The organism is Enorma sp. (assembly GCF_982429025.1).
The window spans coordinates 1-40,373 of the sequence record NZ_CEWCAA010000014.1 but is presented as its reverse complement, the minus strand read 5'-3'; the positions used below and the strand labels follow the sequence as shown (position 1 = coordinate 40,373).

Genomic DNA, 40,373 nt, shown 5'->3' with positions numbered 1-40,373 from the left:
GGCTTGGACAAACCGTGACGCCCGCACAACGCGAACAGGCGTGCGCTGCCGTGCGCTAGAATCGGAGGCTGCAAAACACAGAACGGGGGAGCACATGTCCGATTCATCTATCGTCATCCGCGGCGCCCGCGAACATAATCTCAAGAACGTCGATGTCGAGATTCCGCGCGACAAGCTCGTCGTGATCACGGGGCTTTCGGGTTCGGGCAAATCGAGCCTCGCATTCGACACCATCTATGCCGAGGGCCAACGCCGCTACGTGGAGAGCCTTTCCAGTTACGCGCGCCAGTTCCTGGGGCAGATGGACAAGCCGGACCTCGATTCCATCGATGGCCTGAGCCCGGCCGTGTCCATCGATCAGAAGACCACCTCCAAGAATCCGCGCTCCACGGTGGGAACGGTTACGGAAATCTATGACTACCTGCGCCTGCTCTTCGCGCGCATCGGTACGCCGCACTGCCCCGAATGCGGCCGCGAGATCGAGCGCCAGACCACCGACCAGGTAGCGGACAAGATTCTGGAACAGGGCATGGGGCGGCGCGCCTTCATACTCGCGCCCGTGGTGACCGACCGCAAGGGTGAGTTCGCCAAGCTCCTCGAAGACCTGCGCGGCGAAGGCTTCTCACGCGTGCGCATCGACGGCGAGGTCCGCTCCCTCGACGACCCCATCGAACTCGATAAGAAGTTCCGGCACACCATCGAAGTCGTGGTCGACCGCATCGTGATCCGCGAGGGGAGCACGGGGCGCATTGCCGAGGCTGTCGAGCAGGCTACGGCGCTCGCCCATGGCCGCGTGGGGGTCTACCTGCTGCCCGATCGCGACGCTCCGGAAGGCACGGAGGGCGAGCTCCTTATGTACTCCCTTGCGCTCGCGTGCCCGGAACATGGGCATTCCATCGACGACCTGCAGCCGCGCGATTTCTCGTTCAACGCCCCCTATGGCGCTTGTCCCGAGTGCGACGGTCTCGGTTTCAAAAAGGTCGTGGACGCCGAGGCGCTCATCGAGGATCCGAACCTTTCCATCGAGGAGGGGGTGTTCGGAAGCTTCTTCGGCAAGTCGAACTATTACCCTCAGATCTTCCGCGCGCTCGCCAAGCACCTCAAGGTCGATCCCTCCACGCCTTGGCGCGACCTGCCGAAGCGCGTGCAGAAGGTGTTCCTCGACGGCCTGGGCGACAAGAAGATGCGCGTGGACTATCACACGCAGGACGGACGCGACACGCATTGGTTCACCAAGTATTCCGGTGTGCGCAACATCCTCTACGAGCGCTATGTCGAGACCACGAACGAGAACACCAAGGCGCGGCTCGAGCGCTACATCCGCGAGGAGCCCTGCTCGGCCTGCCACGGTGCGCGCCTGCGCCCGGAGATGCTCGCCGTCACGGTAGGGGGAAAGTCGATCTTTGATGTCTGCTGCCTCTCGTGCCGCGAGTCGCTCGCGTTCTTCGAAGGGCTCGAGCTCACCGAGCGCCAGCAGTTCATCGGCGGGCGCATCGTGAAGGAGATTCTCGAGCGCCTGCGCTTCCTGGTGGACGTGGGCCTCGATTACCTCACGCTTGACCGCGCTTCCGCCACGCTCTCCGGTGGCGAGGCGCAGCGCATCCGCCTTGCCACGCAGATCGGCGCCGGCCTCATGGGCGTCCTGTACATTCTGGATGAGCCCTCGATCGGCTTGCATCAACGAGACAACGAGCGGCTCATCGGAACGCTTGAGCGCCTTCGCGACCTAGGCAACACCGTCATCGTGGTCGAGCACGACGAGGACACCATCCGCGCTGCGGATTTCGTGATCGATATGGGCCCCGGGGCGGGAGAGCACGGTGGAGAGGTCGTGTGCGCGGGTACTCCGGAAGAGATCATGGCTTGCCCCCGCTCGCTCACCGGCGCCTACCTTACGGGCCGGAGCATGATTCGCCTGCCGGAGCAGCGGCGCAAGCCAAAGCGCGGCTGCCTTAAGATCACCGGCGCGAGCGCCAACAACCTCAAGAACGTGACGGCGAAGATCGAGTTCGGCACCTTCACCGTGGTGACGGGCGTTTCGGGCTCGGGCAAGAGCTCGCTTGTTACCGATACGCTGGCACCGGCGCTCACCAACGCCATCCATCATTCCACGCGCCTCGTGGGTCCGTACAAGAAGCTCGAGGGCCTCGACCAGATCGACAAGGTCATCGATATCGACCAATCGCCCATCGGGCGCACGCCGCGCTCCAACCCGGCCACCTATATCGGGCTCTGGGACGACTTGCGGGCGCTCTTCGCGAGCGTTCCGGAGTCTAAGGCGCGCGGCTACAGCCCTGGGCGCTTCAGCTTCAACGTGCCGGGAGGCCGCTGCGAGGCATGCAAGGGCGACGGCCAGATCAAGATCGAGATGCACTTCCTGCCGGACATCTACGTGCCCTGCGAAGTCTGCGGGGGCAAGCGCTATAACCGCGAGACGCTCGAGGTGACCTACCGCGGCAAGTCCATCTCGGACGTGCTCGATATGAGCGTGACCGAGGCGCTCGCGTTTTTTGGCAACATTCCGCAGATCAAGCGAAAGCTGCAGACGCTCTACGACGTGGGCTTGGGCTACGTGCGCTTGGGGCAGCCCGCAACGACGCTCTCCGGCGGCGAGGCACAGCGCGTGAAGCTCGCCAAGGAGCTGCATCGCCGTCAGACGGGCAAGACGTTCTACATCTTGGATGAGCCCACCACGGGCCTGCATTTCGAGGACGTGCGGCAGCTTGTAGACGTGTTGCAGCGGCTCGTGGACGCGGGCAACACGGTGCTCGTGATCGAGCACAACCTCGACGTGATCAAGGTGGCCGACCGCATCATCGACCTCGGCCCCGAGGGCGGTTCGGGCGGCGGCACCATCGTGGTGAGCGGCACGCCCGAGCAGGTGGCCGCCTGCCCCGAGAGCTATACCGGGCGCTTCCTCGCTCCCATCTTGGAGCGCGACCGCGCGCGCCAGATGCAATAGCTGCCATGGGCGCAGGGGAGCTTACGTAGGGGCGCTTACGCAGGGGCGCTTACGCAGGGGCGCTTACGCAGGGGAGGGCCGATGGCCAAGCGCGAGAAGCTTCAGAAGACGAACGCGATGCGCGAGCTGGAACGTGCCGGTATCGCGTTCGACGTGCGCACGTACGAGGTAGATGAGAACGACCTCTCCGGCGTGCACGTAGCCGAGCAGTTGGGCGAGGAGCCGGGCCAGGGCTTCAAGACGCTCGTGTGCGTGACGGCGTCGGGCGGGCACGCGGTCTGCTGCATTCCCGTGGCGGAAGAGCTCGACCTCAAGGCGGCGGCACGCGCGCTCGGCGAGAAGTCGCTCGTCATGATGCACGTGCGCGACCTCGTACCGGTGACCGGCTATATGCGCGGCGGCTGTTCGCCCGTGGGCATGAAGAAGCGGTTTCCCACGGTCATCGACGAGACTTGCGAGCTGTGGGATCAGATCTTCATCTCGGGCGGGCGGCGCGGTATCCAGCTCGTGATCGCTCCCGCCGACCTCGTGAGCTTCGTCGGCGCGACGGTGGCGGCCATCACGCGGTAGGGCGCGGCGAGCGCGCTCGCGGCCGCCGCGCCGTGCTGTTGCACGGAGCTTGCGCTACCTCCGCCCCGTGAGGCGCCTGAGCGCCCGCTTGCCGCTGTCCACGAGCTCGACCGCAGTGGGGTTTCCGAGCACCGTGCCTGCGACAACAACCGCAATCAGTGCGGGGACACCGGCGATCACGCAGTTGACGACCGAGCGCATGGCTCCGATTGCGGGGTTGAACCCGCCAACCAGCCAGAGCAGCGCACCGCCGACGATGGCTCCCGCGATGCCCCCGATCAAGGCCTGCAACTGCCCCTTGACGATGCCGCGCAGGCCGATGCGGCCCAAGCGCTTGCGCATGACGACGAATGTGACGATGACCAGCGTTCCCTGGTAAGCGAGGCTGGAGAGCGCGACGGCGGGCAGCCCGAAGATCGGCGTGAACACCACGCAGATGAGCGCTTGCCCCACGCTGCCCAGCACGGCGGAGACGGCGAAATAGCTCATGCGCCCCATCGAGCTCGATGCTTTCTGCAGGTAGCCGGCGAGCCCCCAGAACGTGAGGGTCGGCGCGCACCACGAAAGGTAGTTTGCGGTCATGAGAATGTCGTCCGTGGTCATCGAGCCCGCAAGCACACATGAGAGCGGGATGGAGAATACGATGAGCAGCAGGGTGCACGGGATGAGGTAGAAGCTGATGGAATTGGTGCCGTCTGCGAGGTCGCGCCGGAACGAGTCGAGGTCGCCGGTGGCGTAGCTTTCCGTGAGCTCGGTGTAGAGCGCGGTGGAAAGCGGCGTCGAAAAGACCGAGTACGGAAGCGCGTACCACACCTGCGCATAGTACATGATGGACGAGGCCGCAGCCGAGATGGACAGCGCGTAGCTCGTCTGAATCGACGATGTGATGAACGTGGTGATGGTGACGGCGAGCATGGGGACGCCGATGGAAAGGGTGTCCTTGAGGCGAGGGTCGTGGAGGTCCACCTTGAAGCGGAAGCGAACGCCGCGGCGGAGCGCCGGCACAATCTGAACGCCTACCTGGAACACCACGCCGAGCACGTTGCCGATTGCGAGAACGATGAGCCCGAGCTCTTGGTTCACCGGCATAAGGACCGTGTAGATGCCGAAGGACGCGGCCACGATGATGTTGTTCAGCGTGGGCGCGAAGTTGCTCCAGAAATACTCTCGGTCAGCGTTGTTGATGCCGGTGAAGATGCCCGAAAGCGGGTAGAGCAGGAACTCGACGGCGAAGATGCGGAAGAACCATACTGCGAGGTCGGCGTCGAAGTCGCTGGTCGCGTTGAACGATTGCAGCCATACGAGCTGCGGGGCGAAGATGATGGAAAGCACGACGATCACGGCGAGCGCGAGCCCGACGATGCTCAGGAGGTTGGAGACGTAGTCGTTGCCGCTCTCTTGCCCGCCGCGCTTGCGCGCCTGGACGTAGACGGGCATGAACCCGGTAACGATGAGGCCACCGGCAACAAGGCCGTACAGCTGTGTGAGCAGGTTGTTCGAAAGCGTGTAGCAGCTCGAGATGATGGTCGCGCCCACGGCGAACGCCTGCGCCCACGTGCGCAGGAAGCCCGTCAGGCGGGAGAGGATCACGAGCACGCTCATCATGCGCGTGCTGCGCCCGATATCCGACCGAGTGGCAGTCGTCGTGGCCGAGTTCGCGGGTTCCGCTTGGGCGCTCTGCATATGCTTGGGCTGGTGGGCGCTCGCGTTCGAGGTGGCGTTGTTTGAATGCTTCATGCCGATCCTTTGCGCAGGTCGCTGGGGGCTCAGCGACGGCGTTTCAAGCTAAGCCGCCATTCTAGCACGCGCGCGGCGCGTCGATGGCATCTCCAGATTTGCACGCGGGCTTCTCCGCGTTCGGCTGGGTATTCTGTGTAGGCGCGGCCAGGTGCGAGAGCAAAGTTATACTTGCAAGCTGTTGCTTGCGTTCAAAACACCTCGGAGGCGGTTTATGCCCAGCTCAACCACGTTTTCGCCCATCGAGCGGCGTGACGACTTCATCCCGGTCATCGTTGGCGGCGATCTTGGTGCCTATGCGGTTGGTCGAGAGTTCTATGAGGCGTTCGGCGTTCGGTCCTACTGCATCGCCCCCGCGCCCATCAGCGCCATCTCGCGCTCCACGATCTTCGACGTTGTTCCGCTGCGCAAGATGGATGCCGAGCACATCCGCGAGACGATCTGCGACCTTGCTCGCACGGCGGGCGGCAAGCGCCTGTTCGTGACGAGCAATATGGATATGCATGTCGAGAACATCGCGCGCATCCGCGACAGCCTGCCGCAGGGCGTCGTCGTGCTCGCTGCTCCGCTCGATGCGATACACGCCGTTGATACCAAGGAGTCGTTCGCGCGCCTCGCGGCAGAGCACGGCGTTCGTCTGCCCAAGACGGTGAACGTCTCGCTCGCCGGCGACGCGCCCATCGAGCCCTGGCCCGACGCCTTCCCGGTCATCGTCAAGGCTTCCTCGTCCGTTGAATATGTGCCGGCGCGGCGCAGGGGGTTCGACAAGGTCTATCTACTCCAATCCCAGCCCGAGGTCGACGACCTGTTCCGGCGTCTGCGCGAGGTGGGCTTCTCGGGCACCATGCTTATGCAGCAGCCGGTCTTTGGCGACGACACCTTCAAGCGCTCGCTCACCGTCTACATCGATCGGCGTGGCGAGCTCGTGCTCGATACGGGCGCGCAGGTGCTGCTCGAGGACCACAAGCCCGACATGATCGGCAACCCCGTGACCATGGTCACGCGCGATCTCTCCGCGTTCTCGCGGGGAGCGGTCGAGCTGCTGCGCTCGGTGGGCTGGCATGGGCCGGCGAACTTCGACCTCAAGGTAGACGAGCGCACGGGCGAGCTTTTCGTCTTCGAGTGCAACCCGCGCTTGGGGAGGAACTCGTATTACGTATCTGCTTCGGCGGTGAACCCCATGTGGCTTGGTGTGAAGGACCTGCTCGACGAGGAGGACCTGCCGCTCTTCACGCACCGCGAGACGGCGCTCTACTCCGTGGTGCCCTTGCGTCTCGCACTGCGCTATCTTTCGGGCGATCTTGCCAGCGAGGCGCGCTCCCTGATTCGCGCCGGTAGGGCAGTGAATCCCACGAAGGCACCCTTCGAACACGACCTGCGCCGCAACCTTACGGAGGCGGCCATCGGCCTCAACTACTATCGCAAGTTCGCGAAGTACTACCCCCGCATCAACGCGACGGGTATCTAGTGGGAGGCCCGTGCTCCAGCGTGACGGGCGTCTAGCGGAAGAGCTCGTGCTTGGGTGGGCGGACGGCGCCGTGCGAATTGGAGAACGGCTCCGTACGAAAGAGATCGCGGCGCCGTGAGCGAATCGGCAGCCGTTCCGCGCGAATCTTGCCGCGCGCATCTTAAGCAGTGTGCCCATCGTTTGAAGCTTGGGCGCGGCGGTGGCGTGTGCGGCGCATGGTTGGTATAGTGAACAGGTCTTGCGATTGAGAGGACTGATGATATGCAGCTCAAACGTGCCAGAATCGCTGTAACGCTGTTCGCCTCCGCGTCGCTCGCACTGAGCGGCGTGCCGGCTACTGCCTTTGCGGACGATCCAGCGGACCTTCAGTCGAAGGTCAACGACGCGTACAGCACGCTTATGACATATTCCAACGAGCTCGAGGCGGCAAATAACGAGCTCTACCAGCTCCAGTCCGACCTTGAGTCGGTGCAGGCCGAGATTCAGCAGACCGAGGCTGATATCGAGGAGAAGCAGCAGGAGCTTGAGCAGGGCCAGGCCGAGCTTTCGCAGCGCCTTGCCGAGACCTACAAGCAGAACAGCTCCAACAGCACGCTTTCCGTGGTGCTCGGCGCTTCCGATTTCGAGGAACTGCTTTCTCGCGTCTACTATGCGAATAGCATGGCCAACCGCGATGCCGAGCTCATCGATCAGGTGAAGCAGACGCAGCAGGAGCTCGAGCAGAAGAAGAGCGACCTTGCGACGCAGGAGCAAGAGCAGCAGCAGCTGGTGAGCGATCAGCAGCAGAAGACCGAGGATATCCAGTCGAAGGTTTCCGAGCAGCAGTCGTATTACAACAGCCTTGATAGCGAGCTCCAGACCGCTCTGGCCGAGGAGGCGGCGCGTGCCGCTGCCGAGCAGGCTGCAGCCGAGGAGGCCGCCAACAACAACCAGGGTGGCGGCAGCGATAACGGCAATTCGAATAACGACAACGGTGGATCTGGCGACAACGGGGGCTCCAACGACAACGGCGGCGGCTCCAACAACGGAGGGTCCAATAACAACGGCGGCTCCAGCAACAACGGTGGATCCAGCGGCGGTGGCGGCTCGAACAACAACACCGATTCCGGTAATGCTCCGTCAAGCGTCGTAGATATCGCGCTGGCGCAGGTTGGCAAGCCGTATGTCTTTGGCACCGAGGGCCCCGACACGTTCGATTGCTCCGGCCTGGTGCAGTATAGCTACAAGCGAGTCGGCATTTCGCTTCCGCATTCCTCCCAGGCTCAGTGCAATCTTGTGAAAAATAAGGGCCATCTGGTCACGAATACTTCCTACCTCTCGCCTGGCGACCTCGTGTTCTGGGGTTACGGCGTCAGCAGCTCAAGCATCTATCACGTCGGCATCTATATCGGTGGCGGCCGCTACGTGCATGCATCGTCGCCCGGCGTTGGTGTCATCACGAGCAGCCTCAGCTCGAATTCCCGCAACTTCGTTGGTGGCGGCTCGCCGGTATAGCAAACAGCCCTCCAGGGCAGAGCGATGCGCTCGATAGCAACGGCCCGCAGCGTGGAAACACGTTGCGGGCCGTTTTTCATCGGGTGAGGCGGTGGGGCCGCATGGAAGATGTATGGACGCGGGGTGCAAGCGGGAGGGCGGCGCTCCGGCAGCGAGCGCGAATCATCCCGCGACACCCCGCTTGCGGGTTCGAGTCGCTCAGCGACACCATGCTCGCAGGGCACAAGCGGGCAAGCTCCACTTCCGCGTACAACTAGAACGAGGTGTTCGTGGGCTCGGGATAGTAGCGCTTGAATTTGCGCACCTGGTTCCACTCGGTGAGGAGCACATCGGCCACGCGCCTGATGCTGCGGTCCTTGTCGTAGCGCTGCGGGTCAAAGACCTTTCCCTCGCGGACAAGCCGCTCCATGCGCGCTCGCAGCTGTTCGTCGCGCACATAATGGCGCAGCAGTCGCAGGGGAACGAGGGTATAGAGAATCTCGTTCTCGGCGCGCATGGGATCAAGTGCTCGTCCGCGCACGAGATCTTCGACGCACGCGCGCATTGGGTTCACGCCTGCAGCGCACACATAGTACGAGTTCCGCCCGATGCGCGGATTGACCTCAAGGAACAGCATGCGGCCGGTCTTGGGGTCGCGCTTGACGTCGAAGTTTGCGTAGCCGCGGTAGCCCACCGCGCAGAGCATTTCCGCACAGCGCTGCCATACCTCGGGCATCGAGGTCGTAATCATTGCCACAGGGTTGCCGAGCATCGAGGGCGCGTGGTCCTCGAGCAGCACGTTCGCCCCGCCAAAGAGGGTGGGCCTACCGTTGCTGTCGATATAGAGGGTCACGCTGTCCATGTAGGTATCATCGCCGCCGATGAGCTCTTGGACGATGAACGTTCCGGCAAAGCCGGCGGCCCGCAGGTCGTGCCAGAGTTCATCGAGCTGCGCCTGGCGTTCGATGAAGTAGACCTTTTTGAATCCACGGCTCATGTATCCAGCATATTCGGGCGAGAATGCGGGCTTTGCAACCACGGGGAAGGGGAGCTCGCACGGCGCGATTGCGTCTGCGCCAGCGAGTCGCACGGTTTCCGATGCGGGCGCGTCCAGCCCGTGCTCGCGGCATAGCTCGGCGAAACGGTCCTTGTGCGAGACCTGGTCGATGACGTCGCGCGAGGGCGTGGGTGTGCGCACGTATGGCAGGGCATCTCGCACGGCGAGCACGGCTGGGATGCATGCCTCGGAGTTCGTGAGGAAGAGGATCGTGCGCGCGGGATCCTCTTCATGAATGCGTTCGACGGTGGCTATGACCTCGTCTGGCTCGAGCGAGCCGAGGGGGATGTGGCGGAAGATGGAAGAGTGCAGGATAGCGCCGATGGGCTGCTTGACCAAGCAGATGGAGGTGCAACCGTAGGCCTCGTGAAACTCACGGCCAAGCGCGTAGGCACCGATATCGCCGCCGAGGATTACGGGAACGAAATCACGAGCTGGGATAGTTGATGGGGAGGGCATAGGACTCCTTGAGGGGACGCTTTGCTCGCGGTGCCCGTGGGCGCCGGAGTGCGCTTCGTAGAATTGAAGACGGAGCACCCATCATAGCATAGGGGCATCGTGGCGGACGGGTGCTGCGGCTGGCTGCCGCTTCCGGTTGCTCCCGCCCCGGCGGATCGCTGCAGGTTGTTCCCACCTCAGCGGATCGCTAAAGGCTGCTGCGACCCTAGTTGCGCTGCGCCCTAGCGATTCGCCGCAGGCTGCTGTCCCCGACTGCGCCGTGTCCCGACAGTGCCTGGTCGCTCGCACCCCGACGGGCCGCGGTGGGACTCAACTTGCATGCCGAATTACGCAATAAGACAACGAAATATGCTCCTTATTGCGTAAATCGGCATGTAAGTTTACTTTGTCGATTATTCGCTCGAGTTTTCCGCGCGACACGGGAGCGCATGCCAAGAGGGGCGCGCAGTGCCATTCGCCGGCCATCACCTCGGCGCCTGCGGATAACAGCAGCGATGCCCGCCGCTAGCCGGGAGCGCCAGCGCCGACGAGCCCCGGTGCCCAAACGCCAGATGCCCTCCACGATTCTGTTATTTTGCTGCCGCGGAACGGCCTGCAGCTGCTCCGGGGCCAAAGGGCGTAGGATGGAGGGCCGTAAGAAATGCCGTACAAGACAACGCCTGCGCGACCCATCTGCGCGGGAGAGCAGGGAGTGAATGGGACGATGGTGGTACGTGAGCTTTCTCGCGAGGCATACGAGCAGGTATTGAGCGCGCGTACGGCGCCCGTGCCCGTCGAGCAGCTGCCCGTATGGCTCGACTACCAAAAGACCATCGAGGGCCGCTCTCCGTGGGGTTACTGCTCGGTCGAGAGCGACGGCCAGGTCATCGCGGCCGTGGCGTTCTCCCAGTTCGAAACCCATGGCTATCGCTTCTTGCGCGCGCCGCACGGCCCCGTGTGGATCGTTGACCGTACGCCCGAGCTCGAGCGCGCGGTCCTCGAGGCGATTTCGGCCTACGTTCGGGGACGCGACCGCAAGCAGGTGTTCATGCGCATGGCGGTCGAGACCCCCTGCGACCTCGCGTGCCCGGTGCTTTCAACCTTGCCCTACGACACCACCGTCGTGATCGACCTCACCGGCGGAGACGACGAGATCCTTGCCCGCATGAAGCCGCGCGGTCGCCGCGACGTGCGCAAAGCGCTGCGCGAGTGCCCCGCTCAGATGGCGGACGAGACCGCCCGCGCCGCCGAAGACTTCAGCGAGTATTACCAGGTCATGTGCGAGACGGGCTCGCGCGACGGTTTTGCGCCCGCGCCCTGCGCTGATTATCAGAACATGGTGCGCATCTTGGGCGCCGAGCATTGCCGCGTGCTCGCGGCGCGCGTGGACGGCAAGGTCGTCGCGTGGAGCTTGCTCACCATCTCGGGTGCGCTTGCCACCCGCTACTATGCGGCAACGGCTATCGGCAGCGGCAGGCTGCGCGTGGCCGATGCCCTGCTGTTCTTCGAGTGCCAGCAGGCTGCTGAGCTTGGGTGCACCGCGTACGACCTCATGGCTATCGGCAGCGATTTCCAGCCCGAGCTCAAGAATCTGAACGAATTCAAGACCAAGTTCGCCAAGGAGGGCGTGCGCGCCGTTGCCCCCGATCGCGATGTGCCGCTCAAGAAGGCGTTCTATACCGCGCTCGTCAAGGCGCGCGGCTTGCGCTCGGCGATCAGGAAGGCCCGGTAGCGCATGGCGGAGGCCGATGCCCTGCACGACCATCTCGCTCGCCTCGCTGCGGAGGTCGATCATGTTCCCACGGATCCGGGGTGCTATCTCTGGAAAGATGCCTCGGGCACGGTCATCTATGTTGGTAAGGCCAAAAACCTGCGTGCGCGCATGCGCCAGTATGTGACCCTGACCGACGACCGCGCCAAGATTCCCCTCATGATGCAGCTCGTGGAGAGCTTCGATTACCTGGTGGTGGATACCGAGCACGAGGCGCTCGTCTTGGAGCGCGAGCTCATCGGCCAATATCGGCCCTACTTCAACGTCGACTTCAAAGACGATAAGAGCTATCCCTTCATCGCCATCACTAAAGGCGACGTGTATCCCGCTATCAAGTACACACGCGAGAAGCACAAGCCCGGCACGCGCTATTTCGGCCCGTATACCGATAGCCGTGCCGCGCGCGAGACCATCGACACGATCCGCAAGGTTATTCCTATCTGCATCGCGACCTGCGCGGAGTGGAAGCGCACGCGACGGCTCATTGAGGCGCATGTAGACGAGAGCGACGTGATCAACCTCGTGTGCGCGCAGCATGGACGTCCGTGCTTCGATTACCACGTTGGGCGCGGCCCCGGCGCCTGCGTGGGCGCCATAACGCCGCAGGATTATGCTGACAATGTGAGGCGCGTCGAGCGGTTCCTCTCGGGCCGCCGGCGTGAGGTGGTCGATGAACTTTCTAGCGAGATGGGGCGTGCCGCCGAGGAGCTCGATTTCGAGCGCGCGGGCCGCATCAAGCGGCGGCTCGAGGTCATCAACGGGCTCGATGATCGCCAACAGGTGGTCTTCCCCTCGCGCGTCGACATCGATGTGGTCGGGTTCTTCCGCGAGGAGACCATCGCGGGGGCCTGCGTCTTCGTGGTGCGCGACGGTCGAACGCAGCGAAGCTGCGAATTCATCCTGGACAAGGGGCTCGATGTATCGGAGGAGGAGCTCGTCGGAGGCTTCATCAAGCGCTATTACGATGAGACCTCGGATATTCCTTCCGAGGTGAACGTGGCATGCGAGCTTGCGGACGCTGAGCTCATCGGGGCATGGCTTACCGAGAGACGAGGCCGCGTGTGCCGCGTGCATCGCCCGCAGCGTGGCGAGAAGCATCGTCTGCTCGAGACCGCCGAGCGAAACGCCCGACACGCGCTCATGCGCTACATGATGCGCACCGGGTATGCTGACGACCGCACCAATCAAGCGCTTCTGCAGCTGGAGAGCGCCCTTGCGCTGCCGGCGCCGCCCCTGCGCATCGAGTGCTTCGATATCTCGACCATCCACGGTGCCTTCACCGTGGCGTCGATGGTGGTCTTCACCAACGGCAAGCCCGATAAGTCGCAATACCGGCGGTTCAAGATTCGCAGCATCACGGGCGAGGCGAACGACTTCCTCTCCATGCAGGAGGTGCTGGGGCGCAGGTACGCCCCCGAACGCATGGCAGACGAGCGCTTCGGCGCGCGCCCCGATCTGCTCGTGGTCGATGGCGGTAAGCCGCAGCTCACCGCGGCGCTCACGCAGCTCGAAGGGTTGGGCCTCGATATTCCCGTCTGCGGTCTTGCCAAGGCCGATGAGGAGGTGTTCGTCCCCTGGGACGAGACGCCCGTGGTTTTGCCCAACGGTTCTGCCTCGCTCTACCTCATCAAACAGGTGCGCGACGAGGCGCACCGCTTCGCGATCACCTTCCATCGAGAGTTGCGCGGCAAGGCCATGACCGTTTCCGTGCTCGACGAGGTCGAGGGCGTGGGGCCCACGCGCAAGCGGGCCATCATGCGGCACTTTGGTTCCATGAAGAAGCTCCGCGCGGCGAGCGCAGACGAGATCGCGGCCGTGAAGGGCGTGCCGCGGCATGTGGCGGAGGACGTGTACCGAACGCTTCGTGCTTGGGATGCCGAGCGAGAGGCCGGGCGCGCGGATGGCTGCGCTGGTGAGCACGCAGACGGCCACACCGGCGAGCGCGCAGACGACCGCGCAGGCGAGCACACGGACGGTCGCGCGGGCTCTGGCTCCTGACATTGGTACGTGCAGGTACAACATCGCATGAAAGGGGACGCCGTGTCTATTCACCCGCTCATCCAGTCACTTAAGGGAACGCTGATCGTGAGCGTTCAGGCATATCCGGGCGAGCCGCTCCGCACGCCGGAAACTATGGCGCTCATGGCGCGCGCGTGCGAGCTTGGTGGGGCTGCGGCCATTCGTTGCCAGGGGCTTGCCGATATCTCGGCGATAAAAGGGCGTGTCGAGGTGCCGGTCATCGGATTGTGGAAGGATGGCCACGACGGCGTCTACATCACGCCGACGCTTCGGCATGCGCGCGCCTGTGTGGCGGCCGGAGCCGACATCGTGGCCATTGATGCCACGGACCGCCCCCGTCCCGATGGAAAGTCGGTGGCCGACACCCTCGCTCCCCTTAAGGAGGAGGGGGTGCTCACCATGGCTGACTGCATGACCATCGACGACATTCGCCGTGCGGTCGACCTTGGGTTCGATATCGTATCGACGACGCTTTCCCATGGGGTCGCAGCGATCGACTGCACGATGGCCGATGGGCCCGACCTCCCGCTTCTTCGGCAGGCTGCCGAGGAGTTCCCCGGGTTCCCCGTGGTCTGCGAGGGCCGCGTGCACACGCCGGCCGAGGCCCGGGCCGCTATGGACGCCGGCGCCTGGGCGGTGGTGGTGGGAACGGCCATCACGCATCCCACGAGCATCACGAACTGGTTTGCCGCCGCGCTGGATGCATAGAGGGCTCGCCGTTGTCGCAAGCGATTGATTAATCGCGTACGGGTCGCTCTGGTGGCTCGCGAGCGGGGTGCCGTTTTGCTCGCGCGCGGCCGGAGCGTCCTGTCGGTAGGGGAGGCGCACGGGTATACTGGGGAGGACGGCTCGACGGCAGGAAGGCGATCCCCATGGCAGAGATGAATCCTCAGGCGATCACGGCGGCGGAGCTCGCCGATCGCGTTCCGGACATCGTGATCATCACAGGTATGAGCGGGTCTGGGCGCACGCAGGCCATGCACGTGTTCGAGGACATGGGCTATTTCTGCATCGATAACCTCCCGCCGAGCCTCGTGCTGCAACTCGCCCAGCTGGTGGGCATCAACACGGGCGTGGGGCGACATCTCGCCGTGACCTGCGACCTGCGTAGCCAGGGGCTCTTCGACGAGCTACTCGATGTGATCGTATCGCTCGAGGCGCACGAGATGACCTGCAAGGTCGTCTATCTCGAGGCGTCGGACGAGGTGCTCATGCGTCGCTATAACGAGAACCGCCGCCGGCATCCGCTTGCAAAGCCGGGCGAATCCACCGCCGATGCCATCCAGCGCGAGCGCGTCCAACTGCGCAAGGTGCGTGATCGGGCCGACATGATCATCGACACGAGCCGTCTGCGCGTATCGGCGCTGCGCACGCGGCTGCGCCTTGCGTTTTCCGAGCTCACCGACCAGCAGCTGATGGATGTGCAGGTTTTCTCGTTCGGCTTCAAGCATGGCATGCCGGTCGAGGCGGATATCATGATCGACGTCCGCTTCCTGCCCAATCCCTTCTACGACCCCGAGATGCGCACCATGACGGGGCTCGATGAGAAGGTGTCGACCTTCGTGCTCGAGCATCCGAAGACGAAGGAGTTCCTCACCGCGTGGTACCAGCTGCTCGATGCCGTGATGCCTGGCTATGTGGCCGAGGGCAAGCCGCAGCTATCGATCGCCATCGGCTGCACGGGCGGCCAGCATCGCAGCGTGGCCATCGCTGAGGCCACGGCGCGCTATCTGGAGCGCCAGCAGTACCATGTGTCGATTTCGCATCGCGACCTAGCGCGTGCCAACAAGACCGCGACGGGCGAGGCTCACTAGGGCCTGGTGGGGATTGGTCGCGTTGGGTCATTTTGGGACGGGGTTGTTTTGACTCACTCGGTGAGTCAAAACAACCCCGTCCCAAAATGACCCAACGCGACCGACCTAGGGAGGAACGGGTGTATGTCATTTACGGCTGAGGTGCGCGATGAGCTTTCGCGTTGCGAGCCCACCTGCGAGTACTGCGACCTTGCGACGCTCGCGGCCCTCGTTCGCGTTTGCGGGACGCTCTCTATCACGGGGCCCGGCCGCTACCGGCTCACGGTTGCCACCGAGACCGGTGCCGTGGCCCGCACCATGCTCGGGCTCACCCATAAGATCTTGAAGCTGCGCACCGAGTTCACCGTCCGCCGCTCGGTGCTCCACAAGGTACGCAACTACCTCATCACCCTGCCCGATCAGCCTGGGCTCGACAAGGCGCTCGTGCTGCTTGGCATTCTCGACCGCCGCGGCGGGCTCGTGCGCGGGATTCCCCGGCATGTGGTGGCGCGGCCCTGCTGCCGTCTTGCCTACATCCGCGGGGCGCTGATCGCGGGGGGCTTCGTGGCGGACCCCCGTGGCGACTTTCATCTTGAGATCGCCGTGCAGGGGGAGGAGTTCGCCGACGCGCTCGCCGAGCTCATCGGGCAGATCGGGGTCAATGCCCGTGTGAACCGGCGCAAGTCGACCTTCGCCGTCTACGTGAAGAGCGCGCGCGACATCCGTGCCCTCCTCGAAGCGGTGGGGGCTCAGCGCAGCGTGGACGTCCTGGAGGACGCCCGCGCCATGAAGTCGGTGAAGAACGAGGTCAATCGCAAGGTGAACGCCGAGCTCGCCAACCAGACACGGAGCGCCGGTGCGGCACAGCACCAGCTCGAGCTCATCGCGGAGGTTGAGCGCCGGGGGCTGCGGGGCACGCTTCCCCGTGCTCTGGAGGACTTCTGCGCCCTCCGAGAGGCGTATCCAGACCTATCGCTTCGCGATCTGGGCGAGGTTTCGGACCCCCCGCTCTCGAAATCTGCCCTCTACCACCGGGTGCTGCGCTTGGAAAAGCTCTTGGAATGATAAAACGAACCGGGTTCGTTTTATCATTCTGCGGAAATCTGCTGGCTGGTTAGGTTTAAAGCGTTTCAATGCAAGGGAATCATCAAAAAGTGCGCAATTACGCGAATAGGGCTTAGAAAAAAAGGTATATTTGGTGAGTGGTTAGTTTGTGGGTCTAAACGGTGGGCAAAGAACCCGCCGGGCCCTACGAAAGGAGACACACATGGCAGTAAAGGTTGCGATTAATGGCTTTGGCCGCATCGGTCGTCTCGCGTTCCGCCAGATGTTCGGTCACGAGGGCTCCGAGATCGTCGCGATCAACGACCTCACCTCCCCGGACATGCTCGCGTACCTGCTGAAGTACGACTCCACGCAGGGCAACTATAGCCGCGATCACGAGGTCACCGCCGGTGAGAACTCCATTACCGTCGACGGCAAGGAGATCACCATCTACAAGGAGGCCGACGCCAACAACCTCCCGTGGGGCGAGCTCGGTGTCGACGTCGTGCTCGAGTGCACCGGCTTCTACACCTCCAAGGAGAAGGCTCAGGCCCACATCAACGCTGGCGCCAAGAAGGTCGTCATCTCCGCTCCCGCGGGCAACGATCTCCCCACGATCGTCTACAACGTGAACCATGAGCAGCTCACGGCCGAGGACAACATCATCTCCGCCGCGTCCTGCACCACCAACTGCCTCGCCCCGATGGCCAAGGGTCTCAACGACTTCGCGCCCATCGTGTCCGGCATCATGACCACCATCCATGCCTGGACCGGCGACCAGATGCCGCTCGACGGCCCGCAGCGCAAGGGCAACAAGCGTCGTAGCCGCGCCTGCGCCGTGAACATCGTCCCGAACTCCACCGGTGCCGCCAAGGCCATCGGCCTCGTGCTCCCCGAGCTCAACGGTAAGCTCATCGGTGCCGCCCAGCGCGTTCCCACCCCCACCGGCTCCCTCACCAACCTCTATGCCGTGGTTGACAAGGAAGTCACCAAGGACGAGGTCAACGCCGCTATGAAGGCTTACGCCGCGACCATCTCCGAGACCTTTGGCTACAACGAGGACGACATCGTCTCCACCGACATCATCGGCGAGACCCATGGCTCGATCTTCGACGCCACCCAGACCATGTGCGCCCCGCTCGGCAACGGTCAGACGCTCGTTCAGGTCACCTCTTGGTACGACAACGAGAACTCCTACACCTCCCAGATGGTCCGCACCATCAAGTACTTCGAGAAGTTCGTCGCCTAATCGCGCGTTTCTCGCATGCTTGGGCGCGGTCGCAGCTCACAGGGCCGCGGCCGCGCCCTTTTTGTATTCACCAGATAGAAAGAGGAGCGAAATGGCTTTCACCAAGAAGACCGTCCGCGACATCGATGTGGACGGCAAGCGCGTGCTCATGCGCGTCGACTTCAACGTGCCGCTGAAGGACGGCGTCGTGACCGACGACACCCGCGTGCGCGCCGCCATTCCCACCATCGAGTACCTGAAGCAGCACAACGCCAAGATCATTCTCATGAGCCATCTCGGCCGCCCCAAGGGCGATGGCCCCGAGCCCGAGCTCTCGCTCAAGCCTGCTGCCGATAAGCTCGCTGAGCTCACCGGCTTCGACGTGAAGTTCGTCGACGACACCTATGGCGAGAAGGCCGCCGAGGCCGTGGCCGCGCTCGAGCCGGGCGACATCCTGGTGCTCGAGAACGTCCGCTTCGACAAGCGCGAGAAGAAGAACGACCCCGAGATCGCCAAGACCCTTGCCTCCTATGGCGACGTCTTCGTGCTCGACGCCTTCGGCACCGCGCACCGCGCCCAGGGCTCCGTGGTTGGCCCTGCCGAGTACCTGCCGGCGGTCGCTGGCTTCCTGCTTGAGAAGGAAGTCGACACGCTCACCAGCATCTTCGCCGAGCCGGAGCGCCCGTTCGTGGCCATCGTGGGCGGCTCCAAGGTGTCCTCCAAGATCGGCGTGCTCGATCACCTCATCGACTCCGCCGATACGCTGATCATCGGCGGCGGCATGGCCTACACCTTCTTCCTGGCCAAGGGCTACAAGACCGTCGGCACCTCCCTCAAGGAAGAGGACTGGATTGAGCGCGCGGCCGAGATGCTCAAGAAGGCCGAGGACAAGGGCGTGAAGATCCTGCTCCCGGTCGACAACGTCGTGGCCGACCACTTCGGCGAGGATGCCGAGGGCGAGGTTGTGGCTTCCGACGCCATCCCCGAGGACCGCATGGGTATGGATATCGGCCCCAAGACCGAGAAGCTCTATGCCGACGCCATCGCCGAGGCCAAGACCGTGTTCTGGAACGGCCCCATGGGCGTCTTTGAGTTCGACAACTTCGCGCACGGCACCCAGGCGGTCGCCGAGGCCGTGGCCGCGAACGAGGGCTGCACCTCGATCATCGGCGGCGGCGACTCCGTCGCAGCCGTGAACAAGTTCAACCTGGCCGACAAGATGTCCTGGATCTCCACGGGTGGCGGCGCCTCCATGGAGCTCGTCGAGGGCAAGGCCCTTCCTGGAGTGGAGGCTCTGAACGATGCCGAGTAAGCGTACCCGCCTCATCGCAGGCAACTGGAAGATGAACAACGACCTCAACGAGGCCAAGGACCTGGCGCAGGCGCTCGTCGCCGCGCTGCCCGAGATTCCCGAGGGCGTCGAGGTGTGCGTCTGCCCGCCGACCGTCGACCTTCGCGTCGTGTCTTGCAAGGGCGGCGTCAAGGAGAGCCCGATCAAGCTCGGTGCTCAGAACGTGTACTGGGAGGCCTCCGGCGCCTACACCGGCGAGACCTCTGTTGCCATGCTCAAGAGCGTGCCCGTCGAGTACTGCATCATCGGCCACTCTGAGCGTCGCGACTACTTCAAGGAGACCGACGAGGACGAGAACAAGAAGGCCAAGGCGCTCATCGCCGGCGGCATCGTCCCGATCTTCTGCTGCGGCGAGAGCCTCGAGACCCGTGAGGCGGGCGAGCACGTTGCGTTCGTGACCGCTCAGATCAAGGCTGGCCTCGAGGGCGTCGAGATTTCCTCCGGCGACCAGCTCGTCATCGCCTACGAGCCCATCTGGGCCATCGGCACCGGCAAGACCGCCACGGCCGATGACGCCCAGGAGGTCTGCGGCGCCATCCGCGCCACCCTGGTCGAGATCTTCGGCCAGGAGATCGCCGACGGCATCCGCGTGCTCTACGGTGGCTCCGCCAAGCCCGAGAACATCGCCGGCTTCCTGGAGAAGGAAGACGTCGACGGCGCGCTCGTGGGCGGCGCCTCGCTCAAGGCCGATAGCTTCGCGGCCATGGTCGAGAAGGCGGGGGAGTAGCGCATGGCAGAGCGTCATCTTCCTGCGCTCCTGGTCATCATGGACGGCTTCGGCCTCGCCCCTGCGGGCGACAACAACGCCGTCTTCAAGGCCAACAAGCCCTACCTGGATAAGCTCTGGGAGGAGTACCCGCACACCACGCTCGGTGCTTCGGGCGAGGACGTGGGCCTGCCTGCGGGCCAGATGGGCAACTCCGAGGTCGGCCACCTGAACATCGGCGCCGGCCGCATCGTGTTCCAGGAGCTCAGCCGCATCAACAACTCCATCATCGATGGTTCCATCGAGGAGAACCCGACGCTCGCGACTGCCATGGAGGACGTCGCCGCGCGCGGTGGCACCGTCCACCTGCTGGGCCTCGTGTCCCCGGGCGGCGTGCACTCCATGCAGCGCCACGGCGAGACCCTCTCGGTGCTTGCTGCCATGCACGGCGTCGAGAAGATTCGCTTCCACTGCTTCATGGACGGCCGCGACGTGGACCCGCACTCCGGTGCCGGCTACATCGAGACCCTTGCCGAGAACCTCGAGGCCCTTTCCAAGTACACCGGCGTCGATGCGCGCATCGCCACCGTGTCCGGTCGTTACTGGGCTATGGACCGCGACAATCGCTGGGAGCGCGTCGAGCGCGCCTACGACGTCATCACGCTGCCTTACGACGGCGAGGACGTGGACCCGGTCGCGGGTGTTAAGGCTTACTACGAGAAGGACGAGCGCGGCGACGAGTTCGTCGAGCCGTTCGCCTGCCACAACGAGGGCGTGCACGACGGCGACGCGATGGTGTTCTTCAACTTCCGTCCCGATCGCGCCCGCGAGATGACTCGAGCCTTCACCGAGAAGAACTTCAACGGGTTCGATCGCAAGGTTGCGCCGAAGCTCTCGCACTTCGTGTCGATGACCGAGTACGACGAGACGTTCAAGAACGTCGAGGTGGCCTTCCCCAAGACCTTCCCCGAGAACGTGCTTGCCGATGTTATCGCGCAGAACGGTTTGAAGCAGCTGCATACGGCGGAGACCGAGAAGTATGCGCATGTGACGTTCTTCCTGAACGGCGGCGTCGAGGAACCCAAGGAAGGGGAGGAGCGCGTGCTCGTTCCCTCGCCCAAGGTCGCTACCTACGACCTGCAGCCCGAGATGTCTGAGCCCGAGGTCACCGAGAAGCTCGTCGAGGCCATCAACGAGGACCGTGCGGACTTCTACATCGTCAACTATGCGAACTGCGACATGGTTGGCCACACCGGCGTCTTTGACGCTGCGGTGAAGGCGGTCGAGGCTGTGGACGATGGCCTTTCCAAGGTTATCCCCGCCATTCTCGCCAAGGGCGGCTTTGCGCTCATCACGGCCGACCATGGCAACGCGGACCATATGTACGACGTGGACGACGCGGGCGAGAAGCACCCGTTCACGGCGCACACCACCAACCGCGTGCCGTTTATCGTGGTCGACCCGGCCGCTAAGCTCACCGGTATCGAGGACGGGCGCCTCTCGGACATCGCTCCGACCATGCTCTCCCTCGCCGGCATCGAGCCTTCTGCCGAGATGACCGGTCGCATTCTCGCCACCGAGGACTAACCAGTCATTCTGGGACGGGTTTGTTTTGACCCATGTAGGGGCTGTCGCACTCTGCGGCAGCCCCTTTCTTGTATGCGTCTGCGTCAAAATGGGACGGGTTTGTTTTGACTCACTTCGGTCAAAATGGGGTCAAAATGGGACGGGGTTGTTTTGACTCGCTTCGATGATGCCTGTGAGAGAAGCGGGTGAATTTGGCAGCGAGTATCGATCGCCCCGCTCTGTAAATGAGGCAGTTTTCAGCTTCCAGCAATATCCCTTTCAGGTATTTGTCAGTTAGTGTTTAGTGTGGAAAACTGCAGGTACCGACTACCGTTTTTCTAATACCGCTCGCCGTGGACGACATGACGCACCCTTTTGAACGCCCTACGCTTTGAGGACGCTCGCTGCGGGGAGCAATGGCATTCGCGAAGCTTGACGACGAAGATGCGACGGATGGCGTGGGATCGCGACGCCACTCTCTACAGGCGATGCTCAAACGTCGTAATACCAAGGGGTGATGGGGAATGCCGCGCGTGGCACGACAGATTGCAGGCTCGGGCTTCTATCACGTGACGTGCCGGGGAAATGGCCGTCAGCTGCTCTTTGAGGACGATGAAGACCGCCGACATTACTTAGTGTTGCTGGAGAACAAAGCGAGATCGCATGAGGTGGCGGTGCTTGCGTGGTGTCTCATGGACAACCATGTTCACCTTCTGCTTGATGATCCGAAGAACGAGGTCAGTCACATGATGCATGGCCTCACAACGGCCTACGCCCAGTATTTCAATTGTAAAACCGGTCATGTCGGCGCGGTTTTTCAGGGCAGGTTCACTGGCGTGCCTATTACGGACGATCGTCAACTGTTGCAGGCGGTCCGGTATATTCACGAAAACCCGGCGAAGGCTAACATCGCGGCGGTCGATCGATATCGGTGGAGCAGCTATCAGGAGTATCTAACTGGTGGCGGTATTGTGTCGAGTGAGCTCATCCTTGATATGGTGGGCGGCCCCAAGGGCTTCAGGGAGCTATTTCAGGACGAGAGATACGCATACTATTATGTGAGAGCGTCGCGTAGGGTTGCCGACGACGAGGCTCTATCGGCGGCGAGATGCGCGCTAGAAGGCGGGCAGCCAGGTGATATCAAGGCTCTTTGCCGAGAAGATCGGGATGAGGCTTTGCGCAGGCTTAGGGAGACGGGGTTGACTGTCAAGCAAATTGAACGGTTGACGGGCATTGGAAAAAGCTCGATTACGCGAGCAACGGCCGTACGTAACGATATGACCCGCTCCCAATAAATCGTTGCAAGCCCGCTTCATCCTGCATAGGAGGGCGACGTGCAAAATGAGCCAAAACGTCTCCGTCCCATTTTGACCGGAGGACGAGGTGCAAAATGAATCAAAACAACCCCGTCCCATTTTGACTTGTATCAGGATATGAATACCAGTTTTGGATGATGGTGACAATTGACATAATGGTGTGCTATCATGCGAGAGTTTTGCTGTGGTGAAAAGGAGTCGTTTATGGGTCCCTTCCAGGTCATCATTTTCATCGTGTGGGCGCTCTCCGCGCTCGCGCTCATTGCCCTCGTGCTCATGCACTCCGGCAAGGGCACCGGTGTTTCCGATATGATCGCCAGCTCGCTTTATAACTCCAGTGCAGCTACGGGCGTCATGGAGCGCAATCTCGACCGGCTTACGGTGATCGTCGCCGTGGTCTTCGCCGTCTGTGTTGTCCTGTGCATGTTCTTCTTCCCGCAGGGCGGAATTCAGGGCGTCGATTTCGTCTAAAGCGTCCGGCGCCGCTCGATTGCAGGAGAACCGTTCACCGGCTCGATTCGACCGTTCATCGCTGGAGCGCCCGAAAGGCGTTTTCACGATAAAGAGCGCTCATCAAGCATAATTTCATCGTTATTACGCAGACGCATCCCGCTCTGGCATGGCCTTGAGCGGGATGTTTGCATAAAAAGGATTGTGCCATGCATACCGGAAAGGCTTGCGTCGCTTTGTTGAAGTAAAGTGTTTCCTTCGTTTCTGTAAGGTTTCTTGCAGACTTTGTGATGAGAATCCGGTATTGTATTCAAAGCGTCCCTTCGTCTGAGTTGCCATGGGCGAAGATCGACGGATGCATCAAAGGTGGAGCAGATCGGCTCTACCCGTTAAAAAAGGAGGAAGGCATGGCAGATTTCGAGAAGAAGCAGCCGGTGCTCGACCGCCGTCACTTCGTGGGCGGAGCCCTCGCTGCTAGCGCGCTCGCCGCGCTCGCGGGTTGCACCAAGGGTGGCACCACGACCGGTGGTTCCGCAGCCACTGGTGGCGCCCAGGGCGGCACCCTGCGCTACTACATCAACAACCCGGTCTGCATCGAGCCGTACAACCTGCAGGAGGACCAGGGCACCCAGGTCGGCTTCCAGCTGTTCGACTCCCTTACCCAGTACAACTTCGAGACCGGTGAGCTCGAGCCGCTCGCGTGCGAGAGCTGGGAGGTGAACGACGACGCCACTGAGTTCACCTTCCACCTCAAGGAGGCCAAGTTCCACGACGGCACCGACGTCCTCGCTTCCAACTGGAAGTATGGCTGGGAGCGCATCGTGAACCCCGCCACCAACCCCGAGAGCCCCTCGGTCATCGGGTACCACCTCGCCATGATCGCCGGCTACGACGAGCTGGCCGCTGGCGAGGCCGAGGAGATGTCTGGTCTCACCTGCCCGGACGATCACACCCTTGTGGTCACCCTCTCCTACGCTTACGCTGACTTCCCCTATGTCGCCTCTCACCCCGCGCTCGCGCCCATCCCGGACGCTGCCAAGGACATGAGCCAGGTCGACTTCGGCCTTGCGCCCATCGGCAACGGCCCCTTCAAGATGGACGGCGAGTGGGTCGACGGTCAGTACATCAACATCGTGCGCTTCGACGACTACTACGGCGAGCCCGCGATTCTCGATGGCGTCAACTTCATGATCCAGAAGGACGTCGAGACCGCCTACAAGGAGTTCCAGGCTGGTAACCTCGATGTCTCCGACGTGCCCGTCGCTTCGCTTGCGGCCGCGGCCGAGGAGTACGGCGAGTCCGAGGATGGCTACACCATCACCCCGGGCCACCAGTTCCTGAACGGCTCTGAGCCCTCCACCTACTACCTCACCTGCAACGTGGTCGAGGGCCCCTTCGCTGACGTGAACCTGCGTCACGCCGTGTCCATGGCCATCAACCGCCAGGCCATCTGCGATACCCTCTTCCATGGTTCGCGCACCCCGGCCGACAACATCGTCCCGCCCGGAATCGCCGGTTACGAGGAGGGCGCGTGGGAGTACTCCAAGTACGACGTCGACGCCGCGACCGAGATTCTCGACGAGTACTATCCCGCTGATGCCGATGGTAACCGTGGCCTCGAGCTCGAGATCACCTCGAACCAGGACGGCGGCCACAAGGAGGTCATGGACTCCATCATCTCCGACCTCGCCGCTGTGGGTATCACCTGCACCGCGAACACCCCTGACTGGGCTACGGTTCTCGACCTGTATCAGAAGCTCGACTACCAGTTCGGCCGTCTGGGCTGGGTCGCCGACTACCCGATCATGGACAACTTCCTGTATCCGCTGTTCTACACCGGCAACGGCGACAACCGCGCCGGCTACAGCAACCCCACGGTTGACGAGGAGCTCATGGCTGCCCGCCAGACCGTTGATGACGACGAGCGCATCGCTGCGCTGCAGGAAGTCAACAAGCAGATCGCCGAGGACATGCCGGTCATCCCGCTCATGTTCTATACCCACACCATGGTCGGTGGCTCCAACGTGGCGACGATGTATCTCGACCCGCAGAAGAAGGCTGACCTCTCCAAGGCTCAGCTCGTGAGCGCCGAGTAGTTATGATGTAGGTTCCAAATCTGCGCTATAATTTGGAATCTATCTGTACAGGGCGCCTGTCCTCGCAGGATAGGCGCCCGTTTTAGTGGCTGGCCGACGCCATAGCCACGTATCAACGGACCAGGGGAGTATTGTATGGGAAAATACATATTGAAGCGCGTGCTTCAATTCATCCCTGTCTTCATCGGTGTGACCATCATTCTTTTTGCCATGAAGACCATTGTGCCCGGTGACCCGATCTCGATGATCACCGGCGGTCGCTCGGTTCCCGAGCAGACGCGACTCCAGCTTGAGGTGGAGAACAACATGATCTACGGCGACGAAAACGGTCGCCCGATCTACGACGAGAACGGTGACACCATTCCCGTCCCCATCTGGGAGCAGTATATCCGCTACATGGACGACCTGCTCCACGGCGATTTGGGCACTTCGTACCAGAAGAAGCGTCCCGTCACGGACATCTTCGCCGAGAAGTACCCGTACACCATCAAGCTTGCTGTGTGCGCCATCTGCCTCGAGGCGGTTATGGGCATCGGCGCCGGCTTGGTCTCCGCCATCAAGCGCTACTCCTTCTGGGACATTCTGGTAACGCTCATCACGTCGGTCCTTGTTGCTGTTCCGGCATTCTGGCTCGGCATGATCTTACAGTTGATATTCGGCATCTGGCTCAAAGATCTCACCGGAGGCGCCATCTCGCTGCCCATCTCGGGCGCGGGCGGTCCCAATTCTCAATATATGGATTGGGTCCACTACATCTTGCCGGCCTTTACGCTGGCTGCGGTCTCGACCGCCTACACGGCACGCATCATGCGTTCGCAGCTTCTTGACGTCATGAACCAGGATTACATTCGCACCGCGAAGGCCAAGGGCCTGTCCGGCAGGGCGGTCATTCTGCACCATGCGCTCAAGAACGCGCTCATTCCGGTTGTTACCTATATCGGCATCGACTTCGGCGCCATGATGGCCGGCGCGATTCTTACCGAGACGGTGTTCAACTGGCCCGGCGTTGGTTCGGAGATCTACCGCGCCATCTCGTCTCGTGACTGGCCGCTCGTGATGGGCGGCGTCACGATCATCATCGTGGTGGTCATGGTCATCAATCTGCTTGTCGATATCAGCTACGCCTTCCTTGATCCTCGCATCAGGCTTGGCAACAGCAAGAGCGAAGACTAGGAGGGAACACGTCTATGTTGTACCCGAGTCCTACGCAGCGCCTCGGAGAGGCGGCAAAGGCTGAGGCTTCCGCGCCGCACAACGTTTCGGGCGAGGCTTCTCGTACCCTGTGGGGAGATGCCTGGAAGCGCCTACGTAAGAACAAGCTCGCGATCATCGCTGCCGCATGGATCGTGTTCGTGGCGCTTGTTGCTATCACGGCCGATCTCTGGGCCCCTCAGCTTCTTGGCTCGCCCACTGCAGCCGATACCACCGCTATGGCGACGAGCTCGCTGCTGCCTCCGTCGCTTGAGCACCCCTTCGGTACCGACGTCACCGGGCGCGACATTCTGGTCCGCGTGATTTATGGTGCGCGCATCTCGCTTACCATCGGCTTGCTTGCAACCGCCATCTCTACGGTCATCGGCCTCATCATGGGTGCCATCGCCGCATACTACGGCGGCATCTGGGACACCATCATCATGCGTGCCGCCGACATCTTCCTTGCGTTCCCGTACGTGCTTTTCGTGCTTTGCCTGATTGCAGCGCTCGGCCAGAGCATCACGAACGTGTTCATCGCTATCGGTATTCTCGGCTGGCCGTCGATCGCGCGCGTGTTCCGCTCTGCGATCCTCTCCGTTAAGGAGAACGACTACGTTGACGCCGCCCGTTCCATGGGAGCTTCTGACGCCCGCATCATCGCGCGTCACATCTTCCCTAATTCGGTCGCTTCCATCGTGGTCTATGCCACGATGAATATCGGTTCGGCGATTCTTACCGAGGCTTCGATTTCGTTCCTTGGTATGGGCGTGCAGCCGCCCAACCCGTCGTGGGGCATCATGATCCAGGACGGCCAGGCGTATCTTATGACGGCCCCTTGGCTCATGATCATGCCGGGTCTCGCAATCCTTTCTACGGTGCTTGCGTTCACCCTGCTCGGCGACGGCCTGCGCGACGCACTTGACGTCAAGATGAAGGATGCATAATGGCGAAGAAGAACAACAACGGCTACGTCGACCTTAAGACGAAGCCCGTGCCCGAAGGGCGCCATCTGCTCGAGGTCGACAATCTTAAGATGTATTTCCACACGCAGGACGGCGTCGTGCATGCCGTCGACGGCGTGTCTTACACGCTCGATCGCGGCGAGACGCTCGGCGTGGTGGGCGAGTCCGGTTCCGGCAAGTCGGTGACGCACATGACCATCATGGGGCTCATCGATATGCCTCCGGGCAAGATCGAAGACGGCGACATCCTCTATCGAGGCGAGTCGCTCCTCGAGAAGTCCGAAGAGGAGATGCAGCACATTCGCGGCAACGATATCGCGATGATCTTCCAGGACCCCATGACCTCGCTGAACCCGGTCTACAAGATTGGGCGCCAGCTGGGCGAGGGCTTGCGCCTGCACCGTGGCTACACTAAGCAGCAGGCACAGGAGCGCGCCATCGAGCTGCTTCGCCTCGTGGGCATTCCGAACCCTGAGAAGCGCGTGAACGAGTATCCGCACCAGTTCTCGGGCGGCATGCGCCAGCGCGTGATGATTGCCATGGCGCTCGCCTGCGACCCGGATATCCTTATCGCGGACGAGCCCACCACGGCGCTCGACGTGACCATCCAGGCGCAGATCATCGAGCTCATGCAGGAGATGCAGCAGAAGAACGGCAACGCCATCATCATGATCACGCACGACCTGGGCGTCGTGGCCGATATGGCCGATAAGATCATGGTCATGTATGCCGGCCGCCCGGTTGAGTTCGGCACCGCCGACGAGATCTTCTACGAGAGCCGCCACCCCTATACTTGGGGCCTCATCCGTTCCATTCCGGAGCAGGCGGTCGACGAGAAGAAGCCGCTCACGCCGATCCATGGCAACCCGCCGTCACTCGTGAACCTACCCAAGGGCTGCCCCTTTGCTCCGCGTTGCCCGTATGCGGTGGATGTTTGCCATGAGCAGGCGCCTGAGTACATCACGACCGAGACCGGTCATTACTCCGCATGCCATTTCGCCGACGACCCCGCGTTCCTCAAATTCGCTCCCGATACCTCGCGCTCGCGCGGTAAGATCGCGACGGGAACGCCCGATACCATCGAAGCATTCTCGAAGGGAGGCGAGGCTTAATGGCCGATACCACCAAGGAGCCGCTGCTTAAGGTCGAGCATCTGAGCAAGGAGTTCCCTGCGGAGGCGGGCATGCTCGCCGGTAGGTTCTCCAAGCGCGTTGTTTCCGCTGTAAACGATGTTTCGTTCGAGATCCATGCGGGCGAGACCTTCGGCCTCGTGGGTGAATCCGGCTGCGGTAAGTCCACGACGGGCCGCTCCATCATGAGGCTGACCAACCCCACCTCGGGCAAGGTGTATTTCCAAGGCAAAGACGTCTCGAAGATGAGCCACAAGGAGCTCAAGGAGATGCGCCGCGACATGCAGTTCATCTTCCAGGATCCATATGCGAGCCTGAACCCGCGTATGACCATCGGCGAGATCGTGTCGGAGCCCATGACGATCCACAACGTGGGCACGAAGGAGGAGCGCATGCAGACCGTGCGCGAGCTCCTCGACGTCGTGGGCCTCAACCCCGAGCACATCAACCGTTACCCTCATGAGTTTTCCGGCGGTCAGCGCCAGCGTATCGGCATCGCCCGAGCGTTCGCGCTCAAGCCGAAGCTCATCATCTGCGACGAGCCCGTTTCCGCGCTCGACGTCTCCATTCAGGCACAGGTTTTGAACTTGCTCAAGGACCTGCAGGACCGCTTTGGTACCGCCTACCTGTTCATCGCGCACGACCTTTCGGTCGTTCAGCACATCTCCGACCGCGTTGCGGTGATGTACTTGGGCAAGATGGTCGAGGTTTCCGACTGGAAGACCCTCTACACCGAGCCGCATCATCCGTACACGCAGTCGCTGCTCTCTGCTGTTCCGGTGCCCGATCCCGACGTGCAGAAGACGCGTTCCCGCATCATCCTTGCGGGCGATCCGCCTTCGCCGATCGATCCTCCGAGCGGCTGCCGTTTCCACACCCGCTGCCCGATCGCGCAGGCGATCTGCGGCAAGGAGGAGCCTAAGTTCCGTGAGGTCGCACCGGGTCATATGTGCGCATGCCACTTCGCGGAGAAGTTCCCGATCAAGGAAACCCACATCGACCTGTAGGATAGGCTGACAGGCGGACGGGCCCCGTTCTCTTCTCTTCGCTAGTCCCCGGAACTCGGCAGGGCCGAGTTCCTGCGGAAGCGCTCAGAGGAGAGAACGGGGCCCTCGCATTTCGGAGCCTTTAGGTCTAGATTCCTTTGATCGGCGGTAACAGGCTTGGCTTGCATGGTGCACGCGGCATTCTTGTCGAGTGGGTGGTGCTCCGTGCGGCGGCTCACGTTGTTGCGGCCATTTTGATAAGCTGGTCGCGGTAGATGATTGCGATATGAAGGGCGCTTGGCATGGATCGAATGGCTCATGGAACGCTAAGCCGCAGGCGTTTTCTAGGCGGATCGCTGGCTGCGGGTGCGCTCGCTGCTCTTTCCGCGTGTACCTCAGGCGGGCAGACCGAGCAGGGGAGTGCGGCGGTTGCCGAGCAGCCTCTGACCATAGGCTTCTCGCGGCCTGCAAGCATCGACCCCGCTCTTGCGACCGATACGAGCTCTCTTACCGTCGTGTGGCAGCTGTTCGACTGCCTTACCTCGTATGATTTTTCCACCGGAGAGCTTTCTTGCCTTGCCGCGGAACGCTATGAGGTGTCGGATGATGCCCAGACGTTCACATTCTATCTGCGGGATGCCACGTTTCACGATGGCTCGCGGGTAACCTCTGAGGATTTCAAGCGCGCATGGGAGCGAATCGTGAGTCCGTCGAGCGCTCCGAGTCAGGTTGCTGGCACCACGCCCTATGCCTACCTCCTTTCGCTCATTGATGGCTATGATGCTCTCCACATTGGGTCGGCGACGGAGTTTTCCGGCGTCACGTGCCCGGATAGCGCAACGCTTTGCATACGCTTGAGCACGCCCTATGCCGATCTACCCTATCTGCTAGCGCATCCGGTGCTTGGCCCCGTTCCGTCTTCCGCTGACGACGACCTGCCGTCCTTCTCCCAGCGACCCATCGGCAACGGCCCGTTCATGATGGCAGATACGTGGAAGAGCGGCTCGGGCACGCTCTCGCTATCTCGCTATGACGACTATTATGGCGAGGTTGCATCGCTCGACCGCGTGCTCTTCGATGTCGAGCCGGATGCGGAATCGTCGTTCCGTTCGTTCCAAACGGGCGATATCGATGTGAGCCCGTGCCCTATAGGCGATGCGAGCGACGCCGCATCGAGTCTTGGGCGCTCAGAGGATGGCCGCGCGCTTGGCGATGATGGGCGCTTTGTCTGTGTGGCCGGGCTTACGACAAGCATGCTTGCCTGCAACTGTTCGGCGGCACCGCTCGATGACCCTGCGGTGCGGCGCGCCGTCTCCCTGGCAATCGATCGCGATTACCTGTGCGACACGCTTTACCGCGAGACGCGGGTGCCAGCGCACGGCGCTGTTCCGCCGACGGTCCTCGGTTATCGCGAGGAGTCGTGGGCGTACGCTGCGTTCGACCCCTCGAGCGCCGCGGAGCTGCTTGAAAGCTCCTATCCGCTCAATGATGACGACGATCGTGGCATTGAGGTTCGCCTCTCGTATAACACCGATGGCGGGCATGCTGAGGTCATGCAGAAGATTTCTGACGACTTGGCGGACCTCGGTATCACGTGCCGTCTCGAGGCGCTCGATGCCGAGACGCTTCGGCAGCGCATCGAGGATGGGGATTTCGACCTCGTTCGCGTTGACTGGACGGCCGATGCGCCAACCTTGGATAGCGTGCTCTTCCCGCTCTTCTTCTCGGGCTGCATTGGTTCGACGAATTATGCCCGTTACCAGAACGCCCATGTTGACCAGCAGCTTGCTCAGGCCCGAACAGAGCTTGATGAGGGCACGCGGGTTTCGCTCTTGCAGGGGGCGGACAGCATCATTGGATCCGAATGCCCGGTGGTGCCGCTCATGTACCATGCCCGGTCGTATGCGGCTTCGGAGCGCGTGGCCCATCTGGCCATCGATACCCAGGGGCGCCTCGATCTCGCTTCGGCTGAACTCGCGGAATAGCACTTCGAACTGCTGCTCCTGCGTGACGGCGGACGCAGTGGGCCCGCGCGAGAAAAATTTCTCAAAATTCTTCTTGCGTTCTACGGAGGGGCTGGGGTATTATCTACTTCGCTGCTTGTCGGAGTGGCGGAATTGGCAGACGCGCTAGCTTGAGGTGCTAGTGATCACTTTTCGATCATGCGGGTTCAAGTCCCGCCTCCGACACCATCGAGTGTTCAGGGCCTCCACGGAGGCCCTTTTTCATGTCTCTAGCGTCTATGACATCGGATGTTCGCCCCGCGCGAGTGCTGCGATATGCACGCAGTGTATACTCGGGCGCGATTCGGACACAGGGACCATTCTCGGGCGACATATCGCCATGTTTGCGCCTCCTAGCGGAGAATTGTCGCCCGGCAACGATGCTCGTGTCGAAAAGCCGCCCGGCAAAGAGGTCCGTGCCGGAAAGTAGCCCAGCAACGCCGTCAGCGTCCTAATGTCGCCCGAAAGCGGGATGCCCGCCCGCAGTCCGTCCATGAACGAAGCGTGCGCCCGGATTCCGCTCGAGAACCCTAAGGCGGGGGAGACCCGATAACGGGGTATAGTAGGTCAAGACGCTACGAACGAGAGGACGCGCGATGGATGCAACGGGACGAGATGAGCTTTCCGATCTCCCACGGCTTGCCGAGCTCACGAGCGACGCCATCATCGCATGCAGTACCGACGGTACCATCTACCAGGTCAACTCCCGTCTGGTTGCATTAACGGGGGAAGAGGCCAGCCAGCTTATAGAAACCGATGTCAAAGACCTCCTCTTCAGCTCATCGTTCGAGCGCGCCGCCGATCACAAGCTGCCGTTTTCCCTCGATGGCAAGGACTGCCCGCTCATGCTCAAGCTTGCGGACGGTTCGTTCATTCCAGTGCTCGTGCGCGCGATGCAGGTGACACCGCCCGAGCGCCTGCGCAAACGTCTGCTCAAGCGCACTGCTGGTAAAGGGCATGTGCTTCTCACGCTTCGCAGTCTCGAAGAGCGCTATGCGCATGATCGCCAGATGCGCCGTGTGCTCTCGGAGCTTCAGGCGGCGAACAAGCGCCTTTCGGGGACGCTTTCGGTCATCATGTCCACCGTGGGTGCAGAGAATCTCCCATCGCTTCTGGACACGGTGCTCAACAAGCTCGTGGATGCGCTCGATGCCGATGGATCGACTATCTACTTCGCAGAGGGCGGAGGGTTCAAGCTGCGGGGTATTTCGCGAAGCCTCGAGCTCGATTATGTACCGGAGTTCATTCCCTTTGGTGCGGGCGTGCCCACCTATGTGACACGCAAGGGTTCGAGCTGCCGCCTCACCATCATCCGCTCTGGCGAGGGCTCGGGCACCAACGCCGGTTCGCTCTACGACCTGGACGCTCGATGTGGTAGAAACCTCCGTGCGCACTATATGCCGCCCTTCAAGACGCTCATCGCGGTGCCGGTTTTCTTCGGTACGCAGATTCTCGGTGTGATTGAGCTGGGCTGGAAGCGCCCCACGGCATCGCGTGCGTATGACGTGAACGTTATCGAGGTCGTTTGCGATTATCTATCAATCGAGCTCATGAGCTTGGCAACGAGCATGCGCTCCCAGCGCACCGCCGAGCTCAGTCGCTCGCTCAACCATGTACGCGATGTCGTATATGGTGCCGAGGGCGACATCGGGCTCATCTGGGCCGAGACGATCACCGAGGTGCGCCGGGTGCTCTCGTGCCACGTGTGCCCTGTGGTGAGCAACCCCCGTACGGGGCAGCTTGAGATTGACTTCGAGGGCGGGAGCCGCGTCGCGCTCCCGGGCGACATCGACCAGCTCTTCTTCTCCACGACCGCGCCCGCCGCCCGCATGAACCAGGAACCGCGGGATTACTTTGCGCATGCAGCGGGGGAGTTTAGGTCGGACGGGACCGAATTGGAATACGTGCGCATCACGCGCATCGAGCGCATGTCTCGCATGGGGACATGGCTGAGCTCGCAGGGTCTGCCCGACCAAGGCGTGTTCTTCGAGATGCGCGGAGACCTGGCGTTAGGCGGCGTCGATGCGGGCGCTACTCCTTTGGGGGAGCATGCCGATCGCGATGCGGCAGAGGCGTCCCGCGCGGCGGAAGCGGGCGATACGGGTGCCTCGGAAGGCCTGGACGAGGCTTTGCAGACGGCGCAGGGGGCTGGTTCTGCCCTTGCGCCGCGTGCGCCCGGGCTCGCCCCTAACACCTTCTTGCTGTTGCGCGACGACTCCCAGGAGCCCATCGACGATATGGAATTCGATTATCTCGTGCGCTTGGCGCATGAGTTCGAGCTCCGGCTGCGCGACGCCACGCAGAGCAAGGAGGACCGGAGGATCGCTCAGACGCTGCAGGCAGGCATGAGGAGCTCTCTCGGGGCCGTTCCGGGCATCGTGAGCGACTCCCTGTACTCATCTGCCACGCAGCAGGCGCTCGTGGGCGGAGATTTCTACGCGCTTATTCGCCTTCCCGACGATCGGGCGGTCATGATTCTGGGCGATGTATCCGGTAAGGGCATCGAGGCCGCCTCCATGTCGGCGCTCGTCAAGACGGCGCTCTCCGCCTATGCATGGGAAGGGCTGAGCCCTGTTCGCATGGTCCGCTCGCTCAATGCGATGCTCATGAATTTCTCGCGGGTCGAGACGTTTGCGACCATGTTCGTGGCCAAGCTCGATTTACGGCGCAGGAGGGCAACGTATTGCTCGGCGGGGCACCCGCCCACGATGCTCGCCCATGTGGGCGGCGATGCGGGGGCCGCGCCAACGGGAGATGGAGAGGCTCTCTCCGGGGGAGAGGCGGCTCCGTGCGAGGTAGAGCTTCTGAGCGAGCAATCGGGCGTGGTCGGCGCATTCGAGGACATGGCATTCAAGAGCGGGTCGTTCACCTTTGCCCGCGGCGATGTGCTGTTCATGTATACCGATGGTGCCATCGAGGCACGGAGCGCCTCGGGCGAGTTCTTCGGCGAGCGGCGCCTGCGCGACATCATCCTCGCGAACGCGCGCTTTGGCGCGGACGGACTTTGCCAGCGCGTGCTTGACGAGCTCGATTCCTTTACCGATTCATCGCTCGAAGACGACATCGCGCTCGTGGCGCTTGAGTTCCAGGGTCCCGAGCGTTCCGGATTTCAGCATGCGGCAACGGAAGGCGGCGCGCGATGAGGCCGCATATCCAGTTGCCGGAGCGAGCGGCTCGTCTGCGGGGCGCACTGATTAGAAGTGCTTCGACGCGGGAAGCATGTGCATATGCGTGAGTGGAACGACATAGCGGTTCTCGCCCCGCCGGGCGATATCGACATCTCGACGACGCCTTCGTTGCGCGCCGACGTCGATGCCCTGATTGATGGCGGTGCGCGGCGCATCATCGTCAATTGCGAGCACGTGAGCTTTATCGATTCCACCGGCCTTGCCTTCCTGCTCACCCGCGCTCGCCGCCTTATGCGAAGCGATGGCTTGCTCTCGCTCGTTAACGCATCGCCGGCAGTTGCGCGCTTTTTGCAGATTGCCCGCCTCATCGACGTGCTTCATGTCACTGCTGCCGACCGGCCGCCCATTCCGGCGCTCTCACCTACCGAGTTGCCGAGCTGGAGCAAGAGCATCTCTGTTACCGAGGGCATCGAACACCTCGGTTTCTATCGCCATCGCGTTGTCGAGCTGCTTGAGAGCCTGCCTATGGCAAAGGATGCGCGCTACGATCTGGCGCTTGCTGCGAGCGAGGCCCTCGGCAACGCCTACGACCATGCATGCGGGGTGGGGTGCGTGCTCAACGCGCGGGCCTATCGCGATCGCGTGGTGATCGAAGTTTGCGATTGCGGGTGTGGGTTTGAGATTTCGCCCGATGAAGAGCCCGAGGAGAGCGAGGAACGCGGGCGCGGCATCAAGCTCATGCGCCTGCTGGTGGATAGCGTTGAGATACGGCGCCGTACCGATGCTCAGGGCACCATGACGCGCTTGATCAAGCTCTTGTGACAAGCCGACCGAAGATAAGTATTTCCGAGGGCCAAGGGGGGGCAGTTGTCCGGTCGGCGTCTCGCAGCTCATTATCCGGCGGGTATAGTTGCCACAGATGCACAGGTTACAAAAAACGGGCACCGTGAAGGCACCCGTTCAATGCAATGGAGGCGACGCCCAGATTCGAACTGGGGGTAAAGGCTTTGCAGGCCTCTGCCTTACCACTTGGCCACGTCGCCGATGAAAAAGGCCGAATGAAAATGCTCCATCCGGCCCGTCTCATGCAATGGAGCGGACAACGGGGCTCGAACCCGCGACCCCAACCTTGGCAAGGTTGTGCTCTACCAACTGAGCCATGTCCGCTTGCAGGAAGATAATATACGCGAGTTTGTAAGGACTTGCAAGCATGATTTTCAAAAAATTTTGGCTTGGGTACAATACTGCTCGACCGGGAGCGTCACGCTGCTGTGTTTACGGGCCGTTTTCCAAGCTCAGGCGTGTCGCGCACATCTAACGGCGTATAGCGAACGGGGGATCTCCCTTGCTCTTCACCATTACTGTCTTTATCGTTGCGCTCTTCCTTGTGGCGCGTGGCATCGCATTCCTCATCCAGCGGTATCTCGATCTTCGCGGCGCGGGGAGGTCGTTCAAGAAGCTTCTTCTGCAGGGCCGTATCGATGCCGGAGTGTATGCAGACGCGGTGTGGTCGGAGGTCAACCGATTCGGCCACAAGAAGCTCCGCGCGAAGATTTCAAAGGAGCAGCAGCGCGTGATTCGCGACGCGCGCCGGCAGCTGCGCGACGACTTCCTGAACGATAACCGTCCGGGGTTCTACCAATATCTCATCATCTTCTTGGTTGCCTCGGTGCTCGGTCTTATTCTCGAGACCATTTGGATGTTCGTGGCCTATGGCGTCCTCGAGAGCCGCGTGGGGCTCGTGTGGGGTCCGTTCTCGCCGCTATACGGGTGCGGCGCGGTGCTGCTCACCGTTGTGCTGTGGCGCCTGCGCGATCAGCCAACCTGGATGATCTTCCTTATATCCGCGGGTCTTGGTGGGATTCTCGAGCAGCTCGCCGGGTGGAGCATGGAGACGGTCATGCACGCATGGTCGTGGTCGTACCTGCATTTTCCTGATCACATCACCCAGTGGGTGGCATGGCGCTTCCTCATCGTGTGGGGGCTGTTGGGCGTGGCGTGGTGCAAGGTCATCATGCCCGAGCTTCTGTACCGGATCGGCGAACCCACGTCGCGCCGCCAAGCCGTGGTGGTGGGCTTTCTGACCGCGTTCATCGCGCTCGATATCGCCATGACGGTTGCGTGCTTCTGGCGCGCTGGCAAACGCGAGGAGGGGGTGCCTCCTCAGAACGTCTTTGAGGAGTATGTCGACCGTCATTTTGGGGATGAGTTCATAAAAGGCAAGTTCGAGAATCTTAGGATGGATAGCGACGAGCGCCCCCGTACGTCATAGGGCATGCGGTCTTCATCGCGGCATCATATTTTAAGAAGTTGAAAAATTCTCATTGGCATACGGCTCCGGGCATGGTAGTATAGCTACCGCTGAAAAGCACACGGGCGTTTAGCTCAGGGGGAGAGCGCTTCCCTGACACGGAAGAGGTCACAAGTTCAAATCTTGTAACGCCCACCACGAATGACGCAGGTCAGAGGCTATGGTCTCTGACCTGTTTTCGTTTTGTCCAAATAGCTGTCCAACCTTCTGTCCAAATTCGCTCGGATTCACCGGACGATATGGAATGTCAAGTTATGCATGGACTTGAGTATCGGTACCTTGAGGTGCCGATATAATGCCACCAATATTCCATAATCATCTAACCATTATTCGGCTCATGTGATTCGGGAGCCGGACTCTTCAGTTTCCGGTCGTAGGGTAGAATTGCTTGCATGATGGATGATGCTAAGAAGCTCACGGCTTGGGGCATGGATGGCGGCGTTCGTGATGCGCTATCCCTCAAGCCCATAACGACTCCTGAGCAGCAGATCGATCTGCTCAAGGGCAAGGGCGTCACGTTTGAGCGCTGCGCGGAGGAGCGCGCGCTCAAGATTCTTTCGAGCGCCGAGACCTACCTGCATCTCTCTGCCTACCGGGTGCTTTTCCAGCGCCATGAGGACGGTCCCGACGCCGGGAAGTTCGTGAGCCTCGACTTCGGGGACCTTTTGGACGTGAGCTCTCTTGACGACGTTCTCCGCGAGACGTTTCGCCTCATGGCGAAGGATGTCGAGCGCGCGGTCAGGGCATGGCTCGTGTCCGATGCCGCTGGGCGCGGGGAGGATGGCTATGGGATTGTCGCCGACTTCGTGTCCTCCCTACCGCGCGGCTTCCGCGAGGGGCTGAGACGCGATCTCGTATCGCGTTCCCAGGCGGACGAGTACGCGGGGTCGCTGATCGACCATTACCGGGATGCCATGCCTGTATGGGTTCTGCTGGAAGTGGTACCGTTCGGGACGCTGCTCGCCTTTTACCTCTTTTGCGTTGAGCGCTGGGAGGAGGTGGGGAGGCGGGAGATTCACTACGCTCTTAAGGATGTGAAGGCCGTTCGTAACTGTGCGAGCCATGCGGGCTGCCTGTGCAACGGCTTCGTGCCCGAGCGCGAGACGAGGCACGCAACCTCGGGGGTCGCGCTCGAGTGGCTGAACGCCCACGGCATCCGCAACAGCAAGGGCCGTCGAGCCAGATTGCGCAACCGTCGCACGCAACAGCTCGTGACCACCGTGGCACTGCATGACATGCTTGCGGGCGAGCATGCCTCCCCGGCGGCGCTTGACGCGGTCGCTGGCCTCCGTCCCCTGATGGACGACGCGGTTGCGCGCTATGGGACGCAGAACCCTCTCGTGTCTCATCTTGCGTTTCTTGCAAGGGTTCTTGACGTGGCACGAGGCTGATGCCATGATGTACGCAGATGCAAAAACCTTCGAGGTTTTGTAAGGGCCGGTCCTCTCGGGGACTGGCTCTAGTTGTTTATGGGGCCCTAATTGATGCTGGATGCCATGCGGTGACTTGAAGAACGACCGGCGGGTGATGTGATGAACGGCGAGGAGCTCAGCGGTATAGTCGCATCGGTCAGAAAGCTCTCCCGTTCCGACCTTCCCGCGCTGCTCACCCTCTGCCTCGGCAACCCGCAATACTACGCATTCCTCGGCGAAGAGCCGACGATGGACGCTCTTGCTGCCGAGATGGCCGAGCTGCCCTCTGGTTGCTCTCCGGACCAAAAGTCCTATCTCGGATTCTTCGATGCCGGTGGGGATCTCATCGCCGTGCTCGACCTCGTCCGGGGACATCCGGCTGAGAGGTGCGCCTTCATCGGATTCTTCATGGTCGGTGCCTCTCGGCAGGGGGCGGGTGTCGGGAGCCTGCTCATAACGCGGCTTCTGGACCGCCTACACGGCGAGGGCGTTTCTCGCGTGCGCCTCGCCTACGTCGAGGGGAACGAGCAGTCACGCCACTTCTGGAGGAAGTGCGGTTTCGTCGAGGCTGGCGCACCGATTGACCAGGGCGAATACAAGGTCGTCCCCATGGAGCGTTCGTTGGCACAGACCATTTCTGCTCCGCCGCCATGCATCTGACAACGACAAGCTCAAGAACCAGCACAACGTTGCGCCGCTTGCCGAGAAATCCCTGCCTCCTGCCGAAAGACAACCGGCTAGTCGAACATTCCTCAAGGGGGGTAAGCTCGCCGGTAGCGGCATCAATCAAATCCGCATGAAAGGAACGCTCATGACTGGGCAATCAAAGCGGAAACTCAGCGTTGCCGGCGTTATCGCATTGTTCGCCTGCGTCATCGCCATCGCGTTGATATTCCTAATCCAAACCTGCGGGTTCAGCAACGGGACTTTCTATTTCCGACATTCCGACAACGGCATGTACGATGACGCCACCGCAATCACGGCACAGGCGGCGAAGAGCTCCCATGGCCTCCTATCCTTTACCGCCGATCCGGAAAAAGCCTGTGCCGGCACAATCGAATGCCTCGGTTTCGGAGGACGAGACAACCTGGCCACAATCGATAGCCCTCAGCCGAACCAAACCGCTGCCGTCTCTATCAACCTCTCCTGTACGCGAGGTAATGCAAAAGTCGTGCTCTACCAAATAGAGAGCGGCGACTACATCACCCTCGCCGAGGGGACAGCGACATTCAACGAGGTCGTGTCGCTACCAGAAGGAGCAAGCATTATCGCCCTGATCGGAGATAAGGCAGACGTCGTTTGCGATTTCGAGATCGCTGCGAATGAGGGAGCCTCTGCCGTCCTCGCAATGACCGACAGATAGTGCGCTTTCCCCTCGCATCGCAACCCGGACAGGACTTACATCTAGCAAGCTACGCCCATGAATTAAGCAGCCCTCCCATTAATGAGGGCCCCTCAGTAATCCAATCTCTGCATCTCGCAATTTGAGTATCCTAGCCATCGCGCACCTTTTGGCTGGGATACTTTGTTGCCGACTAAGGTGTTAGATTGCCTGTACCCCCACTCATTCGCCGTGCCCGCCTTCTCCATCGGCCTCAAGATGATGTGGCTGATATGGCAACATCTTTTTGGACAGAACTACGAGAGGATCAGGCCCGCCTCCCTGAACCCTACCGGCGTCATGTAGCCGAGCGTCGAGTGCAGCCTGCAGTTGTTGTACTAGTTCACCCAGTCGAAGAGCTCCGTCCTCAGCCGATCCTCCGACGGGAACGCCCGCCCGCGCGCCGGCTCGCGCTTGAGCACCCTGTTCGTCGACTCGACGACCGCGTTGTCGCAGGGGTTGCCGGGGCGCGAGACCGACCTCTCGATGCCGAAGGCCGAGGGCAGCGCGTCGACCTCCCCGTTGCAGGACTCCGACCCCCTGTCGCTGCGGAAGACCTCGATGGCGGTGAGCGGGAACGCCACGTTCGAGAAGGCGGCCTTGACCGGCCGCGCGTCCTCGCGCCGCCCGCACGGGCAGCCGGCTATCTCGCGGTTGCAGGGGTCGGCGAGCAGGCACGCGTAGCGCCGCGAGCCGCCGGCGCGCACGTAGGTGGGGTCGGCCGCGACGTGGGTGCGCGGCGCGTGGCCGTCGAACCCCCTCGCGAGTGTTGATGTGCAATATGAAATGGTCCGAATGAGCACCGGTTTCTGAGCAACGCG

Annotated in this window: 30 protein-coding genes and 4 tRNA genes; 29 read left to right on the top strand and 5 right to left on the bottom strand. The window is 62.0% G+C overall.

Annotated features, from left to right (window positions below):
• The first annotated feature begins 94 nt into the window (after window positions 1–94).
• A complete protein-coding gene (uvrA, locus tag AC1VS5_RS04050; protein WP_481217766.1) occupies window positions 95–2,962 on the top strand; it encodes an excinuclease ABC subunit UvrA in 2,868 nt (955 codons plus the stop codon).
• Between the two features lie 81 nt (window positions 2,963–3,043).
• A complete protein-coding gene (gene ybaK / locus AC1VS5_RS04045) occupies window positions 3,044–3,532 on the top strand; it encodes a Cys-tRNA(Pro) deacylase (RefSeq protein WP_481217765.1) in 489 nt (162 codons plus the stop codon).
• A gap of 54 nt (window positions 3,533–3,586) precedes the next feature.
• Here the strand turns inward: ybaK and murJ are convergent, their stop codons facing one another.
• On the bottom strand, window positions 3,587–5,269 hold the full coding sequence (murJ, locus tag AC1VS5_RS04040) for a murein biosynthesis integral membrane protein MurJ (RefSeq protein WP_481217764.1): 1,683 nt from the start codon (window positions 5,267–5,269) through the stop codon (window positions 3,587–3,589).
• 214 nt (window positions 5,270–5,483) lie between these two features.
• Here murJ and AC1VS5_RS04035 point away from each other — a divergent pair, with 214 nt between their 5' ends.
• Both AC1VS5_RS04035 and AC1VS5_RS04030 read left to right on the top strand, forming a co-directional pair.
• Complete coding sequence (locus AC1VS5_RS04035) at window positions 5,484–6,737, top strand: carboxylate--amine ligase (RefSeq protein WP_144687679.1); 1,254 nt, start codon at window positions 5,484–5,486, stop codon at window positions 6,735–6,737.
• A 261-nt stretch (window positions 6,738–6,998) separates the two neighbouring features.
• The gene (locus AC1VS5_RS04030) at window positions 6,999–8,231 is read left to right on the top strand and encodes a C40 family peptidase (protein ID WP_481217763.1); all 1,233 of its coding nucleotides are present in this window, start codon (window positions 6,999–7,001) and stop codon (window positions 8,229–8,231) included.
• Between the two features lie 253 nt (window positions 8,232–8,484).
• Here AC1VS5_RS04030 and AC1VS5_RS04025 read toward each other — a convergent pair whose 3' ends face one another.
• Complete coding sequence (locus tag AC1VS5_RS04025) at window positions 8,485–9,726, bottom strand: carboxylate--amine ligase (protein ID WP_481217762.1); 1,242 nt, start codon at window positions 9,724–9,726, stop codon at window positions 8,485–8,487.
• A gap of 703 nt (window positions 9,727–10,429) precedes the next feature.
• On the opposite strand from AC1VS5_RS04025, the gene AC1VS5_RS04020 reads away from it, so the two are divergent.
• The 20 genes from AC1VS5_RS04020 (at window position 10,430) to AC1VS5_RS03925 (ending at window position 35,270) form a co-directional block, all read left to right on the top strand.
• The gene (locus AC1VS5_RS04020; protein WP_481217761.1) at window positions 10,430–11,437 is read left to right on the top strand and encodes a lipid II:glycine glycyltransferase FemX; all 1,008 of its coding nucleotides are present in this window, start codon (window positions 10,430–10,432) and stop codon (window positions 11,435–11,437) included.
• A 3-nt stretch (window positions 11,438–11,440) separates the two neighbouring features.
• Entirely contained in the window at window positions 11,441–13,474 is a 2,034-nt protein-coding gene (uvrC, locus tag AC1VS5_RS04015; protein ID WP_481217760.1) for an excinuclease ABC subunit UvrC, read from the top strand.
• A 42-nt stretch (window positions 13,475–13,516) separates the two neighbouring features.
• Window positions 13,517–14,203, top strand: a complete 687-nt coding sequence (locus tag AC1VS5_RS04010; protein ID WP_419044401.1) for an N-acetylmannosamine-6-phosphate 2-epimerase — start codon at window positions 13,517–13,519, stop codon at window positions 14,201–14,203.
• A 164-nt stretch (window positions 14,204–14,367) separates the two neighbouring features.
• Complete coding sequence (gene rapZ / locus AC1VS5_RS04005) at window positions 14,368–15,309, top strand: RNase adapter RapZ (protein ID WP_019128636.1); 942 nt, start codon at window positions 14,368–14,370, stop codon at window positions 15,307–15,309.
• Between the two features lie 123 nt (window positions 15,310–15,432).
• Window positions 15,433–16,353, top strand: a complete 921-nt coding sequence (gene whiA / locus AC1VS5_RS04000; protein ID WP_019128635.1) for a DNA-binding protein WhiA — start codon at window positions 15,433–15,435, stop codon at window positions 16,351–16,353.
• A 202-nt stretch (window positions 16,354–16,555) separates the two neighbouring features.
• Entirely contained in the window at window positions 16,556–17,581 is a 1,026-nt protein-coding gene (gap, locus tag AC1VS5_RS03995; RefSeq protein ID WP_204666682.1) for a type I glyceraldehyde-3-phosphate dehydrogenase, read from the top strand.
• A 91-nt stretch (window positions 17,582–17,672) separates the two neighbouring features.
• The gene (locus AC1VS5_RS03990) at window positions 17,673–18,872 is read left to right on the top strand and encodes a phosphoglycerate kinase (RefSeq protein ID WP_019128633.1); all 1,200 of its coding nucleotides are present in this window, start codon (window positions 17,673–17,675) and stop codon (window positions 18,870–18,872) included.
• On the top strand, window positions 18,862–19,638 hold the full coding sequence (tpiA, locus tag AC1VS5_RS03985; RefSeq protein WP_022349494.1) for a triose-phosphate isomerase: 777 nt from the start codon (window positions 18,862–18,864) through the stop codon (window positions 19,636–19,638). The genes AC1VS5_RS03990 and tpiA overlap by 11 nt, the downstream gene beginning before the upstream one ends.
• A gap of 3 nt (window positions 19,639–19,641) precedes the next feature.
• Window positions 19,642–21,204, top strand: a complete 1,563-nt coding sequence (gene gpmI / locus AC1VS5_RS03980) for a 2,3-bisphosphoglycerate-independent phosphoglycerate mutase (RefSeq protein WP_481217759.1) — start codon at window positions 19,642–19,644, stop codon at window positions 21,202–21,204.
• Between the two features lie 503 nt (window positions 21,205–21,707).
• Entirely contained in the window at window positions 21,708–22,478 is a 771-nt protein-coding gene (locus tag AC1VS5_RS03975; RefSeq protein WP_481217758.1) for a transposase, read from the top strand.
• 225 nt (window positions 22,479–22,703) lie between these two features.
• Window positions 22,704–22,970 carry a preprotein translocase subunit SecG gene (gene secG, locus AC1VS5_RS03970; protein WP_019128629.1) on the top strand — a complete coding sequence of 89 codons (267 nt, stop codon included), beginning with the start codon at window positions 22,704–22,706 and terminating at the stop codon, window positions 22,968–22,970.
• Window positions 22,971–23,356: 386 nt separating this feature from the next.
• On the top strand, window positions 23,357–25,045 hold the full coding sequence (locus AC1VS5_RS03965) for a peptide ABC transporter substrate-binding protein (protein WP_419044274.1): 1,689 nt from the start codon (window positions 23,357–23,359) through the stop codon (window positions 25,043–25,045).
• 135 nt (window positions 25,046–25,180) lie between these two features.
• Window positions 25,181–26,218, top strand: coding sequence for an ABC transporter permease (locus tag AC1VS5_RS03960; RefSeq protein ID WP_287749048.1), 1,038 nt, complete (start codon window positions 25,181–25,183; stop codon window positions 26,216–26,218).
• A 14-nt stretch (window positions 26,219–26,232) separates the two neighbouring features.
• Window positions 26,233–27,183, top strand: a complete 951-nt coding sequence (locus AC1VS5_RS03955) for an ABC transporter permease (RefSeq protein WP_144687691.1) — start codon at window positions 26,233–26,235, stop codon at window positions 27,181–27,183.
• On the top strand, window positions 27,183–28,313 hold the full coding sequence (locus tag AC1VS5_RS03950; RefSeq protein ID WP_022349500.1) for an ABC transporter ATP-binding protein: 1,131 nt from the start codon (window positions 27,183–27,185) through the stop codon (window positions 28,311–28,313). Before AC1VS5_RS03955 ends, AC1VS5_RS03950 begins: the two co-directional genes overlap by 1 nt.
• Window positions 28,313–29,338 (top strand): ABC transporter ATP-binding protein, encoded by a 1,026-nt coding sequence (locus AC1VS5_RS03945; RefSeq protein ID WP_022349501.1) that lies wholly within the window; start codon window positions 28,313–28,315, stop codon window positions 29,336–29,338. Before AC1VS5_RS03950 ends, AC1VS5_RS03945 begins: the two co-directional genes overlap by 1 nt.
• A gap of 281 nt (window positions 29,339–29,619) precedes the next feature.
• Window positions 29,620–31,302, top strand: coding sequence for an ABC transporter substrate-binding protein (locus AC1VS5_RS03940; protein WP_481217757.1), 1,683 nt, complete (start codon window positions 29,620–29,622; stop codon window positions 31,300–31,302).
• Between the two features lie 117 nt (window positions 31,303–31,419).
• A tRNA-Leu gene (locus AC1VS5_RS03935) sits at window positions 31,420–31,509 on the top strand.
• Window positions 31,510–31,916: 407 nt separating this feature from the next.
• Window positions 31,917–34,463, top strand: a complete 2,547-nt coding sequence (locus AC1VS5_RS03930) for a SpoIIE family protein phosphatase (RefSeq protein WP_481217756.1) — start codon at window positions 31,917–31,919, stop codon at window positions 34,461–34,463.
• Between the two features lie 84 nt (window positions 34,464–34,547).
• Window positions 34,548–35,270, top strand: a complete 723-nt coding sequence (locus tag AC1VS5_RS03925) for an anti-sigma factor antagonist (protein ID WP_276765896.1) — start codon at window positions 34,548–34,550, stop codon at window positions 35,268–35,270.
• 147 nt (window positions 35,271–35,417) lie between these two features.
• Here AC1VS5_RS03925 and AC1VS5_RS03920 read toward each other — a convergent pair.
• Window positions 35,418–35,491, bottom strand: a tRNA-Cys gene (locus tag AC1VS5_RS03920).
• Window positions 35,492–35,539: 48 nt separating this feature from the next.
• Window positions 35,540–35,615 (bottom strand) — tRNA-Gly (locus AC1VS5_RS03915).
• Between the two features lie 178 nt (window positions 35,616–35,793).
• Here AC1VS5_RS03915 and AC1VS5_RS03910 point away from each other — a divergent pair.
• The 5 genes from AC1VS5_RS03910 to AC1VS5_RS03890 all read left to right on the top strand — a co-directional run bounded on the left by AC1VS5_RS03910 (window position 35,794) and on the right by AC1VS5_RS03890 (window position 39,534).
• Window positions 35,794–36,720: a putative ABC transporter permease gene (locus AC1VS5_RS03910; RefSeq protein WP_481217755.1), complete on the top strand. Its 927-nt coding sequence runs from the start codon at window positions 35,794–35,796 to the stop codon at window positions 36,718–36,720.
• A 102-nt stretch (window positions 36,721–36,822) separates the two neighbouring features.
• A tRNA-Val gene (locus AC1VS5_RS03905) sits at window positions 36,823–36,897 on the top strand.
• Window positions 36,898–37,151: 254 nt separating this feature from the next.
• On the top strand, window positions 37,152–38,150 hold the full coding sequence (locus AC1VS5_RS03900) for an Abi family protein (protein ID WP_481217754.1): 999 nt from the start codon (window positions 37,152–37,154) through the stop codon (window positions 38,148–38,150).
• A 141-nt stretch (window positions 38,151–38,291) separates the two neighbouring features.
• On the top strand, window positions 38,292–38,831 hold the full coding sequence (locus tag AC1VS5_RS03895; RefSeq protein WP_481217753.1) for a GNAT family N-acetyltransferase: 540 nt from the start codon (window positions 38,292–38,294) through the stop codon (window positions 38,829–38,831).
• 136 nt (window positions 38,832–38,967) lie between these two features.
• Window positions 38,968–39,534 carry a hypothetical protein gene (locus tag AC1VS5_RS03890; protein ID WP_481217752.1) on the top strand — a complete coding sequence of 189 codons (567 nt, stop codon included), beginning with the start codon at window positions 38,968–38,970 and terminating at the stop codon, window positions 39,532–39,534.
• 356 nt (window positions 39,535–39,890) lie between these two features.
• Here the strand turns inward: AC1VS5_RS03890 and AC1VS5_RS03885 are convergent.
• Window positions 39,891–40,373 (bottom strand): DDE-type integrase/transposase/recombinase (locus AC1VS5_RS03885; protein WP_481217751.1); only part of this gene is annotated, 483 nt, incomplete at its 5' end.

Coding starts and splice junctions, on each gene's coding strand:
- uvrA (WP_481217766.1), top strand. CDS start 95: ATGTCCGATTCATCTATCGTCATCCGCGGCGCCCGCGAACATAATCTC.
- ybaK (WP_481217765.1), top strand. CDS start 3,044: ATGGCCAAGCGCGAGAAGCTTCAGAAGACGAACGCGATGCGCGAGCTG.
- murJ (WP_481217764.1), bottom strand. CDS start 5,269: ATGAAGCATTCAAACAACGCCACCTCGAACGCGAGCGCCCACCAGCCC.
- AC1VS5_RS04035 (WP_144687679.1), top strand. CDS start 5,484: ATGCCCAGCTCAACCACGTTTTCGCCCATCGAGCGGCGTGACGACTTC.
- AC1VS5_RS04030 (WP_481217763.1), top strand. CDS start 6,999: ATGCAGCTCAAACGTGCCAGAATCGCTGTAACGCTGTTCGCCTCCGCG.
- AC1VS5_RS04025 (WP_481217762.1), bottom strand. CDS start 9,726: ATGCCCTCCCCATCAACTATCCCAGCTCGTGATTTCGTTCCCGTAATC.
- AC1VS5_RS04020 (WP_481217761.1), top strand. CDS start 10,430: ATGGTGGTACGTGAGCTTTCTCGCGAGGCATACGAGCAGGTATTGAGC.
- uvrC (WP_481217760.1), top strand. CDS start 11,441: ATGGCGGAGGCCGATGCCCTGCACGACCATCTCGCTCGCCTCGCTGCG.
- rapZ (WP_019128636.1), top strand. CDS start 14,368: ATGGCAGAGATGAATCCTCAGGCGATCACGGCGGCGGAGCTCGCCGAT.
- whiA (WP_019128635.1), top strand. CDS start 15,433: ATGTCATTTACGGCTGAGGTGCGCGATGAGCTTTCGCGTTGCGAGCCC.
- gap (WP_204666682.1), top strand. CDS start 16,556: ATGGCAGTAAAGGTTGCGATTAATGGCTTTGGCCGCATCGGTCGTCTC.
- AC1VS5_RS03990 (WP_019128633.1), top strand. CDS start 17,673: ATGGCTTTCACCAAGAAGACCGTCCGCGACATCGATGTGGACGGCAAG.
- tpiA (WP_022349494.1), top strand. CDS start 18,862: ATGCCGAGTAAGCGTACCCGCCTCATCGCAGGCAACTGGAAGATGAAC.
- gpmI (WP_481217759.1), top strand. CDS start 19,642: ATGGCAGAGCGTCATCTTCCTGCGCTCCTGGTCATCATGGACGGCTTC.
- AC1VS5_RS03975 (WP_481217758.1), top strand. CDS start 21,708: ATGCCGCGCGTGGCACGACAGATTGCAGGCTCGGGCTTCTATCACGTG.
- secG (WP_019128629.1), top strand. CDS start 22,704: ATGGGTCCCTTCCAGGTCATCATTTTCATCGTGTGGGCGCTCTCCGCG.
- AC1VS5_RS03965 (WP_419044274.1), top strand. CDS start 23,357: ATGGCAGATTTCGAGAAGAAGCAGCCGGTGCTCGACCGCCGTCACTTC.
- AC1VS5_RS03960 (WP_287749048.1), top strand. CDS start 25,181: ATGGGAAAATACATATTGAAGCGCGTGCTTCAATTCATCCCTGTCTTC.
- AC1VS5_RS03955 (WP_144687691.1), top strand. CDS start 26,233: ATGTTGTACCCGAGTCCTACGCAGCGCCTCGGAGAGGCGGCAAAGGCT.
- AC1VS5_RS03950 (WP_022349500.1), top strand. CDS start 27,183: ATGGCGAAGAAGAACAACAACGGCTACGTCGACCTTAAGACGAAGCCC.
- AC1VS5_RS03945 (WP_022349501.1), top strand. CDS start 28,313: ATGGCCGATACCACCAAGGAGCCGCTGCTTAAGGTCGAGCATCTGAGC.
- AC1VS5_RS03940 (WP_481217757.1), top strand. CDS start 29,620: ATGGATCGAATGGCTCATGGAACGCTAAGCCGCAGGCGTTTTCTAGGC.
- AC1VS5_RS03930 (WP_481217756.1), top strand. CDS start 31,917: ATGGATGCAACGGGACGAGATGAGCTTTCCGATCTCCCACGGCTTGCC.
- AC1VS5_RS03925 (WP_276765896.1), top strand. CDS start 34,548: ATGCGTGAGTGGAACGACATAGCGGTTCTCGCCCCGCCGGGCGATATC.
- AC1VS5_RS03900 (WP_481217754.1), top strand. CDS start 37,152: ATGATGGATGATGCTAAGAAGCTCACGGCTTGGGGCATGGATGGCGGC.
- AC1VS5_RS03895 (WP_481217753.1), top strand. CDS start 38,292: ATGAACGGCGAGGAGCTCAGCGGTATAGTCGCATCGGTCAGAAAGCTC.
- AC1VS5_RS03890 (WP_481217752.1), top strand. CDS start 38,968: ATGAAAGGAACGCTCATGACTGGGCAATCAAAGCGGAAACTCAGCGTT.